Source organism: Collinsella sp. wc0583, assembly GCF_046116915.1.
Classification (GTDB): Bacteria; Actinomycetota; Coriobacteriia; order Coriobacteriales; family Coriobacteriaceae; genus Collinsella.
On sequence record NZ_JBJXBN010000002.1, the window covers coordinates 57672 to 115342 of the forward strand.

42 protein-coding genes and 1 tRNA gene (2 of these 43 cut by a window edge) are annotated in these 57671 nt (G+C 61.4%); 33 read left to right on the top strand and 10 right to left on the bottom strand.

Going from position 1 to position 57671, the window contains the following annotated elements:
• From ACKUUJ_RS02020 to ACKUUJ_RS02050, 7 genes are all read left to right on the top strand, one after another.
• Positions 1–1613: the 3' portion of an ABC transporter ATP-binding protein gene (locus ACKUUJ_RS02020; RefSeq protein ID WP_409064485.1), read on the top strand. Its footprint begins 160 nt before the window's first position; 1613 of the gene's 1773 nt are visible here — the last part of the coding sequence; its start codon lies off the left edge, out of view; its stop codon occupies positions 1611–1613.
• Between the two features lie 19 nt (positions 1614–1632).
• Positions 1633–2598, top strand: a complete 966-nt coding sequence (locus ACKUUJ_RS02025; RefSeq protein ID WP_409064486.1) for a hypothetical protein — start codon at positions 1633–1635, stop codon at positions 2596–2598.
• Positions 2599–2895: 297 nt separating this feature from the next.
• Positions 2896–4341, top strand: a complete 1446-nt coding sequence (gene carA, locus ACKUUJ_RS02030) for a glutamine-hydrolyzing carbamoyl-phosphate synthase small subunit (RefSeq protein WP_409064487.1) — start codon at positions 2896–2898, stop codon at positions 4339–4341.
• A 1-nt stretch (position 4342) separates the two neighbouring features.
• The gene (gene carB / locus ACKUUJ_RS02035) at positions 4343–7657 is read left to right on the top strand and encodes a carbamoyl-phosphate synthase large subunit (protein WP_409064488.1); all 3315 of its coding nucleotides are present in this window, start codon (positions 4343–4345) and stop codon (positions 7655–7657) included.
• Between the two features lie 438 nt (positions 7658–8095).
• Entirely contained in the window at positions 8096–8560 is a 465-nt protein-coding gene (gene purE / locus ACKUUJ_RS02040) for a 5-(carboxyamino)imidazole ribonucleotide mutase (RefSeq protein WP_006235810.1), read from the top strand.
• 36 nt (positions 8561–8596) lie between these two features.
• The gene (locus ACKUUJ_RS02045) at positions 8597–9601 is read left to right on the top strand and encodes a sortase domain-bontaining protein (protein WP_409064489.1); all 1005 of its coding nucleotides are present in this window, start codon (positions 8597–8599) and stop codon (positions 9599–9601) included.
• Positions 9602–9604: 3 nt separating this feature from the next.
• Positions 9605–10054, top strand: coding sequence for a molybdenum cofactor biosynthesis protein MoaE (locus ACKUUJ_RS02050; RefSeq protein WP_409064490.1), 450 nt, complete (start codon positions 9605–9607; stop codon positions 10052–10054).
• A gap of 109 nt (positions 10055–10163) precedes the next feature.
• Here the strand turns inward: ACKUUJ_RS02050 and ACKUUJ_RS02055 are convergent, their stop codons facing one another.
• Entirely contained in the window at positions 10164–11393 is a 1230-nt protein-coding gene (locus ACKUUJ_RS02055) for a putative ABC transporter permease (RefSeq protein WP_409064491.1), read from the bottom strand.
• 294 nt (positions 11394–11687) lie between these two features.
• Here ACKUUJ_RS02055 and purF point away from each other — a divergent pair, with 294 nt between their 5' ends.
• From purF to ACKUUJ_RS02085, 6 genes are all read left to right on the top strand, one after another.
• The gene (purF, locus tag ACKUUJ_RS02060; protein ID WP_409064492.1) at positions 11688–13358 is read left to right on the top strand and encodes an amidophosphoribosyltransferase; all 1671 of its coding nucleotides are present in this window, start codon (positions 11688–11690) and stop codon (positions 13356–13358) included.
• 157 nt (positions 13359–13515) lie between these two features.
• On the top strand, positions 13516–14619 hold the full coding sequence (purM, locus tag ACKUUJ_RS02065) for a phosphoribosylformylglycinamidine cyclo-ligase (protein WP_195361672.1): 1104 nt from the start codon (positions 13516–13518) through the stop codon (positions 14617–14619).
• On the top strand, positions 14609–15310 hold the full coding sequence (purN, locus tag ACKUUJ_RS02070) for a phosphoribosylglycinamide formyltransferase (protein WP_195361671.1): 702 nt from the start codon (positions 14609–14611) through the stop codon (positions 15308–15310). Before purM ends, purN begins: the two co-directional genes overlap by 11 nt.
• 152 nt (positions 15311–15462) lie before the next feature.
• On the top strand, positions 15463–15927 hold the full coding sequence (locus ACKUUJ_RS02075) for a PTS sugar transporter subunit IIA (protein WP_409064493.1): 465 nt from the start codon (positions 15463–15465) through the stop codon (positions 15925–15927).
• Positions 15928–16114: 187 nt separating this feature from the next.
• Positions 16115–17335: a peptidylprolyl isomerase gene (locus ACKUUJ_RS02080; RefSeq protein ID WP_409064494.1), complete on the top strand. Its 1221-nt coding sequence runs from the start codon at positions 16115–16117 to the stop codon at positions 17333–17335.
• 54 nt (positions 17336–17389) lie between these two features.
• Complete coding sequence (locus tag ACKUUJ_RS02085; RefSeq protein ID WP_006235801.1) at positions 17390–17833, top strand: GatB/YqeY domain-containing protein; 444 nt, start codon at positions 17390–17392, stop codon at positions 17831–17833.
• Between the two features lie 427 nt (positions 17834–18260).
• Here ACKUUJ_RS02085 and ACKUUJ_RS02090 read toward each other — a convergent pair whose 3' ends face one another.
• Positions 18261–19382 (bottom strand): IS110 family transposase, encoded by a 1122-nt coding sequence (locus tag ACKUUJ_RS02090; protein WP_349089033.1) that lies wholly within the window; start codon positions 19380–19382, stop codon positions 18261–18263.
• A 341-nt stretch (positions 19383–19723) separates the two neighbouring features.
• Between ACKUUJ_RS02090 and ACKUUJ_RS02095 the strand changes: the two genes are divergently transcribed.
• From ACKUUJ_RS02095 to ACKUUJ_RS02115, 5 genes are read left to right on the top strand one after another with little or no spacing between them, the layout of a single operon-like run.
• The gene (locus tag ACKUUJ_RS02095) at positions 19724–20455 is read left to right on the top strand and encodes an amino acid ABC transporter ATP-binding protein (protein WP_022094215.1); all 732 of its coding nucleotides are present in this window, start codon (positions 19724–19726) and stop codon (positions 20453–20455) included.
• Between the two features lie 8 nt (positions 20456–20463).
• Positions 20464–21339 carry a transporter substrate-binding domain-containing protein gene (locus tag ACKUUJ_RS02100; protein ID WP_390396310.1) on the top strand — a complete coding sequence of 292 codons (876 nt, stop codon included), beginning with the start codon at positions 20464–20466 and terminating at the stop codon, positions 21337–21339.
• Positions 21340–21364: 25 nt separating this feature from the next.
• Positions 21365–22111: an amino acid ABC transporter permease gene (locus ACKUUJ_RS02105; RefSeq protein WP_035136546.1), complete on the top strand. Its 747-nt coding sequence runs from the start codon at positions 21365–21367 to the stop codon at positions 22109–22111.
• 3 nt (positions 22112–22114) lie between these two features.
• A complete protein-coding gene (locus tag ACKUUJ_RS02110; RefSeq protein ID WP_006235796.1) occupies positions 22115–22753 on the top strand; it encodes an amino acid ABC transporter permease in 639 nt (212 codons plus the stop codon).
• Between the two features lie 48 nt (positions 22754–22801).
• The gene (locus ACKUUJ_RS02115; protein WP_117759545.1) at positions 22802–23425 is read left to right on the top strand and encodes an AAA family ATPase; all 624 of its coding nucleotides are present in this window, start codon (positions 22802–22804) and stop codon (positions 23423–23425) included.
• 52 nt (positions 23426–23477) lie between these two features.
• Here the strand turns inward: ACKUUJ_RS02115 and ACKUUJ_RS02120 are convergent, their stop codons facing one another.
• Complete coding sequence (locus tag ACKUUJ_RS02120) at positions 23478–24881, bottom strand: helix-turn-helix transcriptional regulator (protein WP_409064495.1); 1404 nt, start codon at positions 24879–24881, stop codon at positions 23478–23480.
• Between the two features lie 226 nt (positions 24882–25107).
• On the opposite strand from ACKUUJ_RS02120, the gene ACKUUJ_RS02125 reads away from it, so the two are divergent.
• Together ACKUUJ_RS02125 and ACKUUJ_RS02130 are read left to right on the top strand one after the other, a co-directional pair.
• Entirely contained in the window at positions 25108–27066 is a 1959-nt protein-coding gene (locus ACKUUJ_RS02125; protein WP_409064496.1) for an LPXTG cell wall anchor domain-containing protein, read from the top strand.
• A gap of 336 nt (positions 27067–27402) precedes the next feature.
• On the top strand, positions 27403–34005 hold the full coding sequence (locus ACKUUJ_RS02130; RefSeq protein WP_409064497.1) for a leucine-rich repeat protein: 6603 nt from the start codon (positions 27403–27405) through the stop codon (positions 34003–34005).
• A gap of 394 nt (positions 34006–34399) precedes the next feature.
• Here ACKUUJ_RS02130 and gltA read toward each other — a convergent pair whose 3' ends face one another.
• From gltA to glmU, 5 genes are all read right to left on the bottom strand, one after another.
• Complete coding sequence (gene gltA / locus ACKUUJ_RS02135; RefSeq protein WP_022094914.1) at positions 34400–35809, bottom strand: NADPH-dependent glutamate synthase; 1410 nt, start codon at positions 35807–35809, stop codon at positions 34400–34402.
• Positions 35800–36639, bottom strand: a complete 840-nt coding sequence (locus tag ACKUUJ_RS02140; protein WP_117647773.1) for a sulfide/dihydroorotate dehydrogenase-like FAD/NAD-binding protein — start codon at positions 36637–36639, stop codon at positions 35800–35802. The genes gltA and ACKUUJ_RS02140 overlap by 10 nt, the downstream gene beginning before the upstream one ends.
• Positions 36640–37013: 374 nt before the next feature.
• Positions 37014–37643 (bottom strand): aminoacyl-tRNA hydrolase, encoded by a 630-nt coding sequence (gene pth / locus ACKUUJ_RS02145; protein ID WP_409064498.1) that lies wholly within the window; start codon positions 37641–37643, stop codon positions 37014–37016.
• 224 nt (positions 37644–37867) lie between these two features.
• Positions 37868–38854, bottom strand: a complete 987-nt coding sequence (locus ACKUUJ_RS02150) for a ribose-phosphate pyrophosphokinase (protein ID WP_055251541.1) — start codon at positions 38852–38854, stop codon at positions 37868–37870.
• Between the two features lie 193 nt (positions 38855–39047).
• Positions 39048–40460: a bifunctional UDP-N-acetylglucosamine diphosphorylase/glucosamine-1-phosphate N-acetyltransferase GlmU gene (gene glmU / locus ACKUUJ_RS02155; protein WP_409064499.1), complete on the bottom strand. Its 1413-nt coding sequence runs from the start codon at positions 40458–40460 to the stop codon at positions 39048–39050.
• A gap of 96 nt (positions 40461–40556) precedes the next feature.
• On the opposite strand from glmU, the gene ACKUUJ_RS02160 reads away from it, so the two are divergent.
• From ACKUUJ_RS02160 to tnpA, 4 genes are all read left to right on the top strand, one after another.
• Positions 40557–41546 (top strand): energy-coupling factor transporter transmembrane component T, encoded by a 990-nt coding sequence (locus tag ACKUUJ_RS02160; protein ID WP_409064500.1) that lies wholly within the window; start codon positions 40557–40559, stop codon positions 41544–41546.
• Positions 41546–43189, top strand: coding sequence for an ABC transporter ATP-binding protein (locus tag ACKUUJ_RS02165; RefSeq protein WP_409064501.1), 1644 nt, complete (start codon positions 41546–41548; stop codon positions 43187–43189). The genes ACKUUJ_RS02160 and ACKUUJ_RS02165 overlap by 1 nt, the downstream gene beginning before the upstream one ends.
• A 4-nt stretch (positions 43190–43193) precedes the next feature.
• A complete protein-coding gene (locus ACKUUJ_RS02170) occupies positions 43194–43907 on the top strand; it encodes a DUF6580 family putative transport protein (RefSeq protein WP_409064502.1) in 714 nt (237 codons plus the stop codon).
• Between the two features lie 549 nt (positions 43908–44456).
• Entirely contained in the window at positions 44457–44915 is a 459-nt protein-coding gene (tnpA, locus tag ACKUUJ_RS02175) for an IS200/IS605 family transposase (protein WP_055250296.1), read from the top strand.
• A 275-nt stretch (positions 44916–45190) separates the two neighbouring features.
• Here the strand turns inward: tnpA and ACKUUJ_RS02180 are convergent, their stop codons facing one another.
• Complete coding sequence (locus ACKUUJ_RS02180) at positions 45191–46009, bottom strand: exodeoxyribonuclease III (RefSeq protein ID WP_409064503.1); 819 nt, start codon at positions 46007–46009, stop codon at positions 45191–45193.
• A 136-nt stretch (positions 46010–46145) separates the two neighbouring features.
• On the opposite strand from ACKUUJ_RS02180, the gene ACKUUJ_RS02185 reads away from it, so the two are divergent.
• The 3 genes from ACKUUJ_RS02185 to ACKUUJ_RS02195 all read left to right on the top strand — a co-directional run bounded on the left by ACKUUJ_RS02185 (position 46146) and on the right by ACKUUJ_RS02195 (position 49422).
• The gene (locus tag ACKUUJ_RS02185) at positions 46146–46898 is read left to right on the top strand and encodes an NAD-dependent protein deacylase (RefSeq protein ID WP_349108454.1); all 753 of its coding nucleotides are present in this window, start codon (positions 46146–46148) and stop codon (positions 46896–46898) included.
• Positions 46899–46992: 94 nt separating this feature from the next.
• Positions 46993–48720 carry a dihydropteroate synthase gene (folP, locus tag ACKUUJ_RS02190; RefSeq protein WP_409064504.1) on the top strand — a complete coding sequence of 576 codons (1728 nt, stop codon included), beginning with the start codon at positions 46993–46995 and terminating at the stop codon, positions 48718–48720.
• Complete coding sequence (locus tag ACKUUJ_RS02195) at positions 48721–49422, top strand: hypothetical protein (protein WP_409064505.1); 702 nt, start codon at positions 48721–48723, stop codon at positions 49420–49422.
• Between the two features lie 195 nt (positions 49423–49617).
• Here the strand turns inward: ACKUUJ_RS02195 and ACKUUJ_RS02200 are convergent, their stop codons facing one another.
• Positions 49618–50391, bottom strand: coding sequence for a type III pantothenate kinase (locus ACKUUJ_RS02200; RefSeq protein WP_409064506.1), 774 nt, complete (start codon positions 50389–50391; stop codon positions 49618–49620).
• A gap of 196 nt (positions 50392–50587) precedes the next feature.
• On the opposite strand from ACKUUJ_RS02200, the gene ACKUUJ_RS02205 reads away from it, so the two are divergent.
• The 6 genes from ACKUUJ_RS02205 to ACKUUJ_RS02230 form a co-directional block, all read left to right on the top strand.
• Positions 50588–50664 (top strand) — tRNA-Met (locus ACKUUJ_RS02205).
• A 687-nt stretch (positions 50665–51351) separates the two neighbouring features.
• Positions 51352–53382, top strand: coding sequence for a bilirubin reductase, long form (gene bilR, locus ACKUUJ_RS02210; RefSeq protein ID WP_409064507.1), 2031 nt, complete (start codon positions 51352–51354; stop codon positions 53380–53382).
• A 443-nt stretch (positions 53383–53825) separates the two neighbouring features.
• A complete protein-coding gene (locus ACKUUJ_RS02215) occupies positions 53826–54842 on the top strand; it encodes a hypothetical protein (protein ID WP_409064508.1) in 1017 nt (338 codons plus the stop codon).
• Positions 54839–55645, top strand: a complete 807-nt coding sequence (locus ACKUUJ_RS02220; protein ID WP_409064509.1) for a hypothetical protein — start codon at positions 54839–54841, stop codon at positions 55643–55645. Before ACKUUJ_RS02215 ends, ACKUUJ_RS02220 begins: the two co-directional genes overlap by 4 nt.
• Before the next feature lie 24 nt (positions 55646–55669).
• Positions 55670–56671, top strand: coding sequence for a hypothetical protein (locus tag ACKUUJ_RS02225; protein ID WP_409064510.1), 1002 nt, complete (start codon positions 55670–55672; stop codon positions 56669–56671).
• A 69-nt stretch (positions 56672–56740) separates the two neighbouring features.
• Positions 56741–57671: the start of a hypothetical protein gene (locus ACKUUJ_RS02230; RefSeq protein ID WP_409064511.1), read on the top strand. 9797 nt of this gene lie beyond the right edge of the window; 931 of the gene's 10728 nt are visible here — the first part of the coding sequence; the start codon lies at positions 56741–56743; its stop codon lies off the right edge, out of view.

Here is a 57671-nt window from a genome sequence, read left to right on the forward strand (position 1 = left end):
AGGCGCTCGGTATGATCGCGGTGGGACTGGTGCTGATGTATGTCATCCGCTGCGCCTGCCGCTACTTTGTGAGCTATTGGGGCCACGTGATGGGCGCGCGCATGGAGTCCAAAATGCGCGAGGACCTGTTCGATCAGTACGAACGGTTTAGCTTTGCGTACTTCGATCGCAACAGCTCGGGCGACATGATGAGCCGCGTGGTCAATGACCTGTTCGATATCTGCGAGGCGGCGCACCACGTGCCCGAATGGATCATTATTTGCGGCATCGAGATTATCGGCTCGTTTGTGATTCTGTTTACCATCGCGCCGGTGCTCGCACTCGCCATGGCTGTGGTTACGGTGGTGTTCGCGGTCATTATGTTTTGGCAGAATATGCGCATGCGCGAGGTCTTTAGCGATAACCGCAAAAAGATTAGCGGCATCAACGCGCAACTGCAGGACTCGCTGGCGGGCATGCGTGTGGTCAAGAGCTTTGCCAATGAGCAGACCGAGCGCTCTAAGTTTCGTGCCTCGAACAATCGCTACCTTTCGTCCAAGGAGAACATGTATCACGCCATGGGCGTCTATACCGCGACGTATGGCCTGCTCTCGGGCGTGCTCTATGTGATCGTGGTGCTCCTCGGCGGTTGGCTCGTTGCCCAGGGTCAGCTGCAGGCGGTCGATATGGCAACCTTCGCGCTCTACATTTCGCTGTTCTGCACGCCGCTCGAGACGCTCGTTAATTCGGCCGAGACGTATCAGAAAGCCATCGCCGGCTTTAAGCGCATGGATGAGGTGCTCTCGACTGTCCCCGATATTCAGGATAAGCCGGGTGCTGCGGATCTGCAGGTGACGGCTGGTGCTGTGGAATACCGCGACGTGTGCTTTAGCTACGAGGATGTTGAATTGGGCGAGCGCGGCGCCGACGGACGCCCTGTTATCGACCACATGGACCTGTCCATCAAGCCCGGTCAGACCATCGCTTTGGTTGGTCCCTCGGGCGGCGGCAAATCGACGACTTGTTCGCTGTTGCCGCGCTTTTACGACGTTGCCGCCGGCTCCATTAGCATCGACGGCCAGGATGTGCGCGACGTGACGCAGCATAGTCTGCGCCGTGCCATCGGCCTGGTGCAGCAAGATGTGTACCTGTTTGATGGAACGATCGGCGAGAACATCGCCTACGGCAAGCCGGGCGCCACGGCAGAAGAGATCGCCGAAGCGGCCCGCCGCGCCAATATTGATACCTTTATCGAATCGCTTCCGCAGGGCTACGACACCGTGGTGGGCGAGCGCGGCAGCCGTCTTTCGGGTGGTCAAAAGCAGCGCGTCGCCATCGCGCGCGTTTTTCTCAAGAATCCCAAGATCCTTATTTTGGATGAGGCGACGAGTGCCCTGGATAACGAGAGCGAGGAAGCGGTGCAGGAGTCGCTCGAAGAGCTGGCACGCGGCCGTACCACGATCATCATCGCCCACCGTCTCTCGACTATTAAGCATGCTGACGAGATTGCGACCGTTGAGCATGGTCGCGTTGTGGAACGTGGCACGCACGAGGAGCTTCTCGCCCGTGGCGGCACCTATGCCCGTTACTATCGAATGCAGTTCGAAGGTGCGCGTGCGCACGAGCTCGACTGATTGATATGACAGGAAGATCATGGCTGATAAGAACCCTTTGACTCCGGAAGAAGTGACGGAGTTATTCTCCGAAATCGATGCATCCGGCGTCTTGGATCCTACGCTCGCCAAAAAGCGCACCGAGCGCATGCGCGAGAAAGAGGCCGCCGTCAAGCGCGGCGACAAGGCGACGCTGGCGCGGCTGCGCAGCGAGGATCGCGCGAGCCAGGCAAAACATATCGACCCGCTGTCCGAGGACGACCCTTCGGGCTCGCAGGTGAGCCATACCATTACGAAGACCGCCATGGCCGTGGTTATCGGCATTTTGGTGCTGATTGTTGGCATGCAGATTGGCTACGGCGTGATGCGACGTCTGAATACCGCGAACCTTTCCGAAAGTGTTTCGGTGGATACCGTTTCGACCGCGCTCAAGGGTGGACTTGAATGGGGCAATGGCTTTACGCAGTTCCCGCTCGATTTTACCGTCGACGAGGCAGATGAGCGCACGGGCACGGTTGAGGTGACGGTGCTGGACACGTCTTCTGCCAATGAACTCGAGCTGCTGTCCAACGGTCAGATTCAGGCGGCGGCGCTCGCAACCAATGCCCTGCTCAACGACAAGATCGACCGTGTGGTGTATAACGTTCACGCCTATATCGACGAGGACAGCAGGATCCAGCATGATTCCTTCTTTGGCATGTTTCCTGCTCAGGGGCACCAAAGCGCCATCCTGACGTTCGTTTGGACCAAGAGCTCGTCCAACGCCACGAGTATCGACTGGAAGATGCGCATCGTAAGCATGGACGACACCATTGCCGAGCGCATTCAAAAACAGGTCAACTCGGTTTCATCGCTGATCGAGGACCCGGTGGTGAGCCAGACCAAGATCACGGAGGAGCAGGCCGAGCGCGATCTTGAGCATCGTCTGCACGGTCGAGAGATCTTCCGCGGCGGAAAGCTCGATCGCACGCCGTCCGAGCTGCTGGAGCAGGACAAGCAAAAGTAGTCCGCAGCCACATAGAACGATGTCATCCCGCGTGAGCCGCAAGCCCACGCGGGATGATTTTTCTGGGACGGGGATTAAAAAATCATTCTGTCATGTATGCAGTTGGCGACAAAGCCCTGCTTTCAGAATGATTTTTTAATCCCCGTCCCAGAAAAATCATTATGCACAGGAAGTCATAATTATCATTTTGTAAACAATTCTATGTAATTAATGCCATGGGCGATGCTTGCGGTTAGAATACCGCGAGGCCTAACTACACACCTTTAAGCCGGTCCTGTGAGACCGGGAAGGAGAACTATGGCGAACAACCATATTGCGGGCGCTGCCGCCCGCACCATCGCGCCCAGCGAGCTGTGCCAGCGTATGCTGGCTAAAACCAGCAAGGGCACCTGCGGTCCCTGCATCCTGTATCTTGAGGATGGGACCATTTTTTATGGCCGTGCATGTGGTGCCGAGGGTACCGCAACCGGCGAGGTCTGCTTTAACACGTCGCTCGAGGGCTACTTTGAGGTCATGACCGACCCGAGCTATGCCGGTCAAATCGTAACCATGACCTATCCGCAGATCGGCAACTACGGCATTGACGAGACCGACGTCCAGTCGGCCTTCCCCGGCGATACCGCTCGCCCCGCGAGCGCTCCCGCCATGCGTGGCATGGTCGTCCGCGACATGTGCGCCACGCCTTCTAACTGGCGCTCGACTGTCAGCGTGCCGGAGTACCTGCGTGCATACGGCATCGTCGCTATCGAGGGCGTCGACACCCGCGCTCTCGTGCGCCACCTGCGCGACAACGGTTCCAAGATGGGCATAATCTCGACGGAGATCTTCGACGTCGACGAGCTTGCTGAACGCCTGTCCGCCGCGCCCACGCTGGTCGGCGAGAACCTGGTCAAGACCGTGGGCTGCCCTGAGCCCCACGCTTTTGCTGCGAGCGACCTGCCCGCTACGCATGACTTTGCGCTTGCCCCTGCCGCTCCTGCCCGCCACAAAGTGGTTGCCTACGACTGCGGCGTGAAGCGCGGCATTCTGGAGGGCCTGGTCCGTGCCGGCTGCGACCTGACCGTCGTGCCGTGGGATACGCCCGCCCAGCAGGTGCTCGACATGAATCCCGATGGCGTTTTTTTGTCCAATGGCCCCGGCGACCCCGATGCCGTGGTGGAGACCTACGAGCAGGTGCAGCAGCTGATCGGCAAGGTGCCGGTTTTTGGCATCTGCCTCGGTCACCAGATGATCAGCTTGGCGTGCGGCGCTCAGATGGAAAAGCTTAAGTTCGGTCACCGTGGTGGCAACCAGCCGGTTATGAATCTGGTCAGCCGCCGCGTGGAGATCACCGCGCAAAACCACGGCTTTGGCCTGTTGTTCCCCAGCTTGGGCAAGCTTGTCCCCGAGCTTTCGGGCGGCGAGACCGAGCACGCGGCCGATGGCGATCTGCGCGTCTGGGTGCGCCGCGGTATCGCGCCGGTCGTGATGAACGAGCGTTTCGGCCGCATTCGCCTGACGCATGTGAATCTCAATGACGGCACCGCCGAGGGCATCCAGCTGCTCGACGCGCCGTGCTTCTCGGTGCAGTACCACCCCGAGGCCTCACCTGGCCCCACCGATGCTCACTATCTCTTTACCGCCTTTACGCGACTCATGGACGGCGAGGAAAACTATCTGGACATCGATACCGCCAAGGACCGCCTGCAGGGCTGGAATTTCGCCGACGATGGTTCCGCCGCGACCGAGACCGAGGAGAACTAACATGCCTAAACGTACCGACATCAAGCGTATCCTCGTCATTGGCTCGGGCCCCATCGTCATTGGCCAGGCCTGCGAGTTCGATTACTCCGGCGCCCAGGCCTGCAAGGTGCTCAAGGAGGATGGCTTTGAGGTCATCCTGGTCAACTCCAACCCGGCGACCATCATGACCGACCCGGGCTTGGCCGACCGCACCTATGTCGAGCCCATCACTGCCGAATTTATCGAGCGCGTGATCAAGAAGGAGCGCCCGGACGCGCTGCTGCCCACGCTGGGCGGCCAGACCGGTCTGAATGCCGCCGTCGAGCTGGCAAAGGACGGCACACTCGACACGTACGGCGTCGAGATGATCGGCTGTGACCTTGCCGCCATCGAGCGCGGTGAGGACCGTAAGCTCTTTAACGAGGCCATGGCCGAGATCGGCCTGGAGGTCGCGCGCTCGGGCTATGCCTACAGCGTGGCTGACGCCGAGGCCATCGCCGAGCGTGTGGGCTATCCCTGCGTGCTGCGTCCGAGCTTTACCTTGGGCGGCGCCGGTGGTGGCATCGCGCATACTCACGAGGAACTCGTCTCCATCGTGAGCCAGGGCCTTGAACTCTCGCCTGCCCATGAAGTGCTGGTCGAGGAGTCCATCGAGGGCTGGAAAGAGTACGAGATGGAGGTCATGCGCGACCACGCCGGCAACGGCATCATCGTGTGCTCCATCGAGAACCTCGACCCCATGGGCGTGCATACCGGTGACTCCATCACCGTGGCGCCGGCGCAGACCCTCTCCGACCTTGAGTATCAGCGCATGCGCGTCGCCTCGCTCGCCATCCTGGAGAAGATCGGCGTCGAGACCGGCGGCTCCAACGTGCAGTTTGCCGTGAATCCCCAAACCGGCCGCCTGATTGTCATCGAGATGAACCCGCGCGTGAGCCGTTCGTCCGCGCTGGCCTCCAAGGCCACGGGTTTCCCCATCGCCAAGGCCGCCGCTCGCCTGGCCGTGGGCTATACGCTCGACGAGATCGTCAACGACATCACCAAGGCCACGCCCGCCTGCTTTGAGCCCACGATCGACTACTGTGTGGTCAAGGTGCCACGCTTTGCCTTCGAGAAGTTCAAGGGCACCGACCCCACGCTCACCACGCGCATGAAGGCCGTGGGCGAGATCATGGCGATCGGCCGCACCTTTGAGGAGGCCTTTGGCAAGGCCATGCGCTCGCTGGAGGACGGGCACCAGGGTATTTGCGCCGGTGGCAAGGAGGGCGCCGATAAGCTGAGCGACGATGAACTCGCCCAGGCCGTGGGCACCCCGACTGAGCACCGCATCTTCTTTGTGGTCGAGGCCCTGCGCCGTGGCTGGGATGTTGCGCGCATCCACGCCATCTGCGGTATCGATCCGTGGTATCTCAACCGCATCAACGATATGGTGCGGGTCCAGGAGAGCGTTCGCGGCCTGCGCGTGGAGGACGTTGACGCCGACGCGATGCGCCTGCTCAAGCAGTATGGCACGAGCGATGCCGAGATTGCCGCGCTGACCGGCTCGGATGAGCGTTTTGTTCGCGCTTACCGTAAGGGTCTGGGCGTGGTTCCCAGCATGAAGACGGTCGACACCTGCGCCGCCGAGTTCTCGAGTGCCACGGAATACCACTATAAGACCTACGAGAACATCTACCGTACGAGCCCGATCGCCAAGAAGTGCGTTGCCCCCGACGAGACCACGCCGGCAAGCAAGCCCAAGGCGATGATTCTGGGTGCCGGTCCCAACCGTATCGGCCAGGGTATCGAGTTTGACTACTGCTGCGTGCACGCGAGCTATGCGCTGGCGGCCCGCGGCTTCGAGACCATCATGGTCAACTGCAACCCAGAGACCGTCTCGACCGACTACGACACGTCAGACCGCCTGTACTTTGAGCCGCTCACCTACGAGGACGTCATGGACGTTATCGACGTTGAGCGTCCCGACGGCGTCGTAGTGACGCTCGGCGGTCAGACCCCGCTTAAACTGGCACGCATGCTCGAGGAGAGCGGCGTGAACATCATGGGTACCAAGCCCGACGCCATCGATTTTGCCGAGGACCGCGAGCGTTTTGCCGCCCTGCTCGACAAGCTGGGCATTATGTACCCGCCGGCGGGCCAGGCCACCTCGTTTGAGGAGGCCGAAGCCGTTGCCGCGCACATTGGCTACCCGCTGCTGGTGCGTCCGAGCTATGTGCTGGGCGGTCGCGGCATGATGATCGCCTACGATGCCGAGCATCTGCGCGATTACATGGCCGAGGCTGCGCGCATTAGCCCCGACTACCCGGTGTATCTCGATCGCTTCCTGGAGGGTGCGATCGAGTCCGACGTCGACGCCCTGTGCGACGGCGAGGAGGTCTACATCGGCGGCATCCTGGAGCATATCGAGGAGGCCGGTATCCACTCCGGTGACTCTGCGACCTGCATTCCGCCGTTCAGCTTTAGCGAGAGCCTGCAGGCGAAGCTTCGCGAGACCACGCGCCGCATCGCGATGGCGCTGGGAGTCCGCGGTCTGGTCAACGTGCAGTATGCCATCAAGGGCGAGACTGTTTACGTGATCGAGGCCAACCCGCGTGCCAGCCGTACCGTGCCGTTCATCTCCAAGGCCACCGGCGTGCCGCTGGCCAAGTGCGCGGCGCGTATCATGACGGGCGATTCCATCGCGAGCCTGGGCCTGCCGAGCGACGAGCGTCAGCTGGACTGGTTCTGCATGAAAGAAGCCGTTATGCCCTGGGGTCGTTTCCCGGGAGCCGACGTTATCCTGGGACCCGAGATGAAGTCGACGGGCGAGGTCATGGGTATCGCCAAGAGCTATCCCGAAGCATATGCCAAGACGCAGCTGGCGATTGACTACAAGCTGCCCGACCCGAGTTGCGGTAAGGTGTTCATCAGCGTGTGCGATCGTGATAAGCGCCATATCCTTTCGGTCGCCCGTATCCTGCGCTACTTGGGCTTTGACATCTGCTCTACCGAGGGTACGGCGCGCGTGCTGCGCGGAGGCAACGTGACGTGTGAGGTCGTGGAAAAGATCAGCGGCCCGCACGACGGCGAGCGTCCCAACATCGGTGACCTCATCGCCGATGGCAAGATCGCGGTGATTATCAACACACCGTACGGCCCGGGCTCGCGTGGCGACGGCTATCTGTTGCGCACCGAGGCGGTGCGCCGCGGCGTGACTTGCGTGACCGCGATGTCTGCCGCCAACACGTACGTGAGTGCCATCGAGGCGGTGCGTGAGGACCAGCAGGGTCACGGCAGCGCCAACGACATGGGCATGGACGTCATCGCCCTGCAGGACCTGCCGCAGCACACGGTGTAGGTCGAGCTGTCCGGCCGGGGCGGGAGCCGGACACTTTCTCTCGGAAACTGGGCTTCGCGAAGTTTTCCGAGAGAAAGGACCGCCCCCCGCCCCAGCCTGCGGTGACTCGGCTGCACCGTGTGCTGCAGAAGGGGCTTTGCGCGATGACTAGGGCTGAATAAAAAGTGAGTGTGGGCTCCGCCGTTCGTTCGAACGGCGGAGCCCACGTTAATATTTCAGCCAACGTACGTCATAGCAATCCCCGGTAGGTCCCCGGGTGCCCCGCGGCGGGCTGGGTTTATTATCTGAGCGACTTTGCGAAGCAAGGGGAGCGAAGATAAAAACCCAGCCCGCCGCGGGGCACCCGGGGACCGCAGGGACGGGAGCAGCTATACTACTCTCAGTAGTTAAGGGTCGCGGATCCGCCGCGTCGCCGCTCTCAACAGGAGGTCTTTGTTTATGGCAGATCAAAAGCCGGTCGTCGGGATCATCATGGGTTCCAAGTCCGATCTGGGCGTTATGGAAGGCTGCACCGCCGAGCTCGAGGCGCTTGGTGTGCCCTATGAGCTCGTCATTGCGAGCGCACACCGCACGCCGGCAAAGGTCCACGAGTGGGCCTCGACTGCTGCCGATCGCGGTATTAAAGTGATTATCGCCGCCGCCGGCAAGGCCGCTCACTTGGGTGGTGTCGTGGCTGCCTTTACGCCGCTGCCGGTTATCGGTGTGCCTATGAAGACGAGTGACCTGGGCGGTATGGATTCGCTGCTGTCGATGGTGCAGATGCCTTCGGGCGTGCCCGTGGCCTGCGTTGCCATCAACGGCGCCAAGAACGCCGCCATCTATGCCACGCAGATTCTGGGTGCTTGCGACCCCGAGTACCGCAAGGTTATCGAGAAGATGAAGCAGGAGATGGCCGACGCCTAAGCGACTTGCCGTTCCGCTGTAATCATAGGGAGAGTCATGTCCGACTATCAGGGAAAACGTTTTTCGGCTTCTCAGATCCCCGATCCATCCAAGTCGGGATCGGCCCGCTCCATGCAGCAGGGTCGGGCATTCTCTCCTCAGCAGGCTCGTGCACCGCGCCCCGTAACGCCGACGTCCCATCGCCGTCAGGATACACCGGCTGCGTATCGCCCCTCGTCATATGGCACGGCAAAGAAGCGGACCCGGACGACGAGGCAACCGAGCGGCGCTCCGTCCAGCTACACCGAGCCGCCGCGTAAGAAGCGCCGCTCCATCATCCCCATTCTGCTCATCATCGTGGGCATCGGTCTGATTGTCGCCGCCGCCGCCATCTTTATCAATGCTCAGATTGGCTATAAGCAGGCGAGCGATTCATACCAGAAAATCGAGAAGCAATATGTAAGCGATAAGGACGCCAGCGGCGTGCCGATTATCGACTTCGATGCGCTTGCTCAGACAAACCCCGAGATTGTGGGTTGGATTTACGTGCCGGGAACCAACATCAACTATCCCGTGGTGCAGACCAACAACAACTCCAAATACCTCAACACGCTGTTCGACGGTACGGCCAATGCGTCCGGGGCCATTTTCCTGGATAGCGATGACACCGCGCCGGGAATGGTTGACCAGCAGACCACGATCTACGGCCACCACATGAATGACGGGTCGATGTTCAACGTGATTTCGGACACCACCGACCAAGCGACATTCGATAGCATCGAGTACGTGTATTACATCACGCGCGATGCAACGTATAAGCTGCGACCGCTGGCGACCAAGGTCGTCGAGGATACGTATGCCAAGGCGCGCACGCCTAATTTTGAGGGTGACGACGGGCTCAAGAACTACCTGTCCGAGATGCTCGACGGTGCTTCGGCAGTGGCGAGTGATGCAGGCAATCGCGCTGCTTCGGCAACCAAGGTCGTGACGCTCGTGACCTGTCGCTCGCTGTCATTTAGCAATACGCGCGCCGTCATGGTGCTCACGCCGGTCGAGGAATAGATAATGGGCTACTCAATGACGGTGAAAGGGGAAATGATGCTCGAGAATGGCAAAACGATGCCTTCGGTTGATGCTTGGCTGCGCGAGGCCAAGGCCGATGCTTCGGCGGCAGGCTGTGGGATGTATCTGACGCATAACGGTGTGGTGCGCGCGACGCCCAAGTCCGAGGCGCGCGGTGTCGAGACCGATGGCGTGGCGCCGGGCCACAAGGTGGGCGGCATGGTGTTCGGCTTCGATGCTCAGAAGGTGCAGGCTGCTATCGAGGCCACGAGCGCGATGCCGGGTATCGGCTATGTGCGCGTGTGGCTGGCAAGCGGCGAGCTCGCCGTGGGTGACGACATCATGCTCGTGCTCATTGGCGGAGACATTCGTCCGCACGTGGTCGATGCCCTGCAGTCGCTTGTCGGCACCATCAAGAATGAATGCGTGAACGAGGTAGAGCGCGAGGCATAGGGCTTTGCGATCGATTCGAGCCCATCTGTAGCAAGAGCCCGCTGGCAGTTAGATTGAACTGCCAGCGGGCTTACTTGTCCGTTGGAACCGACCTGCAGCAGCGCCAGCGCTATACGCGTGTGGCGTCCTTGGGGCTCATGGTCATGCTCTGGAAGCGATTCTCCATAAAGTCATTATCGAAGTACTTGCCGTAGAACTGCGCAACGGGAATATCCGGTTCCGTGCCGTTGACGCGCTGATACCAATAATCGAGCGACTGCAGCGTCATAACGCCATCGACCAGAATAATGATGGTGAAGATGACGGTGGCCGAGTAGCGGCTCTTCCACGGAATCATGTTGATGAGCTTGAGCAGCCTCGGCAGCAGCAGCTTGATCCAGATGAGGCCACCCAGGCCCCACAGACAGGCGAAGCCCGTGCAGGTGCGTCCGCCCGTGAGGACCACGAGCGGGTCGGGCATACCGAACAGCGTTATGTGCGAGTAGCTCCACGAGACCACGCCAAACGCGGTCTGCATAAACCAGCCCACGAACACCTCAAAGCTGGCGCCGAGCAGGGCGCTCACCAGGAAAATGATGATGGGGTTCTTTTTATAGAAGCGGTTGAGCACCATGGTCATGAGCACGGCACCAAAGCCGTAGATGGGGCTGAAGGGGCCAAACAGCATACCGGCGCGGTCCTGGTAGACACCCGGATCGTTGACGGTCATATGCCAGATATCCTCCAGGACCAGGCCGAGCACGCAGCAGACAAAGAATACCCAGAACAGGTTGAAGTAGTTGAGCTTGATGTAGCCCTCGCCGGTTTCATCGCGCCCGAGCATGCCCTCGGCGGCGGCGTCGCGGTCGAGCATCTCCTGCAGGCGGCGCTGCAGCTCGCGCTCCTGGCGCAGTGTGGGGTCGACGGTGGCCGAAAGCGCGACGAGGATGCCGAGCTGGATGGCAGGGCGCAGCAAGAAGGGCCCGATGCCCTGGAGCATCACGTCAACCAAAAGCTCGACGACGGTAAACGCGATAAGGGTATAGGACAGACGGGCGGCATTGCGGCGCTGGTTCTTGATGAGGTCCAGGCCAAAGATGATCAAGATGACGGCACTGGCAGCCGAGAGCATGATGCCGGCGACAATCAGTCCGACCGCGACGAGCGTGTTGTCGCCGAGCTTGGCGGCGGCGTTGCCGTTGATGAGTGCGGTGATGACCTGCCACATAAAGGCGCCGACCGACGGGAGCGTGCCCACGCCGGACAGGATGCACAGGACGGCGTATACCTTAATGATGAGGGGGATCTTCTTGACCTCCGTGGCGCTGGGGACGCTGGGGTCGAGTTCGTTTCGATCCATACATAACCTTTCTCGTTTTGCTGTAGGCACAAGGATACGCCGCCGACCTGCCAAAAGACAGGACGAACGTCCCAATTGCAACAATGTAAGTCCTAACGGCGGGCGAAGCGTGGCGTAGTGAGGGTCGGCGTGGCACTGCCACCCACGTCGTGAAGCCAAATAAATGTTTGGCAACAAAACTGATTATTAGCTCGGTGGGCTTTTAAAAAGCGCTGCTCATGCGCTGGGGAGCGCGTCGCGCCGTGCGTATAATAAGGCGGGTAACGCCAAAATACGAGGCTCTGAGGGGATGCCATGTCTCAAGAAACCATCTGCGCGGCCGAGCGCGCCGCGGGACAGGTGAAGACCATGTCGACGTATGATCCGGACTCCGACCAGCTGCATGAGGAATGTGGCATTTTCGGCGTATGGGCGCCCGATCGCGATGTGGCTCGACTGACGTACTTTGGCCTGCGTGCGCTGCAGCACCGTGGCCAGGAATCGGCGGGAATCGCCGTGGGTGACGGCGGCACGGTTATGGTCCGCAAGGATCTGGGGCTGCTCGACCGTGTGTTCTCCAACGCCGACCTGTCGACGCTCTCCGGCCAGCTGGCCGTGGGCCACGTGCGCTATGGCACCGCCGGCGCCAAGAGCTGGGAAGCCTCGCAGCCGCATCTTTCCACCATCAACAGCGTCATTATCGCGCTTGCTCACAACGGTACCCTCGTCAACACCGACGAGCTGCGCCGCCAGCTGATCGAGCTGGGCGTGCCGTTCCTCTCCAATTCGGATTCCGAGGTCGCGACCAAGCTTATCGGCTACTTTACCCAGCGCACGGGTCATCTGCGCGAGGGCATTCGCAAGACCATGGAGCTCGTGCGCGGCGGCTACGCCATGACGCTCATCAACGAGCAGGCGCTCTACGCATTCCGCGATCCGCACGGCATTCGCCCGCTCGTGCTGGGCAAGCTGGTGGACGAAGGTCTGGACCAGGCCGATGCCGCTTCTGTTTCGCAGCTGCCCTCGCAAGACGGTGCCTCGACGGTCGACTCCGCCGTCCATGTCACGCGCGCCGGCGGCTGGGTCGTTGCCTCCGAGACGTGCGCGCTCGACATCGTGGGCGCCGAGTACGTCCGTGACGTCCGTCCCGGCGAGATTTTGCGCATCAGCGCCGAGGGTCTGGTATCCGAGCAGGGCGTGCCTGCAGCCGAAGAGCCCGCAAACTGCATCTTTGAGCAGGTCTACTTTGCCCGCCCCGACTCCATCATGAACGGCAAGAGCGTCTATGCCTGCCGTTACGACATGGGTCGTCAGCTGGCACACGAAGAGCCCGTCGAGGCCGACCTGGTCATCGGCGTGCCCGACTCCGGCCTGCCGCCTGCGGAGGGCTATTCGCACGAGAGCGGCATTCCCTTTGGCGAGGGCCTTATCAAGAACCGTTACGTGGGCCGTACGTTTATCGAGCCTACGCAGGAGTTGCGCGCCATGGGCGTGCGCATGAAGCTTAACCCGCTGCGCGACAACATCGAGGGCAAGCGCCTGGTCGTCATCGACGACTCCATCGTGCGCGGCACCACCATGGTGCAGCTCGTCAAGATGCTGCGCAACGCTGGCGCCAAGGAGATTCATATCCGCATCAACTCGCCCGAGGTCATCTGGCCATGCTTCTACGGTATCGATACCGACGTGCAGTCGCAGCTTATCAGCGCCAACAAGACGGTCGACGAGATTTGCGAGTATATCGGCGCCGATTCGCTGGCCTTCCTTTCGGTCGAGGGCCTGCTTAAGGTCATGCCCAAAGGCGGTTACTGCGATGCGTGCTTTACCGGCCGCTACCCCGTGGCGATTCCCGAGAGCTTTGGCCGCGACAAGTTCATGGAGGGCTTTAAGCCCCGCAACCTGGACAAGCCGCTGCATGTTGATGACGACGCCGTGGTCGAGAAATACGACGACCGCAGTTGGGAAGAGGAGCACGGCGAGGCCTAAAACCTGCCATGTAGGGACAGGTTTATTTTGGTAGGTTTTACCTGCTGTTTTGTTGATATGGCGGCGCGTGCTGTTATGGCGCGCGCCGAAATGAACGCAACTATGAGCACCGTTTGGCGCACGCGCGGCGCCACGGTAGTGGGAGAGGAAGGCTCAGATGAGCGACAGCAAGCATGTGACGTATGAGGATGCCGGCGTCGATACCGCTGAGGGCGGCCGCGCCGTCGACGCTATTAAGCAAATGGTTAAGGACACCAACCGTCCCGAGGTCATCGGCGGCATCGGTGGCTTCGGTGGCTTATTCTCGGCCGCCGCGCTTAAGGATATGGAAGACCCGATTCTGATTAGCGGTACCGACGGCGTGGGCACCAAGCTCGTGCTCGCCCAGATCATGGACCGTCACGAGACGGTGGGCCAGGACCTGGTCGCCATGTGCGTCAACGACATTTTGGCTTCGGGCGCCGAGCCGCTGTTCTTCCTGGACTACGTTGCCATCGGCCACATCGAGGCCGAGCACATGGCAAAGATCATCAAGGGCGTGGCCGACGGCTGCAAGCTCGCGGGCTGCGCGCTCGTGGGCGGCGAGATGGCCGAGCACCCGGGCGTCATGGCTCCGGCCGACTACGACCTTGCCGGCTTTACCGTGGGCGTCGTCGACCGTCCCAAGATGCTCGACCCCGCAAACGTCCGCCCGGGCGATGTGATCCTGGGCCTGCCTTCCACCGGCGTGCACTCCAACGGCTACTCGCTCGTGCGCAAGGTCATCGGCGTCGACGGCATTAAGCCGGGTACGCCCGAGGCCGCCGCTAAGGCCGAGGAGCTGAGCCGTCCGCTCGAGGAGCTCGGTGGCGCTTCGCTGGCTGACGCCCTGCTGGCCCCCACGCGCATCTACGTCAAGCCGGTTCTTGAGCTGCTCCGCGGCGGCGCTCCAGTGCACGCCATCGCCCACATCACTGGCGGCGGTATTACCGAGAACCTCAACCGCGCGCTTGCCGACGACGTTGACGCCGTGGTCACCCGTAACGGTGCCGAGATGGGCTGGGATGTTCCGCCCGTCATCACCTACGTGTCGCGCCAGGCCGAGCTCGCGCCCAACGAGGCATGCAAGACCTTCAACATGGGCGTCGGCCTGTGCCTGATCGTCGCTCCCGAGGACGAGGCCGCGGTGACCGAGGCCCTGGTCGCGCTGGGCGAGAAGCCGTTCCGCGTGGGCGAGTGCGTCGAGGGTTCCGGTAAGGTCGTGTACTCCGATGAGCGCTAACGAGCAGATGGCTGCCGCCAAGGGCCTGGACTTTGTGTCCTATACCCGTCCGACCGGCACCGATACGGCCGAGCCGCTCAAAATCGGCGTGCTCATCAGCGGTTCGGGTACCAACCTGCAGGCGTTGATCGACCTGATCGCCGCCGGCAAGCTCAACGCTTCGATTGAGCTTGTGGTGTCGAGCCGTCCTTCGGCTAAGGGTTTGCAGCGCGCTGAGCGCGCGGGCATCCAGACGCTCACGCTGTCCAAGGATGTCTACGCCGACCCTATTGCCGCCGACGAGATCATCGCGCACGAGCTGCTCGAACGCGGCTGCGAGTATGTGGTCATGGCCGGCTACATGCGCATGGTGCACACGCCGCTGCTGGCGGCGTTTCCCAACCGCGTGGTCAACTTGCATCCGGCGCTGCTGCCGAGCTTTACCGGCGCGCATGCGATCGACGATGCCTTTGCGCGCGGCGTCAAGGTAACTGGCGTGACCGTGCATTTCGCCAACGAGATCTACGACAACGGCCCCATCATCGCCCAGCGCGCGCTGGCTGTCGAGGAGGGCTGGGACGTCGACACGCTCGAGGAGCATATCCACGCGATTGAGCACGTGCTGTATCCCGAGGTAGTTCAGATGCTCGCCGACGGCCGCGTCCACGTGCTGGAGAGCGGCAAGGTGGCAATTGACGCGCCTCGCGGCTAGCGGCGCACAGTACAATTTAGCTGAGTGGTCAGGGTGGTCATTGGCGCCAAGGCGTGCGTGGCCACCTTTTGTTTTGGGTAGTCATCGGGGACGTTCTTGAATGACTGGTCGTTTAAGAACGTCGCAGGTGACTAGGTGAGAGAGGTGAGCGCATGGCGGATAACGAAGCGCTGTTTACGCCCGAGCTGGTGTTTTTTGATTGGGAGTGCGCGACGCCGGATGAGGTGTTTGCTCGGCTCGAGGACGAGCTTGCACCTCGCGGTTACATTGCGCCCGGTTGGCTCGATGCCGTCCGCACGCGCGAGGATGCCTATCCCACGGGTCTTGCCATGCCGGCGGCCAACATCGCCATCCCGCACACCGATCCCGGATTTGTGGCTAAGCCCTATATCGCGGTGGTAAAGCCCGCGGCGCCCGTGGTGTTCAGTGCAATGGCGGGCATGGGTGCCCCCGTGCCGGCGCAGATCATCATCAATCTGGGCATCGCCGAGCCGAGCGGCCAGGTCGAGGCCCTGCAATCGCTTATGAATATCTTTATGGATGCCGCCGCCGCAGCCGATGTGCTCGGCCAGACCACATGCCAGGGCATGGTCGACGCCATCCGTCGCCACTTTTAGGGCCGGCACTTGGGGACTGTCCCCAACTGCCGGCAGAAAAGGAATGTCCCTAACTGCCGACAGCCAGAAGAGCCCCCTTTGCACCAAAATGGTGCAGATTGACCTGTCCCCCATGCACCAGGTGTGTCGCGGGGTCCGCGTTGTGACACAATGGCGTTTGTTCGATTCGTGATGCGAAAGGCCAACTATGGCAAACAAGAAAAAGAACTCCGAGGCCGCGCCGACGCCCGAGCAGCAGGCTCGCGCTGCCTCCAGCTCTCGTAAGAAGCAGCGCAAGACGTACGTGTCTAAGACCGTCAAGATCGTCCTGGTGGTTATCGGCGTGCTGGCAATGCTGCTTTCCGTCTCGGCCATGGCATGCTCCGGTCTCATGTCGCAGGCAGAGGATACCTCGAGCTACAAGCTTACCGGCGGTGTCGCCGCCACCATCAACGGCACCAACCTCACCGAGGACACCGTGACCAAGCAGATCATGAGCATGCGCACGTCCTACGGTTACACCAAGGACAAGGACTGGGCGCAGTATCTGGTCGACAACGACCTGACGCCCAAAAAGTACCGCAAGCAGCTCATCGATTCCTACACGCAGCAGATTCTGCTCCAGCAGGCGCAGAAGGAAAACGGCGTGACGGTGTCGGACGAGGAGGTCGAGAAGGCATGGAAGGACGCGTGCAAGAGCGCGGGCGGTGCCAAGGCCTTTAAGAAGACCCTTAAGACCTACGGCTATACCGAGGACACCTACAAGGACTCGCTCAAGGAGAACCTGGCACAGCAAAAGCTTAAGGACGCCGTGGCGCCCACCAGTAAGCCCAAGGACAGTGAGATCGTCGATTACATCAACGAGAACCTGTCTAACTACAACGATGCCCGCCGCTCGTCGAACATCCTGATCAAGGTTGATTCCGACGCATCTGACGAGGACAAGGCCGCCGCCAAGGCCAAGGCGCAGGAGTGCCTGGACAAAATCAACTCCGGCGAACTGAGCTTTGAGGACGCCGTGAAGCAGTATTCCGATGACACCGGCTCCAAGGAGAAGAAGGGCGATGTGGGCTGGGACAAGCTCACCACCTTCGTCGACAGCTACCAGGCGGCGCTCGAGGGACTAAACAAGGGCGATGTGAGCGACGTCGTCGAGTCGACCTATGGTTATCACATCATCAAGTGCACCGACTACTTCCATGTCGATAGCCAGGTCGATGACATTAAGCAGGTGCCCAAGGACATCAAGAAGTACATCTCCAACGTGGTGAAGACGCAGGCGGCCAGCACTGCATACAGCGAGTGGCTGGAGCAGTACAAGAAGGACGCCGACATTACCGTCAACCCCATGCCCAAGGACGTACCCTATAACGTGAGTCTAAAGGGCGTCACCAAGAGTTCGACCGACGATTCGTCGACGACTAAGTAATCATGGGGCGGCGCTCGTGCGAGTGCCGACCGCACTATTGAGGAGGATTTGCAGATGACCAACGAAGAACTGCAGAAGGAAATGATTGCGGCCATGAAGGCCAAGGACAAGGTTCGCCTGTCTATCATTCGCCAGGTCAAGGCCGAGGTGAAGAATATCGAGGTTAACGAGCGCCGCGACGTGACCGAGGAAGACGTCAACAGCATGATCAAGCGTCTGATTAAGCAGACGAGCGAGACGCTGGAGATGTCCATTAAGGCCGGTACCGACCAGGAGCGTACCGACAACCTGACCGAGCAGGTCAAGATCCTGGAGAGCCTGCTGCCCGCGCAGGTTTCGGGCGAGGAGCTCGAGGCTCTGATCGAGCAGGTCATCGCTGAGCTGGGCGCCACGTCCAAGAAGCAGATGGGCCAGGTCATGGGAGCACTCGGCAAGGCCACCGGTGGCAATTTCGATAAGCCTGCCGCGGCAAAGATCGTCGGCGCCAAACTTGCGTAATTTGTTACGCGGTTTTACCAAACCGCGTAACGGCTCGACGCTGCAAACCCGTACACGCGGCAATCTGACGTTCAGCTTCGGCGGCATGACCAGAAGGTCAATGCCTCCTCGCTTCAAGGCACCTTGCTCGCTCTGGCGGGCTTTCGCTCATATGACCCAATCCGCTGTCAAGAGCCACAATGGCCCCGCCGACCGCTTGCAATCGGTCGGCGGGGCCTGCCGTTGAACCCGTCCCGGTCCGCCCCCGGCATGTCGTCGACGCCTTCGGCTCAGTCTCATATCCGCGGATACCGTTCTGTCGGCCCGCACTCCGTTCCTTCGGCGGGGTTCCCCAAGTCTGTCGAGGCGCATGCGGAGGGCTCCGCGCGCACAGCGAAATAGGGGGTATCCCCGAAGGCCGCCCGGCTCGCCGGGACGGGGGCTATGTCTATTCCGCGCCCTCCCGGCACATCATGCCGAGGGCCCAGAGCCACCTCACGAGCTCGGCCGCGGTGGCCGCGTTGGCCTTCGCCGCGGGCACGCCGCGGGCGAGCATCTCCTTGCGCCGCCGCAGGAGCCGCTCGGACCCCTTCCTCCCGTGCATCCTTATCTCGAGGGGCACGCCCGTGTCCCTTGGCATGAGCTTCGGCTGGTGCCGTGCCGCGGCGTAGCACCATGAACCCTCAACGGCCAGCTTCCTCACGAGCGCGTTGCCCGCACCGCTGATGCCTCCGAGCCGCACGGAGTCGCCACTCGACCTCTGACTCGGCGCGAGGCCGAAATAGGCCGTGACCTGCCTTCCGGAACGGAACCTCGTGAAGTCGCCGACCTCGGCCGAGAAGGCTGCGGCCAGCGCGAAGGCGCAGCCCTTGATCGACTGGAGGGCGGCCACCTCCGCGGCGATCGGGCTGGCATCCACGGCGGCCCTGTACTCGGAGAGCAGGTCCGCCCGGGCCTCCGCCGCGGCCTCGACCTCGTTCCTCAGGGCGGCGAGCGTCCGAACCCCGCCATCGTCCTCCGGCCTGACCTTGTCGAGCCACCTCAGGAAGTCGTAGGTCCAGTACTTCCTCGGGTTGCCGGCGGGCGTGGTGCCGCCGTAGACGAACCCTCGCTTTGCGAGGAAGGCGAGCAGCCGCTGCTTGGCGGTCGCCAGGCGCGCGGTCGCCCCGTCGTAGGCGCCGGCGAGGTCCCTGATGCCTTCGACCTCGGGGGAGGGGATCCATACGGGGGAGATGTCGTGGGCGAGTATCGCCTTGGCCATCCTGGCGGCGTCGTTCCTGTCGTTCTTGGAGGCCGAGTCGGCGGCCGACCTGGGGATCTTCGAGACCGCGGCGACGACGCACTCGACGCCGAGCCCGGCGAGCTCCCTTTGCGGGGCGAAGCCGAGGTAGCCGCTCTCGTAGGCCGCGAGCGACGGCCCGGGGAACCCATCCATCCACCCGGCGATCTCGCCCCAGGGGTTGCCGGGGAACCTCCTCGTCACGGCCTCGCCGGTGTCCGCGTCGAGGGCGCAGACGGTGGTCGACCTCAGGTGGACGTCCATCCCGAACGCGGTAGAATACTTTGGCATGGGAGCCTCCCAACCTCGTTGCGGCGCGGCTGCGCCTATGGCACTTCAACATCATTGTCGCAGCCCCGACCCGCGGTCACGAGCGGGGGCTCCTATCTTTTTAGTGCCCTCGGATTGGGTCATAGTGTCTGACTTATGCTCAACAAGGGCGGTTGTATTATTTTGGCGCTCATTGGGGACAGACTTAAATGAGTGCCCAATGAGCGGGTACTCATTTAAGCCTGTCCCCAATGAGTGGGTGGAAGGTTGCGGGTTCTTTACGGGAATGTAGTGTGGGCTGCGGAAACGTGGTTCTTTCCGTACAATAGTTCAACTCGTGTAAACGCAGGGAAGGGACATTCATGGCAGACATGATCGAGATCAAGCATCTCAACAAGTACTTTGGCGACCTGCATGTGCTCAAAGATATCAATCTCACCGTCAAGCGCGGCGAGAAGCTCGTAATGATCGGGCCTTCCGGTTCGGGTAAGTCGACGCTCATCCGTTGCGTCGATTATCTGGAGGAGCCCACATCGGGCGAGGTCGTCATCGACGGTACGCCGCTCACCAAAAAGAATCACCTGGAGATGGCTCGCAAGTATAGTTCCATGGTGTTCCAGCAGTTCAACCTGTATCCCAACATGACGGTGCTGGGCAACCTGACGCTCGCGCCCATCAAGCTGCAAAAGAAGAGCAAGGAGGAGGCGACCGAGATCGCCATCGCCGCGCTCAAGCGCGTCGGCATGGCGCATAAGGCCGGCGAGTATCCGCAGAATCTCTCGGGCGGTCAGCAGCAGCGCATCGCCATCGCCCGTGCCCTGTGCACCAAGCAGCCCATCATCCTGTTTGACGAGCCGACCTCGGCGCTCGACCCCGAGATGGTCCAGGAGGTTCTGGACGTTATGATTGAGCTCGCGCAGGAGGACATCACCATGATCTGCGTGACGCACGAGATGGGCTTTGCGCGCCAGGTGGCCGACCGCGTCATCTTTATGGAGGACGGCCGCATCCTGGAGGAGGGCACGCCCGAGCACTTCTTCGATAACCCCGAGAACCCGCGCTGCCGTGAGTTCCTGTCCAAGATTCTGCACTAGGCGCGGTGATGGACATGACGGATATGACGAGGGCGGCCGTGTCGCGCCGTCACTTTTTGCAGCTGGCTGGCGCCAGCATGCTTGCGCTGACGGGGACCGCGCTTACCGGTTGCGGCAACTCCACCAGCGGCGAGGGCTCCGACAAGGGCTCTAAGCTTGTGGCCATCAAGTCGCGTGGCCATCTGAATGCCGGCGTTAAGAAGGACGTTCCCGGCTATGGCTATTACGACACCGCCAAGGGTCGCTTTGAGGGCATGGAAGTCGATTTGTGCTACCAGATCGCCGCTGCCGTCTTTGGCGTGAGCTATAAGGAGGCCCGCGCCCAGGAGCTTGTCGAGTTTACCGACGTAACGCCCAAGACACGCGGTCCGCTGATCGATAACGGCCAACTCGACGTGGTCGCTGCGACCTACACCATCACCGACGAGCGCAAGAAGAGCTGGGATTTCTCGACGCCGTACCGCACCGACTACGTGGGACTCATGGTCAAGAAGCGTTCGGGCTTTACCTCGATTGAGGACCTGGACGGCAAGATCATCGGCGTGAGCCAGGGTGCTACCACGCAGGGTCTGATCGAGCAGATGATCAAGGACAACGGCTTTAGCTGCAAGCCCGAGTTTAGGGCCTTTAGCGGCTACCCCATCATCAAGAGTTCGCTCGACGCCGGCAATATCGACGTTTTTGCCATGGACCGCTCCACGCTGGCCGGTTACATGAACGAGACCGTTGAGCTGTTGCAGCCCGAGGTCAAGTTTGGCGAGCAAGGCTACGGCGTGGCGACCAAGAAGGGCTGCGACCTTTCGGCCGTGGTCGATCAGGTGATTTGCGATCGCCTGGCCGATGGCTGGCTCGACCAAGAGGTCAAGACCTGGGGTCTTGTATAGGCGCATCGTCCAAGGAAGGAATCAAATGCTCGAAGGATTATTTGACGCCGACCGTTGGTCGACGACATTTCAAAACATGGGGCCCTTCTGGGAGGGCTTTGGCGTGACGCTGCAAGTGGTCGTTGCCGGTCTGCTGCTGTCGCTGGTGCTGGGCACGCTGCTGGGCGTGTTCTCTACCACTCGCTCGCGCGTGCTGCGCGCCATAAGCCGCGTGTACGTGGAGTTTTACCAGAACACCCCGTTGCCCGTGCAGGTGCTCTTTATGTACATGGCCGGTCCGCAGTTTTTGCAGGCCATAACCGGTGCCGACCAGCCGGTGCGCATCGCGCCGTTCGTGCTGGGCTTCTTGGGTGTGGGCCTGTATCACGCGGCCTACATTTCGGAGGTCATCCGCACTGGTATCGAGGCGGTTCCGCGCGGTCAGATGGAGGCGGCCCAGAGCCAGGGCTTTACCCGTGCGCAGGCGTACTGGTACATCGTGCTGCCCCAGACGTTCAAGATCATTCTGCCGCCGCTGTGTAACCAGGCGCTCAACCTGGTCAAGAACACGTCGGTGCTGGCGCTCGTGGCCGGCGGCGACCTTATGTACCGTTCCGACAACTTTGTGAGTCTGTACGGTTACCTGCAGGGATACATCGTCTGCTGCCTTATGTACTTCATCATCTGCTTTCCGCTCGCCATGCTGGTGCAGTGGCTCGAGCGCCGCTCCAAGGAGCGCCCGCGCGGCGTGAGCCTGGCCGAGCTGGGGCTCGACAACGTAGAGGAGGCCTAGCGCATGGAAATCTTCAACGCGACCAACCTGCTCTACATTTGGGGCGGCTTTGTTAAGACGATCGAGATCTCGGCGCTGTCGATCTTTTTCTCGCTCATCTTTGGCACGGTGCTGGCGCTTGTTAAGAGCTATGCGCCCCGCCCGTTCCGTATTTTGGTGAGCGCCTATATCGAGCTGTTCCGCTGCACGCCAAACCTGCTGTGGATTCTGTTTATCTACTTTACGGTGCAGGGTTTGGACATTGTGATTTCGACCATCGCCTTTACGCTGTTTACCAGCGCTGTTATGGCTGAGATTGTGCGCGGCGGCCTCAACTCGATTCCGCGCGGCCAGTTTGAGGCGGCGCAGAGCCAGGGCTTCGGCTTCTTTGCCACCATGCGCTACATCATTCTGCCGCAGACATTTAAGACGATCATTCCGGCGCTGTTTAGCCAGTGCACGACCGTCATCAAGGACAGCTCGTATCTTTCGGGCATTAACGTGGCCGAGCTCATGTACACGGCAAACGTCGTGATGGCCCACGCGATCGACCTGTCGCAGGTGCTTATGCTCTACGGCCTGGTGTTTGCGATGTACTTTGTGCTCAACTTTGGTATCTCGCTGCTGGTTCGCGCATATCAGAGGCGAATGGTGGCAGCGTAGAATGTGGCAAAGGGACAGCCCCTTTGCCACATAGAGAAAGGAATCGCGATGAGCGATCTGGAGAACAAGAAGAATCCTGTGGTCATTACCATCGCGCGCGACTTTGGCGCCGAGGGCCACGAGATTGGTCGCATGCTTGCCGACGAGTTGGGGATTCCGCTGTACGACAACGAGCTGCTGGTGCGCGCGTCTCTGCGCGCGGGCGAGTCGCTCGATAAGATGGCCGCCTATGACGAACGTCTGGCCGTGGAGAACATGGCGTTCCTGCCTGACCGCTACGATGCGCGCTCGTACTCGGACAAGTTGTTCCAAAAGATGAGCCAGGTGATTTTGGATCTGGGCGAGACCGAGAGCTGCATTATTGAAGGTCGCCTGTCCGATTACCTGCTGCGTAACAACCCCAACCATATTGCCGTGTTGGTGACCGCACCCTTTGAGGACCGCGTCGAGATCGTGCGCAAGAAGCGTGGACTTAACAAAAAGAAGGGCGCCAAGCTGGTCAAGCAGCAGCAGAAGGCGCGCGAGGCGTTCTACAAGCGCTACAGCGCCGGAAAGTGGAAGATGACGAGCGGCAAAGACATCGTCGTCAACCGCGCCAAGTTGGGACGCGAGGGCTGTAAAGACGTTATCGCCGCCGCCTACCGCTACAAAGTGGCGCAACTCGAGGCTTAACCGACCAAAAACCACCACAAAGGGGACAGGCACCTTTGTGGTGGTTTTTGTTTTAGGCGGAGGGGAAGGCCTTGGTGAGACCGGCGCGCGTCTGCGTGTCGGTCTTTTGGTAGATAGAGCTCAGGTGGCGCTGCACCATGCGCATCGAGATACCGAGCTCCTCGGCGACCTGCTTGAGCGGGCGTTCATCCTGGGTCACGGCTATGAGCACGTCGACTTCGCGCGGGGTGAGAGCGTGGTTGGCGATGAAGGCCTGGCGTTGCTCCTCGATGGTGGGGGCGGCGAGTGCTTCTTCTGCCAGCTGCTCGCGCTCGCGCTCCTGCTCGGTTTGGGGCAGGCGGAACAGGCCCGCGGCTACAAACGCCACACTCGCCGCCACAAGCAGCATGAGCGCGCCGATCATGATGAGGGCGACATTGCCCGAGGTCACAAGTGCCAGCGAGATGCCCGACGTAGTGAACGCACACACGTTGTTGGCTGCGCGGCCCATGCCAGCCCACAGTGCGGGCGTATGCATGCGCGGCGCCAGCTGCGTAAACGTGGCGGTAAAGAACGTGACAAAAAAGCCCGAACTCAGATAAAAGACGACAAGGCCCAGGTTGGGGTCGGCGCCGGCTTCCACGGCCAAGATCGAGATGGTGGAAAGTGCCGTGACGCCGAGCATGATGAGACCCATGTAGCGACGTTCGGCAAGATCAAAGATAAGACCGGCGGCAAGGCCGCTTGCCGCCAAAAAGAGGCGCGGCCAGGTCTGTACGGCGATGGTGCCGTGGGCGTTGGAGAGCGTGACCACGTTGTCGAGGGTCGAGAACAAGCAGGCAAGAATCATGACGAGCGCGATGCTCCAACATGCCTGCTTGGCGAGGGCGTGTGAGGGCTCGGCAAAGGGGCTGACGGTGGGATTGGGACTCTCGGCAGCCTTTAGGGGAACGGCGCTGAGGGCGGGGATGGCGATAGTCACTGTGCCAAGGACGATGAGCTCTGCGATGCCGCCGCAATTGAGCAGGTTGACGGCGAACTGCATCAGGATGCCCGCGGCATAGGCCGCTCCCGCGCCGGTGGCGAGCTTGGGATCGTCTTGAAACGCCAGTGAAAAGGCGTAGTGCGTAGCGGCGCCCAACAGGCCGAGTCCGAGGAATGCGAGGCAGCCCAGAATCTCGAGGGCAAGCGGGCTCGTGGGGGACTGAATCTGAGTCAACCCCAAGATGGCGATGGGGACGGCGGCACTGACAACTGCCTGAGGCTGGCCTTTGTGCTGCGCGTGCTCAAGCAACGGAGCGTACCCGATAAAGCCGAGCACGCTCGCGCCCAGAATAAAGCCCTGTGCGAGCACAACGCGCTCGGCGCCGGCGAGTAGCCCGATATTGATATCGAAGCGAAACTCGGCGGCAAGGAAGGCGAAGGTGAAGAGCGCGAGCGCCAGAAGCGCGTTGATTTTAGACCTGCTCAGGTTCAAGGACGGTCCTTTGGGTGGACGAATAATCGTGTCCTCGATTGTAGCGTTCCCGGGACGAGTGTGGCGATGGCGAAATCATATTGAATTAAACCGCAGGTAGAGGCCTAGGTTCACATCTACGAACCTAGGCATACGGAGTCATTTGGCACATCTTGGTGGTACAGAACCACCGCAAAGGGGACAGGCACCTTTGTGGCGGTATGTCCCTACGACCAAGGAGGCCGTTATGAACGGAAGTCACTTCGATAAGCAAACTCAGCGTGAGCGCACCTGCTCGCTGGTTCACGGTACTTGGCGTTGTGTGGGTGCCAAAATCGCTTGCGCCGGCGCGTGTGCGCTTATGGTCGGTCAGTTGCTGCTGCCGAGCGTGGCGCTGTCGACGGAATGCGCCGATCCCGCCGCTGGGACGGATGAGGTTGCCGCGGCTCCGGTGACGCCGACGGTTGCGGAGGATGCGGCCGCAACGACCGCGCCTGCAACCGATGCTGCTCCGGCGGCGCAAGCCACCGCTGAGCCTCAGCAGACGGCCCCGACTGGCGCCACCGATGAATCCAACGATGCGGCACCCGCTGAACAAAATACTCCCAGCGACAACGCCGCCACGCCGGCAAACAACGCCATCATGCCCTGCGGTGTGACCGATGTTGTTGGCGGCAGCGACGTTAGGGTCAACACGACCGTGGTCCCCCACTATACGGACTGCGCGCTTCCGAGCAAGGTCACACTCAAAAAGGGCCAGCCGTATACCCACGATTTTCTCGATGTAGAGGGTGGCATTCCAGAAACGCTTGCGAGCGAAGTCGTCGAGGTTAAGTACTACAGGGCCGATGCCGCTTCGGGCATTCTGGTCGAAGTTCAGGATGCGTCCATGTCCGACGTGACGGCTCGCTTCGAACCCGTTGGCAATCACATGAGGCTGACGCTGACCTTTACGGGTGGCGCGGCAGGCGGCTCGTATCGACTCACGCGCAATGAGGCTCTCTATATTGGCACGGCACTGGAGTATACCGGAACTGACTATGAAGGCAGCTCGACTATCCTCAACGAAACCAGGTACGATTATTACCTCCGCTACGCCATCAATAGCGAAATTACGCTCGTTGCGTCAGAAAACGAAGCCCTCCATAACCTGAACGTCAACGACGTGAAGACCAACTACGCGCCCGGCGAGGCGCCCCGCGCGACCGCGACGATTCCCGCTGCTGACGCCGACAAGTACGAGATCGCCTACGAGTGCTGGGAGGAGATGGATGGCAGCGACCCCGCGGAGCTCACGCCCGTTGCCTTCTGGTATTCCGATCCCGCCAAGTATCCGACGGGCGCGAGGAGGATCGAACACTTCGAAGAGGGCAAGTTCTACATGTATTCCGTCGAGCTGAGGCTCAAGGGCGACAATACCGTGGGCAATGACTGCATGATGTACGTCAACGGCCATTGGACGCACCACATCAAGACCGTCAATGGCGTCTTCGCGCCAAACGCTGACAATATGCTGTGCGAGCAGCCGATCGACGAATGGCGGGCCATCGACGTTATAGAGATCAACGGCGCCACGACCACCTTCAGGGCGGGCGATAAGCCGGTCTTTACGGCGAATGTTCCGACGGGCTCCAACTCCCTTCCTCAGTGTGAGTACTGGACGGGTAGCGACGGCAGCGAAGTGAACTCTCAGAAGTTCTGGGATCAGAACATCACGAACCACATCGACGCCTTTAAACCTGGCGTGACCTATCGCTACGGTATCTACCTCAAGCCCGCGCGCGGATTCTACTTTACGCCCAACACCAAGCTGGTGATCAACGGCCAGGAGTGCGGCTACCAGATGGGCGAAGCGAGTGTAGTTGATCCCGAGAGCGGCTGTATCTTCACTCTGTGGCTCAACACCGATCTGACGTTTACGCCCGAGGCCACGCCGGCTCCGGTCGACCCCGAAAAGCCCGCGCCGCAGCCTGAGGTCAAGCCTGAGCCCAAGCCCGAGGTGAAGCCCGAGACCAAGCCCGCGGCTAAACCGGTCACGACAACCACCACGGCCAAGACGGTTGAGAAAACCACGCAGGCCAAGAAGGGCGATGCTGTCCTGGCTACCACGGGGGATACCACCGCGATGACGGTCGCCGCCCTAGGCATCGCCGGCGCAACCGTAGCCGCCGCCGGCATCGCCGCAACCAAGCGCCGCAAGCGTTAGGTTTTGGCGGCGGCGCCCATCCTCGGCTTTAGCAAAATCTCAATCTGTAACACCAAGCCAGTCAAAACGGCCCTAGATGTTACAGATTGAGATGAACCGAATGGCCGTCAATCTAATGTCTCGATCTGTAACACCAGGCGGGGAATTTGACCTCTAACTGTTACAGATCGAGACAAACTGGCCGGCCGAGTCCAGAACCACCGCAAAGGTGCCTGTCCCCTTTGCGGTGGTTTGCGCAGGTAGAACGGTAGGTTCGTATATATGAACCTACCGTTCGCTTTGTTTTTGAACAACGATTACGCTGGATGACTTTTGGTTTGCAGGAAAGGAACGACCATGAGGTGGGCTACTGCTCGAGCGCTTTGCCGACGGCTGACGGTTGCCACGGTGACCCTCGCGATGGTGACGGGTTCGTTTCCCGCGGGCGCGTTTGCTGAGGCCCTCAACACCGACGGCACTTTTGTGCAGACGGATAACGGCCAAGCAGCCGACGCCGCTCCCGCCGATTCGGCTGACGCCCAAACGTCAGACTCTGCTTCCGCCGACCCCGCGCCCGATGCCGGCGCCGCCGACCCCACAGTGCTCGATAGCGGTGATACCCCTACGCCCCCGCCCTCCGAGATTGCATCGGCGGCGGGCCTAACGGGCGCCGGGCAGACCGAGAGCACACCTGCGGGTACGCTCGCCACTGATCTTGTCGAGGGCAAGGAACTCGCCGAGCAGCAGAAGCAAGAGGAGGCTTCCGGTGCCGAGGCAACCTGGAACGAGGAACTTGGACTCTGGGCAACCTCGAAGGGCACTACGGGCGTAAAGGGTGAATACGACGATGGCTACGTGGCCGGCGAGCAGACCCCCGCGCAGTACTACTTCTCGATCGATAACCTCACCAACGAAATTTCTATCGAGTATGGCGACGCGGGCATTACCACGTTGGAGGTGCCCTCGACCATCGACGGCAAAAATGTCGTGAGTCTTAAGGGCATGGGAAACGTTGCGCTCACATCAATTACGTTTGCCCCCGATTCGCATATCTGCTCTGTGGGCGGTTTGGGCGGCAGCAGCATCAAGGAAATCGCACTGCCCGATTCGGTTGAGGAACTGGGCTGGAATGCGTTTACCGGAAGCAAGACGCTCCAGACGGTGACCTGGCCCAATAACGCGGCCTTTACCACGATTCCCGAGCAGGCCTTTGAGGGCTGCGAACAACTTGACGACAATGTGGTGGCAACGCTGCCGCCTTCGGTTAAGACTATCGACTATCGTGCCTTCGCCAATTGTGGCGTGCCGCAGTTCTATGTCTCGGACACAACGGTACTCACCTTTACGCAGATCAACGTGCCGGGCACGGTGGAGCGGATTGAGCGCTATGCCTTTGACGGGTGCTCCTTTGTGTCGTCGGTGACGATTGGCGATGGTGTCAAATCTATCGGGGCGCTCGCGTTCGCCTCTCTTGATCCTGCGATTGCCGGCAAAGAGATTGTGCTACCCAAAAGCGTGGAAATGATAGAGTGGGGAGCTTTTGAGAACACGAGATACGGAAACGAGACGAACCATAATGCCGTTGCCCTGCGCGTGATGAACCCCGATCTTCAGTTTGGTGAGGCGGGCTATCCGGGAGACTATAATGAGCGCGTGACAATCGATGGCGTAACGTATGCGATTCCCTTTGGTGAAGGCCAGACCATCTATGCCTATGCGACCGATTCGGCTGGCAACCCCTCGATGGTCAAAAGGCTTGCCGATGCCGTGGCCGATCGCAAGGACTCCGTCGATTCCTCGAAGCCTGCCTACACGTTTGAGTGGATGGGCGAGGCGACCCAGGTGACGGGCAAACTTCCCCAGAGCGCGACGGCTACACTCATGCAGGCGGGGCAGTCCACGCCGCTGGCGGTTGGCGATGACGGCAGCTTTACAGCGGACGCTCTCTCCAAGACAGCAGCCACCCTGCGCATTTCGCTCAGCGGTTACTATGACATGGTGCTGGCGCGCCCGGGCGACCAGATGACGGGCACATGGAATATCGGAGAGATTAAGGCTGAGAACTTTACCAAGATTCCGGCTTCGCGCGCGATTGAACTTAATGTGGCCTATCTCGAACCGGTCGCAGGCCAGGATAAGACCGAACGCATTGAGCTCGATAGTCTCGATAACATCGATCTGACGGTGAAGAGCGGCGGCAAGACGCTTAAGCCTGCCAAGGGTGACAAGGAAAACGACTTCCGTATCCAGGGCACAGCGCTCGTGGTGTCGCAGGCCATTGCCGACGCGGACCAGGATCTGGAGATAACGCTCGAGCCTAAAGACAGCCTCAAGCTGGGTGGGGCGACGGCGACGGCGAAGCCTTCGGCCGGCAAGGTCGATATCGACTTGAAACCCTGGGGCACGGCGACGGTCACGACCAAGGGCGACTACCAGGGCGCCAACCGCGTGCTGGTGTTCCGTACGTCCGACGGCAAGCTAGTCGCCGACGGCGTCACCTATTTGATGGGTTACGAAGACGATGGCACCACGCCTATCATGAAGGCCGAGACGCCGCGCCTTAAGGCCGGTTCGTACACCATCGTCGCCTTTAACAAGACGAGCTACGACATCCAAGCGACGAGCTATTCCACGTTTAGCCGCCTAGGGCTGACCGTGGGTAAGCATATCGCGCAAAAGCAGGTGAAGATTGAGGACGGCAAACAGCTCGACGTGACGCTCGACGTCCCCACGTTTGACGTGGAGACGTATCGTGCCGAGCGCGGGCTGACGGCGGGCTCGGTTATCGCTGATTCGTCCGCGGTCGTTGGCGCGGAGACCGAGCTGCGCATTCATTACGAGCTCAAGGACAGCCAGGCTGCCAAGATTGAGATTCCTCTGGCCAAGGATGCCGTCGAGGATGTGTCCGCAGGCGCTCGCGAAGCCGGCGCCAGCTCCGATGCCATGTGGGCTGCCACAACTTGGGAGGGCGACAACCTCGTTCTCGATATGAAGAAGAGTGCGGGCGCCGATGTGTTTGTGCGCTTTAAGCCTAAGGCCGCGGGCATCTATGCCGTCTCGCCGCTTATTACGCTGGGCGAGGTGACATTGCCGCTGGGAAGCATCACGCTTGAGGTTAGCGGATCGCGCATCGAGGTCGACAACACCGACGTTCACAGCCTGCTGGGCAATGTGGCCTACGTTTATGCAGCGCCGGGCAAGAGCGTGCAGCTCACCGTGGGGACGGGCTCGTCGGCTGCAAAGTACACCGGCAAGACCAATAAACTCGGCCGTGCCAAGATTGAATACGAACTGCCGCAGGATACGCTTGCCGCCGAGCGTGTGACGCTCGAAGCGCGCGTGGGCTCGACCGATGTCGCCGCCGCTGCCGCAGAGGTGACGGCTCGCAATTATGTGCGCTATGTTCCGGGTGCTTCGGTCTGGAACTTTGATGTGACGTATCGTGGCGGTACGCAAAACCTGGTCAAGGACGGCAAGGACACCGGCAAGGGCCTGTGGACCTTCCATCATCTGCCACAAAAGAAGAATGCCTACTGGACCTTTGACATCACGCTCGAGGTGGGAAACGAAGAGGCCGCCGACACGCTCGACCTGTACGTGGACTGCGTGGATGGCAAGACGGTGACGATTCCTCTGGCTCAAAAGTCGCGCGAGGGCACCCGCGTGCGCTATGCGGCGGAGTATGTGGACGAGGGTTACCTTAAGCTGCTTAATGAGTTTAACAAGGCGAATGACTCGACCTATGTGAACTGCGGCAACTTTGAGCAAATCTTTATGCCGCAGACCTACCGCATCTCCAATGCCCAGCTTATGACCATGCTGAGTTTTGACGCCAAAGCTTCGGCCAAAAAGCATTCCGCCGCGGCCGAGGAGCGCCAGCAGGAGTTCTCGAATGCCGTGCAGCAGTGGCACGAGTATATGATGGATAACTCGTTTAATGATGTCGACGAGGTCTTTAACGACGCGATTGACCAGATGGTCGCCGATGCGTTTGCCGAAGAGGACAAGGACGGTAAAGAGGACGAAGCCCAAGGTGGAGCTGCGTGTAAGGCTCGTCGCGCCCCTGCCGCCGGCGACGGCGAGGGTGATGGTGCTGGCAACGACGAGGCCGCGCAGTTTGCGGCTGAGCTCAAGGCCGCGGTCGGCGGGTCGTCGGCGCTGCTGACCCAGCAGGGCGACAGCTATGGCGTCAATGTGGACAAGATGATCTTTGAGGATGCTTACGGCACCAGCGAGGATTGGTATCAGGAACTCGCGGCGGCCCAGGGCGCGAACGCTGCGGATGCGGCCGCCATCAAGGAGCTCGTCGACCATGCATCGCGAGCGGAGTTTATTGCCCAGCAGGCCGAGGATCTGGTGGGCCAGTCGATGGGTATCGGCCAGCTCAACCAATACGGAAGCTGGAATGACGCAACCGCTGCGGCGCTCAACAAGTGTGCGGGCATTAAGGCCAGCGAGTACAACGGCCAGTCGACGAGCGGGTTTAACGATTTGGGCCAGGTGCTCGGCAGCTCGCTGAGCTACAAGGCGGCTGATGACGATACCGTCAAGGGCTTTAAGGTCGCCGCGCCCGATGGCGAGCAGACGGCCTATATCGAGTCGGAATTTATCGAGAACTCCAATAACAACAAGAACCAGGCGCTTCTGTTTAACTCGATCGCCATGCAGTGCGACATTCTGGACAACCTGTACGACAACTGGAATGTGGTCCATAGCCTCAACAACTCCAAGGTGCGCGGATGGCTCATGGCCTGGAAGCGCAACGGCGACGTGAGCGCCCATATGAAGCTCATCCGCACGATCCGTTCGCTCAAGAGCTATAAGATCGAATGCGAGATGTTCGGACAGGTCTTTAAGACCGATGCGTGGAAGGCGGCCGGCCAGGCATTTCCCGCGGCGACCCAGGGCATCGGCATCTTTACCGGCATTTACGGCGTGAACGATGCCAGCAAGAACTGGGAGAACGTGAACGTCCGTATGCAGAAGGTGAAGGGCGAGCGCGAGGGCTATGAGCTTCAGCACACGCGCTTGCTTGCCAAGCCCGAGAAGACCGAGGACGATTGGAAGTGCATTTACGCGCTGCGTGACGCCATGGAGAAGGCGCGTGCGTTTGAGGATCTGCTGTATCGCCAACTCTGCCACGACAGCACCGATGTGGCAGTGGGCTCCATTATGACAATCGCCGGCGTGTTGACGGCCGGTTCGGCGGGTACCGTGGTGGGCGCTGCCTATGACGCGGCTTCGACCAGCGTAGGTTCGGAGCGCGCGATTAAGCTGACCAATGCTGAATGCGCCTACGATGTTGCCTGCGAGCAGGTGGAGCGCGCGTGCCAGAATCGTATTACGGTCAACTGGGGCGAGCTGACCGATGCCGAGGTCTACAAGGCCAACAAGGACGGCTTGATCTCGGACGAGAAGATGCAGTCGATCTTCGAGGCGCGTTATCGCAATGTGGCTGCCAAGGCTGCACCCGACCCTGCGGGCGTGGTGTACGAGGGCCTGCTGTCCAATACGGTTGAAGGCGCGACGGTTGAGCTGTGGAGCGCCGACGATGCGGCCGGTACAAATGCAGTGCGTTGGGATGCCGAGGAGTATGAGCAGGACAATCCGCTTGCAACGGGTGCGGACGGTGCGTACAACTGGAATACGCCGACCGGCTGGTATCAGGTGCGCGTGACCAAGGACGGGTATGAGGAGGCGCGTTCGGCTTGGCTGCGCGTGCCGCCGATTCAGACTGAGGTGAACATTGGCTTGGTGTCGACGACGGCGCCCGAGGTGGCTTCGGCCCATGCCTATACCGATTGCATCGAGATTGAGTTTGCGCAGTATATGGATGCGAGCGACGATGCCCTGGTCGCATTGTGCGCGCAGGGCTTGGGCGACGCGACGTATACGTGGCTCGACAAACAGGACGATCCTAATGGCAAGCCGCTGTCGCGCGTGCTGCGTATTCGCTATGCCGATGCGCGTGAGGCGGGCTCGACGGTGGCGTTTGAGCTCGACGGTGCTCGCAACTACGCCGGCACGGCCATGGCGCGCTGGGCAAGTGGCGAGCTTGTCGTGGGCGTTCGTGCCGACAAGCTCAAGCTCAACGTGGAGCAGGCCGTGACCATGCTTGATGGCAGTGACTTTGAGCTGGTGGCGCACGTGACCGATAAGGCGGGTAAGCCGTTTGCGGGCGCAAAGGTTAGTGTTGGGCTGGAGTCCTCGGCTATCTGCTCTGTCGATGCCGCCCAGGCCGTGACGGGCGAGGACGGCGCGGCGACGTTTGTACTGCATGGTGCTCTGCCCGGTTTGACGACGTTGACGGCGGCGGTGGACGGTACGGCGCTGTCCAAGCAGGTCGACGTTCGCGTGTCTGCCGAGGCAGTGCGACCGGCGCGACCGGTGGCGACGATTGGTGCGACGACGTTTGGTGCATGGTCGCCCAAGGAGAACTACATTACGGTGCCCAAGGGCACGAAGCTGGAGCTTTCGGCCGAGGATGGCGCGACGATTTGGTACACCACCAACGACACCTGTCCCTGCCGTGACGAAGGCCGCGTAAAGTACATCGAGCCTATTGCGCTCGATAGCAACATGTATGTGCGCATTGCGGCACAGCGCCCTGGCATGTCATACAGTGAGTATTCCGAGCGTCTGAACATTACGATTACGGTGACCGATGAGGCGGCGCCTGAGCCGACGCCCGAGCCGGACCCGACGCCTGGCGACGGCGAGCAGGGCGGCGGTGCGGATGGCTCTGGCGGCACCGGGGTACCTGCGGGCGGCTCGGCTTCGACGACGACCACGGTGACGACGAACAAGTCCAAGGGTAAGGGCAAGAACGGCAAGAAGTCCGGTGGCACGGAGCTTGCCGGCACGGGTGACTCCGCCGCGATGACGGTCGCCGCCCTAGGCATCGCCGGTGCAACCGTTGCCGCTGCCGGTGTCGCCGCAACCAAGCGTCACAAGCGTTAGGGGTGGGTAGCGGCTCTCGTTCTCGGCCTCAGCAAAATCTCAATCTGTAACACCAAACTGCCCGAAACGGCTCCAGGTGTTACAGATTGAGACGAACTGTTCGGCCGCCAACCTAACGTCTCGATCTGTAACATCTAGCGAGGAATTTGGCCTCTAACTGTTACAGATTGAGATGAACAGGCGGATGTTCGCACAATATCTTGATCTGTAGCAACTACGAGGCTCAACAGGGTCTATTTGTTACAGATTGAGACAAAACGACCGACCAGGTCCCAAACCACCACAAAGGTGCCTGTCCCCATCGTGGTGGTTGGGGCGGTCGGTATAGAAAAAGTCCCCGCCGGGCGTGTGCTCGACGGGGACTTTGCCGTTTGGTGGCTAGTGCTGTAGGTGATTACTCGCCCAGCAGGCTCTTGGTGATGGAAGCGGCGGCCTTCTTACCGGCGCCCATCGCCAGAATGACCGTAGCGGCACCGGTGACGATGTCGCCGCCGGCCCAGATGCGGGGATCGGTGGTCTGGCCGGTCTCCTCGTCGGCAACGATGTAGCCCCACTTGTTGAGCTCCATCTTGCCGCCGATCTTCTTTGCGAAGGGGTTGGCGTTGGTGCCGATAGCCGAGATCGCGACATCGCAGGGGATCTCCTCGATGGCGCCCTCGATGGGCACCGGACGACGGCGACCGGACTCGTCGGGCTCGCCGAGCTCCATCTTCTGGACCTTGACGGCACACACGGAGCCGTCCTCGCCGGCGACAAACTCGAGCGGGGAGACGAGCGGCAGAACCTCGACGCCCTCGGCCTTGGCATGGTGCAGCTCGGCGCGACGGCAGGGCATCTCGTCCTCGGTACGACGGTAGGCGATGATGGCGTGCTCGGCGCCCAGACGCTTGGCGGTACGGACGGCGTCCATAGCCACGTTGCCGCCACCAAAGACGACGACGTTCTTGCCGTGCTTGGTGGGGGTGTCGTACTCGGGGAACTTGTTGGCCTTCATCAGGTTCACGCGGGTGAGGTACTCGTTCGCGAAGAAGACGTTGGGCAGGTTCTCGCCGGGGACGTTGAGGAACTTGGGCAGGCCGGCGCCGGTCGCCACGTAGATGGCGTCGAAGCCCTGCTCGAACAGCTCCTCGGCCGTGGCCATGTTGCCCACGACGGAGTTGTACTCAAACTTGACGCCCATGTCCTCCAGGCCGTCAATCTCGCGCTTGACGACTGCCTTGGGCAGACGGAACTCGGGGATGCCATAGACCAGCACGCCGCCGCCGGTAAAGAAGGCCTCAAAGACGGTGACGTCAAAGCCGTTGCGGGCGAGCTCGCCGGCGCAGGTGATGCCGGACGGGCCAGAGCCGACGACGGCGACCTTCTTGCCGTTCTTGGGGGCCATCTTGGGCGTGGAGGCGAGCTCGGGGCGGTCACCCAGGAAGCGCTCGAGCTGGCCGATGGCCACGGGCTCGGACTTCTTACCACGGATGCACTTGCCCTCGCACTGGTTCTCCTGCGGGCAGACGCGACCGCAGATGGCGGGAAGCATGGAGTCCTCGCGGATGGTATCGAGGGCGCCGCCGAAGTCCTTCGCGCGGATCTGCTCGATAAAGCGGGGGATGTTGATGTTGACGGGGCAGCCCTCAACACAGAACGGCTTCTTGCAGTTGAGGCAGCGCTCGGCCTCGGCCAGCGCCATCTCCTCGGTGAAGCCCTTGTCGACGGGGCGGAAGTCGCAGGCGCGCTCGGCAGCCGGCTCCTCGTTATCGGGGGTGCGGGGCGACTTCATATCGGCAACGAAACGACCGTTAACTAGTGGCATGCGCAGCTCTTTTCCTCATAGGCCTTGAGGGACGCGCCCTCTTCGGAACGGTAAGCGGCCTGGCGGGCACGAAGGTCATCCCAGTCGACCAGGGTGGCATCGAAGTCGGGGCCGTCGACGCAAGCGAACTTGGTCACGCCGCCCACCTCGACGCGGCAGCAGCCGCACATACCGGTGCCGTCAACCATGATGGGGTTGAGCGACGCGGTGATGGGGGTGTCGTACTTCTGGGCGGTGAGGGTCGAGAACTTCATCATCGGAACGGGGCCGACGCAGAAGACCTGGCTCACGGCCTTGTCCTGCAGCAGACGCTCCAGCGGAGCGGTGACAACGCCCTGCTCGCCGTAGGAACCGTCGTCAGTGGTGATGTGGATGTGGTCCTCGTCGAGGAGCTCGCGGAACTGATCTTCCATGAGCAGGAGGTCCTTGGTGCGGGCGCCCATGATGGCGTGCACCTCGTGACCGGTCTCGACCAGGTGCTTGGCGACCGGGAAGGCAATTGCCAGGCCGACGCCGCCGCCAATGACGGCGCAGGGGCCCTCAGCCATCTCGGTGGGAACGCCCAGCGGGCCCACGACGTCGCGCAGCGACTCGCCGGCCTCGTAGGTGGAAAGCATCTCGGTGGTCTTGCCGATCACCATGAAGATGAACTCGACCCAGCCCTCGTCACCGTTCCAGCCGGCCAAGGTAAACGGGACACGCTCGCCCGTCTCATTGGCGCGAACCATGAGGAACTGTCCAGCGTGCGCATGCTTGGCGATTGCGGGCGCCTCGATGCGGAACTTGAACACCTTCTCCGAGAACTGCGTCTTCTCCAGGATCTTATACATAGAACCCCTCTCTTGTTAGGGCGACCGAACCGTGCCTCCACGGAAATGGACGGTAGCCCGAATAAAACCGTACGCGCACAGGCGTTGTGCAGACATACGGTGCAAATTATACCCTCATGGACATGTCGCTTACGTGTATCTTCGGCGGTTGGGAGCAGGGTCTATCCACTTTGGCCTACCAAATAGGGGCAGGTTTATTTTGGTCAGTTTTATCGGGTAAAACGGCAAAGGGGGCCGGCCTCGGGTTGTGATGAGGCCGGCCCCCTTTGGGGCGCTATGTGTGTATGTCGGCGCGCGGTTGATTGCGATGCCGCAACTGAGGTGTTTCCGCAGATAAAACCTGCCAAAATAAACCTGTCCCTAAATGGTAGGCTTTAGTGCTTGCCGTTGGCGGAAGCGGCGCCGTTGACGTGATCGCGGGCGTAGATTACGCCGTGCACGATCGCCAGGCCGGCGGCGTCTGCGGCGCGGGCGCAGGTATCCTGGAAGTCCTCGGCCTCGCGGGCGCGCAGCTGCTTGAGCACGTAGTCGGCGACAGCCATCTTGCCGGGAGGGTTGCCGATGCCGGTGCGGATGCGGCTGAAGTCGCGGCTGCCCATCTTGTCGATGATGGAACGCAGCCCGTTGTGGCCAGCATGGCCGCCGCCCACCTTAACGCGTACGTCGCCGGCGGGAATATCGAGCTCATCGTGGATTACGAGCAGCTCCTCGGCCTTGATTTTGTACTCGCGGCAAAGCTTGGAGATGGGACCGCCCGAGGTATTCATGTACGACTGTGGCTTGACCAGCACAATCTGACGCTTGCCGCCCTCTTCCTCGGGGTCGTTGATGTTGATGAGCGCGACCTCGCCGCCGGCCTGGTTTTTCCAGTACGTGACACCGGCCTGACGGGCCAACTCGTCGATTGCTTTGAAGCCAGCGTTGTGGCGGGTCTCGGCATACTCATCGCCAGGGTTGCCAAGTCCGGCAACCATGCGAATCTTAAGCGGCTGTGCAGCTGCCATATTTGTCCCTTCGTTACACAAATAGTTCAATCAACGACAAAGGCTACCACGCCCGCCGAAGGCGAGACTTCGTTTCAGCGAAATCCCACCAGACAAAAGCACGGCCGCAGCAGAGCAAGCCGTCGGAACAGAAGAAACCCCCGCGCGACCTTTGCGAAGCAAGGGGGAGCGCGGGGGTTTCTTCTGTTCCGACGGCGATGCGCCGGGTTGCAAGGACGATGCGACTACAGCGCGAAGTCGCCGCCGACGAGCGTGGAGACGGGCTCCTCGTGGTAAACGGCGGAGATGGCCTGAGCGAACTCCTCGGCGACCGAGATGGTCTTAATCTTGCCGCCGACCTCGACGGGGATGGCGTCGGTGACGACGCACTCGACGATCGGGGCGTCGTTCAGGCGCTCGATGGCCGGACCGGAGAAGATGCCGTGGGTGGCGCAGACGTAGATGTCGCCAGCGCCCATGGCCTTGAGCTCCTTGACGTTGGCGCACAGGGTGCCAGCGGTGTCGATCATGTCGTCATTGATGACGCAGGTCTTGCCCTTGATGTCACCGATGATGCCCATGACCTCGGCGGCGTTGTGGCGCGGACGGCCCTTGTGGGCGATGGCCAGGTCGCAGCCGAGCATGTCGGACAGCTTCTTGGCGGCCTTGGCACGACCCACGTCGGGGGAGACGACGACCAGGTTGTCGGTGTCGAAGTTCATGGCGTTGTAGTACTGGCCAAACAGCGGCAGTGCGGACAGGTGGTTGACCGGGATATCAAAGAAGCCCTGGATCTGACCCTGGTGCAGGTCGAGGGTGATGATGCGGTCGACGCCGGCGCGCTCGAGCAGGTTGGCGACGAGGCGGGCGGTGATGGGCTCGCGCGGGCCGGCCTTGCGGTCCTGGCGGGCATAGCCGTAGTGGGTGATAACGGCGGTGATGGAGCGGGCGGATGCGCGCTTGGCAGCGTCGGTGGCGATGAGCAGCTCCATGAGCATGTCGTTGACGTTGCCGCCGGCCACGGACTGAATCAGGAAGACGTCGGCGCCGCGGACGGTCTCGTCGTAGCGGGCGTAAATCTCACCATTGGCGAACTGCTTTAGCGTAAGGCCCGAAAGCTCGACCCCAAGGTACTCAGCGATCTTCTGAGCGAGGGGACGGTTGGAGGAACCGGAATACACGCGGATGGACTTGCGCATATTCTCCGACTTCTCGGGATCATTAATCGGCATTACCCTTCTCCTTTATACATCGAATGCCATATAGATGCCTTGTTGCATTGTAACCGCGCGACGGGGCTTATTGAGTCTTGATAACGTCTTTACCGTCAACGGACACGAACCGACCACTCATCCGGTCGCGCAGGTCACGATAGAAAAAGGAGCCGTCCCCATGGGAACAGCTCCTTTTGTGCTTGGTAAAACGTTATGCCTCGTCGTCCTCGTGCAGGCGGCGGCGGTAATCGGCGGCCCAGCCCTCAATATTTACCTGACGGGCGCGGCCCAGGCCGAGCGCGTCTGCCGGGACCGGCTCGGTGATGACGGAGCCGGCGGCAACGAGCGCGCCGTCGCCGATCTGAGCGGGTGCGACCATCATGGTGTCGGAACCGATGAAGGCGTCCTTGCCGATGACGGTCTTGTGCTTGTGAACGCCGTCGTAGTTGCAGGTGATGGAGCCCGCGCCCACGTTGACGCCGGAGCCCATGGTGGTATCGCCGATGTAGGACAGGTGCGGCACCTTGGAGCCCTCGCCGATCGTGGACTTCTTGATCTCCACGTGCGTGCCGGCCTTGGAGCCGTCGAGCATGTGGGTGCCCGGGCGCAGGTAGGCGCGCGGGCCGCAGTCGACGCCGTTCTCGATGACGGCCTCGATGGCGATGGTCTCATCGATGGTGCAGCCGCTGCCGACGGTGGTGTCGGTGAGACGGCTGTTGGGGCCGAGCTGGCACTCCTCGCCCACGGTGACGTGGCCGATCAGATGCGTCTGCGGCCACACGACGGTGTCGCGGCCGATAACGGCATCGGGGCCGATCCAGGCCTGCGTGGGGTCGATGAAGGTAACGCCCTCGGCCATCCAGTGCTCGTTGATGCGGTCGCGCGCGATGGCGGTGAGCTGCGCGAGCTGGATGCGGCTGTTGACGCCCAGGCCGTCGCGGTAGTCGTCACAGTGGAAGATGGAGACTGCCTGGCCGTGACCCTTGAGGATCTCGAGCATGTCGGGCAGGTAGTACTCGGACTGCGCGTTGTCGTTGCCGATCTCGTCAATGTGGGCGGCGAGCTGCGCGCCATCGAAGGCGTAGCAGCCGGCGTTGCATTCGAGCAGCGTGGCGGCCTGCTCGGGCGTGCAGTCCTTCTGCTCGATGATGCGCTCGATCTGGCCGTCGGCGCCCAGCTTGATGCGGCCGTAGCCGAAGGGGTCGGGCGGGGTCATGGTCATGACGGTGCAGGCGAGCTCGCCGGTAGCGACGGTCTGCGCGAACTTGGCGACGGTGTCGGCGGTGATGAGCGGCAGGTCGCCGTTGAGCACGACGACGGGGCCTTGCGTGATGCCGCAGGCCTCGAGCGCGACCTTTACGGCGTGGCCGGTGCCCAGGCGCTCGGTCTGCTCGATGCGCTCGACCTTGGTGGCGCTGTTGGCGTAGGCGCCGTCGATAAGGGTGCGCATCTCGTCGGCGTGGCTGCCGATGACGACCACGACGCGGCTGCAGCCGGCCTTGATGGTGGCGTCGACGATCCACTGGACCATGGGCTTGCCCAGGATCTTGTGCGAAACCTTGCAGTGGTTCGACTTCATGCGGGTGCCCTCGCCGGCGGCGAGGATAATTGCGGTTGCGTCCATGTGATCTCCTGTTACGTTATAGAGACGTGTGTTTGGAAACGATACACGGCACAATATGATACCGCAGGCATATGATGAGCGCGTAACGATTGACGCGTGACGGCCGGTGTCGCTGCCGCCGGCGTGGTGTTTGCGCTGGTTGTGCATGGCGGCGGCGCTGCGGCGTTGGCGTTTTGCGCGAGGGGATGGGAGGTGCCCGTGGATATCATGCGAGAGGAATCGGGCAACGAACCCGTCGCGGCATTTTCGATGTCGCATCCGGCGGTGCCGGCGCTCTACACGGTGCTGACGCTGGGACTCACCATGTTCTCGATGCAACCGGTGCTGATTGCGCTGTCGCTTGCGGGCGGGTTGGCGTACGGGTTTGCGACGCGCGGCGTCGCGCGCGCGTTGGGGGCGCTTCGCTGGCAGCTGCCGGTGATTTTGATCATCGCGGTGCTCAATCCGCTGTTTAGCGCCTCGGGCTCGACGGAGCTGTTCCGTATTGGCATGCGTGCGGTGTATCTAGAGAGCATGGTTTACGGCCTGTGCATGGGCGGGCTGTTTGTGGCGAGCGTGCTGTGGTTTGAGGCGGCGGCATCGATGCTTGGCTACGACAAGGTGCTTGCGCTTTTGGGTAACGCCGCGCCGGTGATCGCGCTCATGATCTCGATGTGTATGCGGCTTATCCCGCAGTTTTTGCGCCGCGGTCGTACGGTACTGGCGGTACAGGATGCGATTGATGTACCGGGGCGCGCGCCGGCCGACCCCGTGCGTTCGCGTTTGCGTGCATCGAGTGTGTTGATGGGCTGGGGCATGGAGGATTCGCTGGAGCGCGCGGACGCCATGCGCTCGCGCGGATGGGGTGCTGCGACGCGTCGAACGACGTACGCGCGGTATCGGCTGGGGCGCGGCGATGTTGCCGCGCTGGTTGGGCTTGCGTTGTTTGGTGCCGCCGCGGTGGCGGTGGCATGGACCGCGACGACGCAGTATTCGTTTTACCCGCAGCTATCGGCGCCGGCGCCGTGGCCGGGCTATGTTGTATACGTGGCCTGGATGGCGCTGCCCTGTGTGCTGCACGCGATTGACGAGAAGAGGTTTGGCTGATGACCCGGTTGGACGGAAGCATGATGGCGGGCATGGTGTGCGGCTCGGATACGCCGGCGATTGAAGCGCGGGGTCTGCGCTTTGCCTACCCCGGGGCTGAGGCACCGGTGTTCGAGGGGCTCGATTGGCGTGTTTCCCAAGGAGCGTTTGCGCTGCTTGTTGGCGGTACCGGATCGGGCAAGTCGACGCTGCTCTCGCTGCTCAAACCCGAGATTTCGCCGACGGGCGAATGCGCTGGCGAGCTGCGCGTGCTGGGCGAGAGCGTTGCCGACATGGATGTTCGGGCGTCCGCGGAGCGCGTGGGCTATGTGTTTCAGGACCCCGAGAACCAGATCGTGTGCGAAACCGTGTGGCACGAGATGGCGTTTGGTCTGGAAAACTTAGGCATGTCGCGCGACGAGATGCGCCGTCGCGTGGCCGAGACCAGCTATTTCTTTGGGTTGGAGGATTGGCTCCACCGCGATACCGATACGCTTTCGGGTGGACGCAAACAGCTGCTGTCGCTGGCGGCTGTGCTGGCGCTGCGCCCACGCGTGCTGCTGCTCGACGAGCCCACGTCCCAACTGGATCCCGTTGCCGAGAAGAGTTTTCTGCATGCGCTGTTCCGCGTGAATCGCGAGCTGGGCTGCACGGTTGTCGTGGCAACGCATCAGCCACGTCCGATGCTCGAATACGCGACGTGCGCGTATCGGATTGAAGACGGACGCGTGTGCGAGGTGGCCGACATTGCCTCCCTGGGGCATCGTGAAGAGCTGTTTTCTGGCGAGGCGTCAGGGTGGGGTGCCTCGCGGCGTGCAAAAAACGGAGTTTTCAGCAGCGCCAGTGGCCAGCCGGGCTCTTTGGACCCGCGCGCGGGCGCTCCGGGTGCAGAAAAATGGCTGAAATCGGACAAATCGGGTGAATTTGAGGCGCAAATACCGCCGCAAGACGACTCGGGGGCGCCATCGCGCGCCGGTGGATGCCGAATTCTCCCAAAAATGCACGCTGGGTCGGCTACCACCCTGGCAGGGAGCTGGTTTCGCTACGATCGGGCGTCCGGCTGGGTGCTGCGCGGACTCGATGCGTCGTTTTCGGCAGGCGCGGTGCATGCGGTTGTGGGCGGTAACGGCTGTGGTAAGTCGACAATGCTTTCGGTGCTGGCCAAGACGGTCAAGTTGCAGCGTGGGCATATGGAGCGCGGGGCTGCCTCGGCGGCACTGCTGCCTCAGAATCCCAAGGCGTTGCTGGTTGCCGAGACAGTGCGCGATGAGCTGATGGAATGGGCTTCGACCTGCGGGTATGACGAGGGCGCGGCCCAGGAGCGCGCGGCGCAGCTGGGATTGGACGGCCTGGATGGGCGCCACCCGTACGATCTTTCGGGCGGGCAGCGTCAACTGCTTGCGTTGGCAAAACTGCTTCTGATTGGCCCCGAGCTGCTGTTGTTCGATGAGCCCACCAAGGGCTTGGACCTGGCCAGCCGCCGTATCATCGCTCGCGCCCTGCGTGACCATGCGAAGGCTGGCGGCACCGTCATCATGGCCACGCACGATCTGGATTTTGCCGAGCAGGTTGCCGATGACATTGCCATGATGTTCGACGGCGAGATTGCCTGCATGGAGCCGCCGTCCGACTTCTTTGCCGACAATGTGTTTTATAGGGCGTGATGGGATGACGGATTATCGCGTCGCGCGCCTACTCGCAAAACTGGAGATACCACTGCTGCTGGCGGTTCCCGCAGTGATGGCTGCGGCGTTGCTGGCAGGCGTTGAGCAGGCGGCACTTGCCATGCTTGTCGTGGTGGCGCTGGTGCTTGCGTTGTTCTTTGCGGGCTACGAGGCATCGCGACCGGGCCTGCGCCAGATTATGCCCACGCTGGTTCTGGCGGCGTTGGCCGCGGCGGGGCGCATCTTGTTTGGCCCCATTCCCGACTTTAAACCCGTGAGCGCCATCGCCATTATCGCCGGGGCGACGCTCGGTCGTCGTAACGGCTTTATGGTTGGTGCGCTGGCGGCGCTGACCAGCAACTTCTTTTTTGGACAGGGCATGTGGACGCCATGGCAGATGTATGCCTGGGGCCTGGTTGGCTATGTTGGCGGCGCGCTGGCGCATGCGGGCGCGTTCGACCGTGCGGATGGAACCGTGCGCATGCCGGCGCTGATGGCGTACGGCTTTGCATCGGGCCTGCTCTACGGCGTGGTAATCAACGCCTACGACATCATCGGTTTTGTGCAGCCGCTCACGTGGGCGGGCGCCGTGGCGCGTCTTGCCACGGCAGTGCCGTTCGATATCACACACGGCCTCGCGACCTGCGTGTTCTTAGCCGCCCTGTACAGGGCCTGGTGTCGACGGATCAACCGCGTCGTCGTGAAGTACGGACTGTAGTGACGGTTGCGCCGGGACGAGAATCAATACTGCCTTGGTGTCATATCAAAACTATGCCGGTTTACGGGGCTGGATTGACGCAGGCCGACCATACCGGCATTTTTCGAAAATAGACAAGCCGTCTACCTGCGGTTTTATTTTGCTCGAATTGCGCGTGGTTGGGGGGTCGCGATTCAGCCCCGTAAACCGGCATAGTTTTGGAATGGTCGGCTGATATGACGGGCGTCGTGGTCCTCAGAGAGCCAAATCGATCCGCTTTCTTCCGTCTCCAGACGCCCCCAGGGAATCAGTTGACGGCTCTTGCCACAAAACTGGCCCATCTACTACGTTTAGCTTGATACCCCCGACCATAACCGCGTTTTATGAAAAACCGCAGGCTTTCTACCTGCGGTTTTCTTTTTTCAAGACTTTAGTCTGCTGGCCGCGCAGCGGCCAGCTTTGAACCACCCGCTACGCGGGTGGAGACAAACGGCTTTACAAAGCCACCCCTCCGACCGATATTGACGATTGTTCAGGCCGTCAAGAATTCGAGTCGAAGGGGTGGTCGCCATGGCCCAGAAGGCCTACAGCCTTTCCCACACGAAGTGGATGTGCAAGTACCACATCGTGTTCACGCCGAAGTATAGGCGCAAAGTGATCTACAACCAAATCAGGAGCGACATAGGGGAGATCCTCAGGAAGCTGTGCGAGTACAAGGGGATCGAGATAATCGAGGGGCACCTGATGCCAGACCACGTGCACGTGCTGCTGGCGATCCCGCCGAAGTACAGCGTCGCGAGCGTCATGGGCTACCTGAAGGGGAAGAGCTCGCTGATGATATTCGACAGGCACGCCAACCTCAAGTACAAGTTCGGCAACAGGAAGTTCTGGGCGGAGGGCTACTACGTGTCCACCGTCGGCCTGAACGAGGCGACGATCGCCAAGTACATCAGGGAGCAGGAGTCCCACGACATCGCGCTGGACAAGCTGAGCGTGAAGGAGTACGAGGACCCCTTCAAGAGGAGGTGATCCTGCCGGTTCGACCGGCGCGCCACGGGTCAAGATGCACTAGGCCTGGACGAAGTCCGGGCCCGCGCCTTTAGACGCGAGCCCGGGGCCCGTGGGTTATACCCTAAGAGCAAACCACCCTTTTTAAGGGTGGTTCTGATTTCGTTGTTCGCTGTGGTTGAGGATAGTGGCTTAAACGTACTAGATGGGCCAGTTTCGTGGCGGATGGGCCGCGTGGATGCCCTCGCGAGGTGAAAATGATCCCCTTTCCTCCGTCCCCAGGGAATCAGTTGGGGCTAGAGCTCTAGCGTGAGGGTGACGGGACAGTGGTCGCTGCCAAAGATATCGCCACGGATGCCGGCGTCGCGCACATTGCCGGCGATTGCGTCACTTACCAGGAAGTAATCGATGCGCCAGCCGGCGTTGTTCTTGCGGGCATTAAAGCGGTAGCTCCACCAGCTGTAGACGCCCTCGACGTTGGGGTTTGCCGCGCGCCAGGTATCGGTAAACCCGGCGTTGAGCAGCTCGGTAAACTTGCCGCGCTCTTCGTCCGAAAAGCCGGCGTTGCCACGGTTGGACTTGGGGTTCTTAAGGTCGATCTCCTCGTGTGCCACGTTAAAGTCGCCGCAGGTTACGACGGGTTTGCCGGTCTCGCGCTCGAGCGCGTTCAAAAAGCCGCGGTAGGCATCGTCCCAGGCCATACGCACATCGATGCGCGCGAGCTCATTTTGGGCGTTGGGCGTGTAGACATCCACGAACCAAAACTTGTCGAACTCGAGCGCACAGACGCGGCCCTCGGTTGCGGCTTGGGCGACGAGCTCGGCCGTCTCGCCCTCGCCGGCGTAAGGCAGCAGCGCGTCGGCGCGCAACACGCGCAGCGGTTCCTGGCGGCTAAAGACCGCAGTGCCCGAATAGCCTTTACGCTCGGCATAGCTCCAGGTTTGGTGATAGCCGGCCAGGTCAATATCGACCTGGCCCTCCTGCAGCTTGGTCTCTTGCAGCGCCAGGATATCAACGTCGAGTTCTTGCGCGATCTGGATAAAGCTCGGGTCCTTTTTGAGCACGGCGCGCAGGCCGTTGACGTTCCACGAGGCGAAAGTGTAAGTCTGAGGCATGGTGTCCTTTCGACGGGGTTGGCAGGCTTAAGATTAGCGCAACAGGGGCGGTGGTGGGCTCCGCGCGTGTCGACCCAAAGGCTGCGCGCCGGGCAAGCGCCCGCCGCCATCCGACCAACAAGGACGGAGGACTCATATGACGCAGGCAATAACGGATCCCAAGCAGGCCTCCGCCGCGCTGGAAGAGCTGTTCGGCACCCACAAGCGCGTGGTCTTCTTTGGTGGCGCGGGTGTTTCCACGGCGAGTGGCATCCCCGATTTCCGCAGCGTGGACGGCCTGTATCACCAGCAGTTTGCCTATCCGCCCGAGACCATGCTCTCGCATAGCTTTTATGAGGCGCATCCGGCCGAGTTCTTCGACTTCTACCGCACCAAGATGATCGCGCTTGGCGCTAAGCCCAACCGCTGCCACACCAAGCTGGCCGAGCTGGAGCGCGCCGGAAAGCTAAATGCCGTGGTGACGCAAAATATCGACGGCCTGCATCAGATGGCCGGTTCGCAGCGCGTATTCGAGCTGCACGGATCGGTCCATCGCAACATTTGTCAGTCGTGCGGCGCGGTCTATAGCGCCGAGTGGATTTGCTCGCGCGAGCACGAGGACGCCGCGGGTGTGCCCGTGTGTCCTGCGTGCGGTGGGCGCATTAAGCCCGATGTGGTGCTCTACGAGGAGCCGCTCGATGAGCGCGTGCTGACTGGTGCCGTTGCCGCCATCGCCGCGGCCGATGCCCTCATCGTGGGCGGAACCTCGCTCGTAGTGTATCCGGCGGCGGGCCTTACGCGCTACTTTACCGGCGATACGCTGGCCATTTGCAATCTTGCTCCCACCGATCAGGATGCAAATGCCGACCTGCTGATTTCTTGCGACATCGCGGCCGCGTTTGCGTTCTAGCCCGTATGCGCGGATACAATAGAAAGACTGATTGCAAAGCGACCCCGCCGCCAGCGCCCGAGCGCGGCGGCGCGGGCATTTTAGGAGGATGTTCATGGCGAACGATAGCAAGACATGGCGGTGCGGAAAGTACGAGCTCAGCTTTGACCGCCCGCGCATCATGGGCGTCCTCAACGTGACGCCCGATTCGTTTAGCGATGGCGGTGAGCACTTCGACCCGGATGTCGCCATCGAGTACGGCCTGGCGATGCTCGACGCCGGTGCCGACATCATCGACGTGGGCGGCGAATCCACGCGCCCCGGATTTACCCCGGTCAACCCCGACGAGGAGGCTCGCCGCGTGCTGCCCGTGGTACGCGCGCTGGCCAAAGAGGGCGCTATCGTCTCGATCGACACGCGCCACGTGGCGGTTGCCAAGGCGGCCGTGCGCTGCGGCGCCTCGATCGTCAACGACGTGAAGGGCTTCACCGACCCCAAGATGGTCGAGTTTGTCGCGACGAGCACCTGCGGTGTCATCGTGATGCACGCCGGCGAGATCGCGGCGCCCACCCGCACGCACGCGACGGTGCAGCTCGATACCTCGGCCGCGGCGTTTGTTGCCGAGAAGGCGCGCGAGGCGGCCGCCGAGGCTGCGCGCGAGGCCGAGAAGCCTGCCCGCCGCCGTCGCGGCAAGTTGCTGGGAGAGCCCAAGACGGAGGCTAAGCTGCCGGGAGGCGTGGTGCAGCCCTCGCTGCCGTTCGGCGATCCGGAACCCGCGCCCGAGCCCACGGACGAGCAGAAGCAGGAGGCACCGGCCGCCGAGCAGGCTATCCCTGTCGCCGAGGCCGTTGCGACCCCTGAGCCCGCGCCGGAGCCCAATGACCACCTGGCAGCCATGATGCGCCGCAGTGCCCGCCGCGAGGAGGCCTACGTGCCCACCTCGCAGCTCCGCCGCTTTACCCTGCCTGATTCGGCGCCCATCATGCGCCGTGTCATGGGCTTTCTGTCCGACCAGGCCCGCACGCTTATCCATGCCGGCGTGTCGCGCGACCGCATCTGTATCGATCCCGGTCCGGGCTTTGGCAAGACGGCCAACGAGGACATCGTCATCCAGCGCGAGACCGCCAAGATGGCGTCGCTGGGCTACCCGCTCATGTGCGCCGTGTCGCGCAAGCGTTTTGTGGGCGCCGTCTCGGGCGTGACCGAGGCCGCCGCGCGCGATGCCGCCACGTTTGGCGTGTGCCTGGGCGCTATCCAGGCCGGTGCCAACATCGTGCGCGTGCACGACGTCACCGGCTTTGCGCAGTTCCTGAACGGCTACTGGGCTGTCGCCAAGCCGCAGCCGCGCCGTGCGTTTGTGGCCGTGGGCTCCAACCTGGGGCATCGTTGCGACAACATCCGCGCCGCACGCGACATGATCGCCGAGATTCCGCTCACCTGTGTGTCCAACTGCTCGCGCATCTACGAGAGCGAGCCGGCCTACGAGACGCGCCAAGATGCGTTTGCCAACGCCGTCATCGAGATCAAGACCGAGCTGGCGCCGCTGGTGCTGCTCGACGAGCTTATGAAGATCGAGGCTGAGCTGGGGCGCGACCGCTCCAAGAAGGCCAAGGTCAACGGTCCGCGCACCATCGACCTGGACCTGCTGTGGATGGACGGCGAGATCCATGGCGGCAAAAAGCTGCGCCTGCCGCATCCACTCATTGGCGAGCGCGACTTTGTACTGGTGCCGCTCGAGGATCTGATGCACGACCCGGCGCGGTTCTTCCGCTACAACGGTGTCGAGGTCAAGGAGCCCGAGGACCGCGTGGGCCATATCGTGGGCGAATTGGGGCGTATGTAGATGATTGAGATGAATGTTGTAGCCGCCGGCACCGAGCTTGACGCCGCGCGCGACGCGGGTCGCGAGGGTGTGTCCGCGGGCTGGTGCGCTTGGAGCGCGGGCGAGGCGTCGTTGACGTTTTCGCTGGTCGTGCGCCCGGACGTGAATATGCATGCCTTCCACGGCCTGCCGTTTGTGGCGGCGATGGGCATGATGGACGCGCTCGCGGGCACGGCGTCGACGCCGGGCCTGGGCCTTGCCGGCAAGGTGGGCATCCAGTGGCCGAGTGACATCGTGTGCGGTGCGCCTGCGTTTGAGACGTCGTTCGCGCGCGTCACCGTCAACGGCGGCGACGGTGCTGCGGGCATGTTCGGTGCCGTGACGGTGGATATTGAACGTTCGGCGCTGAGCGAGCTCGGTGTGGATGCGGCCGACGAAGCGCTGGTCGAGGAGTTGTCTGCCGCCGTGCTGACCCGTGTGGACGCCTGGGCGGCTGTTGCCAACACGCCGCAGGGCGCTGCCGGTCCGCTGGCCCCCGTGTTGGGCGAGTACTTCGACATGGTGCCGCTGCTGGGTCGCCAAGTTGCGGCGGTGTCGCCCAACGGCTTGCCGCTTGCGGTTGGTGTATTTGCGGGCCTGGACATCTGGGGTCGTGCGACCATCAAGACCGATGCCGGCGAGCAGGAATTTCCGCCCGAGGCCGCACGCATTCGCGGGCTGTAGCGCGGGGCGCCAGCGCTCAAAGATAACGATGACAACGAAGCCCTCTTCGGCCTGCACCGGGGAGGGCTTCTGTGTGACTGTGGGGCGGCATCTCGGTCCTATTCCTCAAAATCGAAAAAATTTCGATTTTGAGGAATAGGCTTGGCGAACGTTTGCGGGGCTGTGACATCGGGCGTGCTCGACTTAAGCCCCGTCTTACCCCAGCTCCTGCATGCGGCGGTAGATTTCGCAGATGCCCTTGATGGTGAGCTGCCCGTCGACCACGTCGAAGGCATCGGTCGAATCGGCGACGATGCCGGCGAGACCGCCCGTGGCGATAACGGTGGCGTCCTCGCGGTCCAGCTCGCGCTTCATGCGCGCGACTAGGCCCTCGGCCATGGCGGCGGCGCCCATCACGGCGCCGACCTTGATGCACTCCTCGGTATCGCGGCCGATGGCGTGCTCCGGCGCCTCGAGCGGAACGCTGGCGAGCTTGGCGGCACGGGCGGCAAGCGCGTCCATGGAGATGCGGATGCCCGGCGCGATCGCTCCGCCAATGTAATAACCGTCCTTATCGATGACGTCGATATTGGTCGCGGTGCCAAAGTCCACCACGATTGCCGGGGCGCCGTAGAAGGTCTCGGCCGCAACGGCGTTGGCGACGCGATCGGCACCCACGGCCTGAGGGCGTGCCGCACGCAGCTTGGTTACGGCGGCCGTCTGCGGCCCGATAACGATGGCGTCCGCCGCGATGCGGTCGGCCACGGCGTGCCACTCGCGCGAGAGCTGCGGCACCACGCCGGCAAAGGCGATCGCGTCGACCGCGTCGAGCGAAAGGCCGTACATCTTAAAGAAACCCATCAGGCGCACGTGGATCTCGTCGGCGGTATAGGAGCGGTCGGTGGGCATGCGCCACGACTGCACCAGCTCGTCTCCGTCAAACAGGCCCATGGCCGTCTGCGTGTTTCCCATATCGATAGCGAGCAGCATGTCTACTCCCGGTGTTGGCATAAAAGGACGCGCACCATTGTATACGCGCCGTCGACGGCGCTCGGCTGCGATTCGGTTACAGTGATATGGGCTGAGGGGTTTAAATATGAAGGAATTATGCTCTACGAGATTTTCCTTGCCGTTTACCGAACTCCCACGTAATATTCTTTCTTGCGCACATGAAGCGCCCAGACATTGCGGGGTGGAGCAGTCTGGTAGCTCGCCGGGCTCATAACCCGGAGGTCGTAGGTTCAAATCCTGCCCCCGCGACCAAGAACTTGCAGCTCGTCGGTCAAGCCGGCGAGCTTTTTTGTTATTCCGGGACCGTGTTTTCGGTCCAATTTTCGGCCTCTCAACAGAATCTCGATTTGTAACATCTAGACCCGATTTGGGCGGCTAGGTGTTACAGATCGAGATATGCCGGCGGTTTGGGCCGCGTTTGTCTAAATCTGTAACACGAGGGACGGATTTTGCCGGGCAGCTGTTACAGATTGAGATTTTCTAGCAGGCGGGTTTGATTTGTCTCGATCTGTAACACGAGGGACGGTTTTTGCCGAGTAACTGTTACAGATTGAGATCTTTCGGCAGGCTAGATTGATTTGTCTCGATCTGTAACACGAGGGACGGTTTTTGCCGAGTAACTGTTACAGATTGAGATCTTTCGGCAGGCTAGATTGGTTTGTCTCGATCTGTAACAGGTGGGGGTCAAAAGTGGGCCTAGCTGTTACAGATCTAGATTGTTGAGGATGGGTTGAGAGGAACGTCTTGATCTGTAACAGCAAGACCCGGTTTTGCCGAGTAACTGTTACAGATTGAGACAAACCGACGGGCCGCCCCGTCCCATCCACCTGCCGTCACCTGATATTCGCCGATTTTCGTTGTGCCGCCGTGCTCTCATGCCATATCCTCTAGACAACTACGCGGCACCATCGCCGCCGCGCCTACAAGAGAGGAATGTCCATGACCGCACCTGCATCCAAACTGCTCCAGCCCATTACGGTTGGCCCCCTTGAGCTCAAGAACCGCATTATGTTCCCGCCGCTGACCACCGGCTACGAGGAGCGCGACGGCTCCATTGGCGAGCGCAGCCTGGCTTTTTACGAGCGCCTGGCCCGTGGCGGCGTGAGCTACATCGTCATCGGCGACGTCGCTCCCGTTATGACCGCGAGCCCCACGCCCAAGCTGGCGACTGACGCCCAGATCCCCACGTTTAAGGCGCTGGCCGACGCCGTCCACAAGCACGGTGCCAAGGTCGCGCTGCAGCTGTTCCACCCCGAGTACGACGTGCCCGGCGTCGGCCGCATGGTCATGGGATCCATGGCCGCCGCCAAGGCCGCGCAGGAAGCCAAGGCCGCCGGTGACGAGGAGACCTTTGCCGCCAAGATGGCCGAGTCCAACGAGATCCGCAAGCAGGCCTATGCCAAGCTGCACCACGATATGCAGCACTTCGTGAACGAGGCGAGCGTAGAGCAGCTCACCCAGATCAAGGAGGCTATCGCTGCCTCGGCCGCTCGCGCGCAGCAGGCCGGAATCGACGCCATCGAGGTCCACGGCGACCGCCTGGTGGGTTCGCTGTGCTCGGCCATCCTCAACAAGCGCACCGACGAGTACGGTGGCTCGTTCGAGAACCGCGTTCGCTATGCGCTCGAGGTCGTCGCTGCCATTAAGGAAGCCGCGCCGCAGCTGATGGTGGAGTACAAGCTCCCTGTGATTATGGAGAACCCCGACGGCACGCCGCGCGGCAAGGGCGGCCTGCAGCCCGACGAGGCCTGCGAGTTTGCCAAGCTGCTCGAGGGCGCGGGCATCGACATGATCCAGGTTGCACAGGCAAACCACACCGGCAACATGGGCGACACCATTCCGCCCATGGGCGCCATGCCCTACAACTGGACGCTGCCCGTGGCCGAGCGCGTCAAGGCCCTGGTCTCCGTGCCGGTGGCAACCGTCGGCCGCGTGGTTTCGGTCGAGGCCGGCGAGAAGATCCTGGAGGATGGCTCTGCCGACATCATCGCCTATGGCCGCTCGCTCATGTGCGACCCCGACATTGCGCTGAAGGCCGCCACGGGCGAGCCCATCCGCGAGTGCCTCAACTGCAACAAGGGCTGCGTCGATGCGATTCAAAACCGCAAGTACATCTCGTGCGTGCTCAATGCCGAGAACGGCGACGAGGCGACCATCGCCATTAAGCCGGGCGAGGGCGACAAGAAGATCGCCGTGGTGGGCGGCGGTATCGCCGGCCTGGAGGCTGCACGCGTGGCGGCCAAGCGCGGCTACGATGTGACCGTCTACGAGGCGAGCGATCATCTGGGTGGCCAGATCGTGCTGGCGGCAGCACCCCCGCGCAAGGACGAGATCATGCGCTCCGTTGAGTACTACGAGAAGATTCTGCCCGGCCTGGGCGTGAAGGTTGAGCTCAACCATGCCGCTACCGCTGAGGACCTCAACGCCGCCGACGCCGCGATTGTGGCCGTGGGCGCGCACGACGTGGTCATCCCCGTTCCGGGTGCCGACTCGGAGAAGGTCGTCTCGAGCTGGGACGTGCTGGCCGGCAAGGTGGAGCTTACGGGCCGCGTCACCGTCATTGGCGGCGGCCTGGTGGGCACCGAGACTGCCGAGTACCTGCTGCAGCACGGCTGCGAGGTGGCGATCGTGGAGATGCTCGATAAGATTGCCGCGGGCGAGTCCGAGACCATTCTGCCGCTGATTATGAGCGACTTTGCCGAGCATAACGTGGAGCAGCATGTTAAGACCCGCCTGACCGCCATTACCGACGAGGGCGTGGAGGCTGCTCGCACCGCCGAAGATGGTGCCGAGGAGCCGGTGAAGATCGCCTGCGATTACGTGGTGATGGCCGTGGGCTCCAAGGCCAACGCGTTTGATCTGGACGGCGTGACGGTGCCCGTGACCTGCGTGGGCGACTGCTCGGGCGAGCGCACCGTCGACATCGCGAGCGCCATTCGCACGGCGTATCACGCGGCCAACGAGCTGTAGCCGAGAAAGCCATCGCGTATTGAGTGGACGGGGAGTGCCGTATCGGTGCTCCCCGTCTTTTTGCCAATAAGAGATGCCCCTGACCAGCGGGTTCAGAAAATCCGAATCTTGAGCACCCGAAAATCCGAATCCTCAGAACATGAAAATCCGAATCGCTAACACCCGAAAATCCGAATTTGGTGCAAGGGGATTGGCGCAAGTGGTCATGTTTGTTTGCGCCATGTTGGCACGAAGTAACCTGACCACTTGCACCAAGGGTTTGACTTTTAAGACATCATTAAGGTTTGCGTTGTGGAGCAAACCGCAGGCCAATGCTATTCTTTTACCTTATCGTATGGTGTTGTATTCTGCCTGAATTCTCCTCCTGCGAACAACAGATAAACGCGACCGAGCGGAAAAGGATGGCAAGCCCGCAAGCAGGGCAAACGTAAGCGATGAGTGGCATGGACCGACATAGCGAGCTCCAGCAGCACATGACAGCGGCCGAGTACCGCCAAGCTGCCGACGAGCACGTGCGGACCCTCAAGGATTTCTGGAAGGATTTCCTGGTGAGCGGTCTGTTTGTGCTGGCCGCCATCGTTGCCATCTTTGCATGCCTGGCCTGGTTTGCCGCAAATAACCGAGTGAGCGCCACGGGGAGTACGATCGGGGCGAAGGCGGGGCGGTACACGCTGACCGCCGCGGGCGAGGGTGAGTCCGGCGCACACGTGGGCTATTACGAGCGCACGGACGCCGAAAAGCAAAACATCACGAGGCTCGATACGACGGACGCCATGACGGTAACGCTGGAATCCAACCTCAACAACGAGTCCGCCGGCTCTCTGTATCCGGGTGCCCGAGGTAAGATTACGTTTACGGTGAAGCCGCTGGTGAGTGACCTGGACGGGGTCACGATCAATCTGTCGCGCTTGCTTAAGGTCACGAACATTGTTGGCGTTGTTGGGGACGGAGGAACGCTGGCGCCCGAGGCAGAGGCACTCCTTGGCTTGATCAAAGGCCATGTACTGTTCTTTACGAGCTGCGAGAACGGGTATTACTCGGGGCGCGTGACGAACAGCCAAATCACGATTCCAAAGAGCAGTTTTTGCGAGGGCGGGAACGAGGCTAAACCGACGAACCAGTCTGTTCCCGTCACGCTGTACTGGGTATGGCCGGAGTACTTTCAGAACTTCGTCCTTACCGGCAACACGAATTACTACAAGAATCTGTTTGCGGCGGCGGGCGACGCAAAGTCTGACTACGGCGCTCTGCAGGCGGACATGAACGAGCATAAAGCGAACTACTTCTATGGCGCGGCAAACGGCACAAGTGCTGTCAACGCCCCCTTGGTTTCGTCTAGCATGTCCTTCAGCGACACCGCCATCTGCTCGGCGCTGTACAACAATGCCGACGAGCAGATCGGCAATAAGGTCAAATACATCCAACTTAGAATTAGCGCTCAGGAGGGCGTGAGCTCATGAGCACCATGCAAACGCGCCTCGGCGATGCCCGCAATTGGATAGAAAACCACCGCGCACAGGCCCTTGCGGTCCTGATATTGCTGGCGGCAATCGCTCTTATCATCGGCTTGTCGCTCTCGTGGTTTGTGGGCAGCAAAAGTCTGTCTACGGTGGGCAAGATCCAAACGCCCGCGCAGCTTAAGATCATGGGTCCCAACCAGACGAGCATCGAGCCCATCGAGATTTCGTATGACGAGTCACGCGGCGATGAGAAGAAAGACGACGGCACCGTGACCGTTCGTCGCGCGTTTTGCGTGCAGAGTGACAATGGCGATCCCGCTGCCGGCGGTCAAGCGTTTGAGCTGCAGGTGGCAAATACCACGAATATCACGGGGCTGACAATCAACGTGTATCACGTGACGGTCAACGAATCGTCGGCAACGAAGGGAGATGTGGTCGGCCTCGACGGGCTCAACCGCACCTACTCATGGAGCAAGAAGAGCAGCACCCCGATTAAGTTCGCTTTTATCAACTCCGCGGACGGGACAAATGCGTTGGCTAAAGAGCTTGAGAAAAACGATCCAACGTACGGCTCGTACGTGAATGTCCAGAAAAACGCCCGTCCGCTGTATCGGTACCACGTGTTCCAAAAAGACGATCTAGACGGTTGGAATGGCACGAAAGCCAACGATGCCACCAACTTTATTGTTGAGTGCACGTGGAACGCGGATGGCGTAACCGTGGGTGGTGCCAAGGTCTCAAACGTCAAAGAGACCGACATGGTTTATCTAATCGCTCGCGGCATGAGCGGCACTAATAACTAATAAGTAGGAAGGGAGGGGTGCCAGATGCGGAAAGACAAGAACGAGCAAAATGAAATCGCGAGGCCTGTTGGCAAGCACTTTGCACAGGTTGATGATTCTAAGGCAGAGCCTTGCTGCGCGGAGACGGCGGCCCCTGCTTTCAAAGTGCGTAAACGCCTATGGGCAGTTGCGGTGCTGCTGTGTGCCGTCGCGATTGCGACGGGTACCTACCTTACCTACACGGCCTTTTTGGCGGGCGACTTTCTTAAGTCGGTTGCTGTTTCGGGCACGTCGCAGGCGCTGTTTGCCTCGGACATGCTTACGGGCTACACGAATGAGACGCTGAATGACGAGGGTATTGCCGTCCGAAGCGTCATCGCCGACACGAGTGGGGAAAAATGCTCTTTTACCTTTCGCATTTACAACCATCTGCTGGGCGACAAGAACAAGGTCAACGACAAGGACGTTAACGCGACGCTGAGCGTGACGGCGACGGGTACGACGAAAGCTTGGAGCATAAGCGGTGAGCCTGCGCTGACGGCGAACGGCACGGTCGGCCTTTCCTTCCCTGCCAACAGGGCAACCATGTATACCTATAAGGTTACGTTTTCCAAGGCGGACCTCAACAAAGCATCCTTCACCGTTAAGGCCCAGGTCGGCCCCAATAGCCCTGGCACCAACCTAAAATGGCTCGCCGCCAAGATTGCGCCTTCCGAGCGTGCAGAGGTGACGGCTTCGGGCGTTTCGGGCGAGTGGGTCGACGAGAACTCGGATACCGGCGCTTTTGACGCCTACAACTATCGTGTGACGGTTACGGGCGTTACGACTAAGGTAAAGCTTACGTGGGGAAGCGGGGTCGAGCTCGATCCGTTCTTTAAGCAGAACCACGAGAACGTTGACGTGCAGAAAACCGTCAACGGCGGCTCGGTCGAATATGATGCATCTCCCGGCTCGGAAATTATTACCTTTTACCGAGCGGGCACCGGTAAGCCGACCGGCTGGGATGCCGACGACATCAAAGTTACGTGTTCGGCCGCACAGAACTAGCCGAAGCGATCCGCAAGCATAGATTTTGAGACCCCACGCGGGGCATGAGATAGAACGAGGTAGGATCAGATGAGAACGGCAAAGCGCATAACAACCGCATGCCTGACTGCGATCATGATTTTCCAGGCGCTCGCGCCTTCCACAGAGGTGTTCGCGCAAGAGCTCGACGCCGTTATGGAGGCGTCCGTCTCCGCCGCGCGCGCCGCGGGCAATACTGCCCGCTCCGTACAGGATGCCGTGGCCACCTCGCTGCAAGATGCTGACCAGGCTGCATCTGATGATGCCGCGACGACTCCGGGCGCCGATGCGGGCGCCACCGAGGGCGGCGACGGTTCTACCAACGCTGGCGAATCGCAGGACTCCACGACCGATGGAACCACTAACGGCGATACCCCAACGGAGGGCGACGCATCCCAAGACGATGCGGCTGCCGATGAGGGCGCCGCCGACGAAGATCAGGCGGATGACGCGGACACAGATGCGGCTGCGCAGGCTAGCACCGACCCCGCCATCAAGACCGCTGGTGAGCTTGATGGCGCGCTGGTCGACGGCAAGGTCACCGTGAACGACGCTGGCGAGGTCACGGCCATCACCTTCGGATCCAACGCCGACCTTATCGCCATCTCCAACACCGACCCCGCCATCTACCAGAACGCGAGCATCTCCAAGACCGGCTTGAGCGGCGTCGACTTCGACGTGTGCGGCGCGCAGGCCGTGGGCGACCTGGGCAATCTCGCGTTCCAGGGGTTCGGCAGCGATGCCCACCCCTTCAAGGGTACGCTCGACCTGGGCGGCAGGTCCCTTACCGCCAACAAGACGCTCTTCAACAACATCGAGCTCAACGATAACAACGGCACCGTAAAGCTCACCTGGAAGGGCACCGATGCTCAGCCCATCGTGGCCGCAAAGGTCACGGGCGCGGGCAAGACGCTCAGCGCTGCCATTACCGTAGACAAGCCCGAGAGCGGCGATACGAGCGTCGTCAAGCTCACTTCGCCGC

Excerpts from the sequence above, each read along its gene's own strand:
- ACKUUJ_RS02025 (WP_409064486.1), top strand. The coding sequence starts at position 1,633 with ATGGCTGATAAGAACCCTTTGACTCCGGAAGAAGTGACGGAGTTATTC.
- carA (WP_409064487.1), top strand. The coding sequence starts at position 2,896 with ATGGCGAACAACCATATTGCGGGCGCTGCCGCCCGCACCATCGCGCCC.
- carB (WP_409064488.1), top strand. The coding sequence starts at position 4,343 with ATGCCTAAACGTACCGACATCAAGCGTATCCTCGTCATTGGCTCGGGC.
- purE (WP_006235810.1), top strand. The coding sequence starts at position 8,096 with ATGGCAGATCAAAAGCCGGTCGTCGGGATCATCATGGGTTCCAAGTCC.
- ACKUUJ_RS02045 (WP_409064489.1), top strand. The coding sequence starts at position 8,597 with ATGTCCGACTATCAGGGAAAACGTTTTTCGGCTTCTCAGATCCCCGAT.
- ACKUUJ_RS02050 (WP_409064490.1), top strand. The coding sequence starts at position 9,605 with ATGGGCTACTCAATGACGGTGAAAGGGGAAATGATGCTCGAGAATGGC.
- ACKUUJ_RS02055 (WP_409064491.1), bottom strand. The coding sequence starts at position 11,393 with ATGGATCGAAACGAACTCGACCCCAGCGTCCCCAGCGCCACGGAGGTC.
- purF (WP_409064492.1), top strand. The coding sequence starts at position 11,688 with ATGTCTCAAGAAACCATCTGCGCGGCCGAGCGCGCCGCGGGACAGGTG.
- purM (WP_195361672.1), top strand. The coding sequence starts at position 13,516 with ATGAGCGACAGCAAGCATGTGACGTATGAGGATGCCGGCGTCGATACC.
- purN (WP_195361671.1), top strand. The coding sequence starts at position 14,609 with ATGAGCGCTAACGAGCAGATGGCTGCCGCCAAGGGCCTGGACTTTGTG.
- ACKUUJ_RS02075 (WP_409064493.1), top strand. The coding sequence starts at position 15,463 with ATGGCGGATAACGAAGCGCTGTTTACGCCCGAGCTGGTGTTTTTTGAT.
- ACKUUJ_RS02080 (WP_409064494.1), top strand. The coding sequence starts at position 16,115 with ATGGCAAACAAGAAAAAGAACTCCGAGGCCGCGCCGACGCCCGAGCAG.
- ACKUUJ_RS02085 (WP_006235801.1), top strand. The coding sequence starts at position 17,390 with ATGACCAACGAAGAACTGCAGAAGGAAATGATTGCGGCCATGAAGGCC.
- ACKUUJ_RS02090 (WP_349089033.1), bottom strand. The coding sequence starts at position 19,382 with ATGCCAAAGTATTCTACCGCGTTCGGGATGGACGTCCACCTGAGGTCG.
- ACKUUJ_RS02095 (WP_022094215.1), top strand. The coding sequence starts at position 19,724 with ATGGCAGACATGATCGAGATCAAGCATCTCAACAAGTACTTTGGCGAC.
- ACKUUJ_RS02100 (WP_390396310.1), top strand. The coding sequence starts at position 20,464 with ATGGACATGACGGATATGACGAGGGCGGCCGTGTCGCGCCGTCACTTT.
- ACKUUJ_RS02105 (WP_035136546.1), top strand. The coding sequence starts at position 21,365 with ATGCTCGAAGGATTATTTGACGCCGACCGTTGGTCGACGACATTTCAA.
- ACKUUJ_RS02110 (WP_006235796.1), top strand. The coding sequence starts at position 22,115 with ATGGAAATCTTCAACGCGACCAACCTGCTCTACATTTGGGGCGGCTTT.
- ACKUUJ_RS02115 (WP_117759545.1), top strand. The coding sequence starts at position 22,802 with ATGAGCGATCTGGAGAACAAGAAGAATCCTGTGGTCATTACCATCGCG.
- ACKUUJ_RS02125 (WP_409064496.1), top strand. The coding sequence starts at position 25,108 with ATGAACGGAAGTCACTTCGATAAGCAAACTCAGCGTGAGCGCACCTGC.
- ACKUUJ_RS02130 (WP_409064497.1), top strand. The coding sequence starts at position 27,403 with ATGAGGTGGGCTACTGCTCGAGCGCTTTGCCGACGGCTGACGGTTGCC.
- gltA (WP_022094914.1), bottom strand. The coding sequence starts at position 35,809 with ATGCCACTAGTTAACGGTCGTTTCGTTGCCGATATGAAGTCGCCCCGC.
- ACKUUJ_RS02140 (WP_117647773.1), bottom strand. The coding sequence starts at position 36,639 with ATGTATAAGATCCTGGAGAAGACGCAGTTCTCGGAGAAGGTGTTCAAG.
- pth (WP_409064498.1), bottom strand. The coding sequence starts at position 37,643 with ATGGCAGCTGCACAGCCGCTTAAGATTCGCATGGTTGCCGGACTTGGC.
- ACKUUJ_RS02150 (WP_055251541.1), bottom strand. The coding sequence starts at position 38,854 with ATGCCGATTAATGATCCCGAGAAGTCGGAGAATATGCGCAAGTCCATC.
- glmU (WP_409064499.1), bottom strand. The coding sequence starts at position 40,460 with ATGGACGCAACCGCAATTATCCTCGCCGCCGGCGAGGGCACCCGCATG.
- ACKUUJ_RS02165 (WP_409064501.1), top strand. The coding sequence starts at position 41,546 with ATGACCCGGTTGGACGGAAGCATGATGGCGGGCATGGTGTGCGGCTCG.
- ACKUUJ_RS02170 (WP_409064502.1), top strand. The coding sequence starts at position 43,194 with ATGACGGATTATCGCGTCGCGCGCCTACTCGCAAAACTGGAGATACCA.
- tnpA (WP_055250296.1), top strand. The coding sequence starts at position 44,457 with ATGGCCCAGAAGGCCTACAGCCTTTCCCACACGAAGTGGATGTGCAAG.
- ACKUUJ_RS02180 (WP_409064503.1), bottom strand. The coding sequence starts at position 46,009 with ATGCCTCAGACTTACACTTTCGCCTCGTGGAACGTCAACGGCCTGCGC.
- ACKUUJ_RS02185 (WP_349108454.1), top strand. The coding sequence starts at position 46,146 with ATGACGCAGGCAATAACGGATCCCAAGCAGGCCTCCGCCGCGCTGGAA.
- folP (WP_409064504.1), top strand. The coding sequence starts at position 46,993 with ATGGCGAACGATAGCAAGACATGGCGGTGCGGAAAGTACGAGCTCAGC.
- ACKUUJ_RS02195 (WP_409064505.1), top strand. The coding sequence starts at position 48,721 with ATGATTGAGATGAATGTTGTAGCCGCCGGCACCGAGCTTGACGCCGCG.
- ACKUUJ_RS02200 (WP_409064506.1), bottom strand. The coding sequence starts at position 50,391 with ATGCTGCTCGCTATCGATATGGGAAACACGCAGACGGCCATGGGCCTG.
- bilR (WP_409064507.1), top strand. The coding sequence starts at position 51,352 with ATGACCGCACCTGCATCCAAACTGCTCCAGCCCATTACGGTTGGCCCC.
- ACKUUJ_RS02215 (WP_409064508.1), top strand. The coding sequence starts at position 53,826 with ATGGACCGACATAGCGAGCTCCAGCAGCACATGACAGCGGCCGAGTAC.
- ACKUUJ_RS02220 (WP_409064509.1), top strand. The coding sequence starts at position 54,839 with ATGAGCACCATGCAAACGCGCCTCGGCGATGCCCGCAATTGGATAGAA.
- ACKUUJ_RS02225 (WP_409064510.1), top strand. The coding sequence starts at position 55,670 with ATGCGGAAAGACAAGAACGAGCAAAATGAAATCGCGAGGCCTGTTGGC.